The following is a 40,704-nucleotide window of genomic DNA, read 5'->3' as shown; positions in this document are numbered from 1 at the left end:
GGTCTGGAACCACCTGAATCCATCTCGAACTCAGAAGTGAAACAGACATGCGCCAATGATAGTGTGAGGTCTCCTCATGTGAAAGTAGGTCATCGCCAGGGTTTTATTAAAAGAGAAAAGCGGCCTTGTGCCGCTTTTTTTGTTTCTGTCATTCATGAAATTGACAAGGAAAACCTGGTTGTTTGCAACCAGGCTTTAGATTTACTTTTGATCTAAATATTTATCCTTCAAACGCACATAATGTTGTGCTGAGTATTCCAATTGTTCTAATTCGGTTGCTGTTAGTTTGCGAACCGCACGAGCTGGATTGCCTAGGTATAAATAACCGCTTTCCAGTATCTTCCCTGGCGAAACGACACTCCCTGCGGCAACCATGACATGATGCTGAATATGAACAGCATCTAAAATCAGTGCTCCCATGCCTATGAGGCAATAATCATCAATAGTACAGCCATGTAATACTGCCTGATGTCCTACTGTAATACCCTGACCTAAAATCAAAGGCTTCCCCCCGGAAGTATAAGGGCCATCATGGGTAACATGGAGAATAGCGCCGTCTTGAATACTACAGGCATTACCTATTTTTATGAAATTTACATCTCCACGTAAAACTGCCATTGGCCAAATAGAAACATCGTCTCCTAAGGTCACATCACCAATTACCGTTGATTGTGGGTCAATATAAACTTTACTGCCTTGAGCAGGGCTTTTACCCTGGAAATTACGAATAGAATAATTCATCTTATTACACCATAGTTACAAATTCTTCGGCACTTGTTGGATGAATAGCCACTGTATTATCGAAGTCCTTTTTACAGGCACCCATTTTTACTGCCACCCCAAAACCCTGTAACATTTCATCAGCACCTAAGCCGATTACATGTAAACCAACAATTCGTTCTTCCTTGCCTAGGGTCACTAGCTTCATTACGGTTGGAATTTTATCATCACTTGAAGCATAGTACATGGAGTTAAAACGTGTCTGATAGACTTTGATCTGCTCTTTACCGTATTTTTGTAGGGCAGCCTCTTCAGTTAGTCCTACAGTACCGACAGGTGGATGACTAAATACTACAGATGAAATGTAGTCATAATTTAAATGTGCGTCGGGGTGTTTACCAAATAGACGGTCAGAAAGTCTACGTCCGGCAGCAATAGCCACTGGAGTAAGGGCTGGTGCCTCAGTTACATCGCCAATGGCGTAAATTCCTGCTGTGCTGGTATTTTGGAATGCATCTACAGCCACTAAACCATGTTCATCAGTTTTAATCTCTACGGCATTTAAATTTAAGGTATGTGTACGAGGTTTTCTACCTACGGCCGCAATGATGACATCCAGATCGGAAAGTAGAGCACCGCTTTGGCAAGCTATGGCTTTTCTGCCGTCGGTATGTAAGGTAACTTCACAAGCGCGATGATTTTGATGGACATGAATGCCTTGTTGTTGCATTACTTCCAAAAGAGTGTCACCTAAAACGTGATCAAAACGACTTAGAGGTTTTTCTCCGCGCATCAGCAAATGGGTTTCAGAACCTAAGCCATTTAACACACCGGCCAGTTCTACGCCAATATAGCCACTACCAATGATGGCCACTTTTTCTGGTTGTTTGGTTAATGAAAAAAAACCATCTGAATCAATTACATGTTTCATGCCAGTGAACATGGGGATGACTGGTTCCCCACCGGTGGCAATAATGATATGGTTCGCATGGTAAATTTGCTCATCTACTACGACTGAATTTTTATCATGAAATGCACCATAACCATGAATTTGGGTAATGTTAAATTGTTCAAAACGTTTGCTATAACTTGCTCTTAGGCGGTCAATATAGGCATTACGTTTGTTAACTAAATCATTCCAATTCAATTTTACTGCCACGGGATCAAAGCCATAGTCTGGTGCACGATGCATTGCTTCGGCCATCATAGAGGCATTAAACATCATCTTTTTGGGGACACAGCCTACGTTGACGCAGGTACCACCTAAGTGATTGGGTTCAACTACGGCCACTTTAGCACCATGCTTGGCTGCTCGTACGGCACTTGCAATACCACCACTACCACCACCAATAACGATTAGATCAAATTGATTGTTGTTCATGATTAAATTTTCGGAAAATAAAATTATAGTAGCAGAGCAACAACTGAATTGCTAACTAACTGATAATTTATCGGATTTAAGGTTTCATCGCGGTATCCATATTTTGGGAGTTAGATCAAGGAGCTCCATGTTGGCTATGGTTTTTGATGATACAGTGCAATAAGTTCTTTGCTTGAGGAGCAACCTAATATTTGCATAAAAAATTTTTTGCGCCTTGCTCTCCTAATACCTCATTAACAGAAAGCCCAAAAAAATATTCTAAGCCTAAATCCGCATCGATATAGTTCCCACTGAGATTTTCGGCAATAGTTCTGGCTAATAAAGCTTTACCTGCTCCAGGATGACCGACAATAAATATTCGCGTAGATGAGTTCATGTTGTAGCACCAGTATATTTCTGTTTAATAAGTATACAGATCAGTCGTTTTGTTAATCAATACGTAGAAATACTATGAAAAGCTAAGAGCAGATGTATTTTTATGCGCGTAAAAAGATCTTTGTATATAATTAATGTACGGGTTGTTTTTTTGTTGAGGTTGTGATGAGTAAAAGAAAGAGAAATCGACAAAAAAGCCCTTACGAAAATCATAATAGGGAAGAGGTTAATAAGGAAGCAGAGGCTATATGTGACGGTAGCTATTTTCAAAAGGGCTATGATTTTGTTGGTCAAAGTATTAAGGGCTATTTAACTAAAGAGAGTTTAATCATTGCCGGAGGCGAAGCCTTTAATTACCTTATGTTAACTATTGATCCTTATCAAAAAGAGGTGAGTGACCTTGCTGCCGATGCCAGAAAATTAATGCATGATGGTTCCGCACTTGAATCAATTGCTCGAAGTAATGGAATTAAGGTCGACAATATTCCTGGCTATCATGTCTGTACTACCTACATCCTCAATTCCAAAATAGGATATTCGGAGGCAATTGATGAGTATTTAGGCTTGGATGTAATCCAAAATAATAATAAGCTGATGGGGCAAGTAATGACTGCCGCTGCAATCAATGTGGCTTCTCGTATTCCTGCAATGATATCGATTATGGGTCAGGGTATTACATCCGTTTTTCGTTCCTTTAGCTATGGAACGGATGTTCCTGCAAAAGCAGAACCAGGACCTTCGAAGACTTTTGAATACAATGTGGATGGGGCAGAAAAATTTAAGGATTTTAAAGATAAATACAGCGCACAAAAAAATGATGAGGAAGAGCTTTCGAATAATGTGGTTATGAAGCGCTCATCATCTAGTTGATGCGCTGTTGGGATATTTTTTGTGTATGTCATTATTGCGAATACAGCCTCCAGAGTATTACTGCTGAAAATTGAATATACCACACATATTTAGTCCTGAACTGATAATTTTTTCAATTCAGGACGGGTTCTTAGTTAACTACAAAGATTTTTTTGCAGTTGTTATCGGGTACATTAGGATTTTTTACCCCGTAAAATGCTCCTTTATCCAAATTCTCGCAGACTTGGTCTGGGCTTAATTGATCGAGGCATTCTGCCAATGTTCGATTTTGGCAATTAGGTAGAATAGGATCTGGCGCACTCAGAGCATGGTAGTGCTCATTATTCCATTCGTGCAAAGATCTGGTGTAGTAGGTGGTAAAGTCTTTGATTCGCAATTGAGGGTTAAGGCTAAATATTTTAAAGGCAGAGTAGTTATGGTGATTACGACTGATGCTTGGGGTAGCGTAATCATACAAATTAACCCCATTATCTAAGCGAATCCTGCGGAACTCTTCCATATGGGTATGCGAGCTAAGCAGCGTGATTTGCCCATATAGCTGATTGTATTTATTAATAATTTTTATGAATTCTTGTTCGTATTGTTCATGCCATATCGGCTCGCCCAGGTAAGAGCGTCCTGGAGGCTCATGCATCGCAATAAGTAATTGTTTTGCACTGTGATTTTTTAATTGCTCTTCTAACCAGGCCAATTGTATTTGTGCATCGGCTTCTTGGTTTTTGTATTTCGCGAAAAATCCATGTCTTAACCAAGATACTTTGGTCCATTGGGTTGCATTTAAGGCTAATAGGATGACTTCTCTGTTATTAGGAATAACGTAGCTGGAATAGTAGCCATCATGATACATATGGCTGTCGTCAATTATTAAATCTTTACAATGAGCGCAAGCTCCATCCCAATCTGTAGCATAGGTCAATGGGGAAATGTCATTAACTGCAAAAGGCTGATAGTTACCTTGAAGCGAATCATTATTTCCTGGAATATAAAACATAGGTTTTTGGGCTATATCACTGCGGTATAGGCTTTGAAAAACAATTTTTTCATATTCTGCTTTAGTAGAAGCAAAGAACAAGGCATGAGTAGGGATATCACCTAAAAAAAGAATAAAATTCACTCCAGGACTTAATTCTTTTATTTTATTTTCGGTAAGCTTAAGTAGCTCAGGTCCGGCATCTTGGCCATCACCTAGTGTATTATTATCGCCGTAATGGATATCGCTTACTGTTAAAAACTGTATTGGCGCGGCAAATGTGGAGGTTAACAGGAAAAAGGTGAGGAGTAGAATACGGATAGTCAGGCTCAATTTTTTCTCCAAAATAGCGGTATGAGGGTGTTATTTCACCCAACTATGAATTGCTGCAAGGTGAAAAACTCGCTCTTTTTTTCCAAAACGCGGACGTGCCACGTTTTTCCGCGGCCTCAGGGACCTTGCTAAAGTTTCTGGATCTTAGGCAAAGAACGAAGGTACCACAATGCCCTCATTATTATACACCCAAGTGCGATAAAAAGGCTATTCTTGTTCTATGTGGCTATTTATTAGGCTGATTCTTTGATTGTCCATACGCGCTCAGTTTGGTTGGTCGCATCTGTTGCCTGGACCCACAGCAAAGCAGGTTTAGCAGCAGGATTAATTGCCAGGGTTTTGGAGGACAACATCACCGCAAAAGGGTATTTTTGCACGACGGATTGCAAGGATGACCATACTTTATTGGCATCTGATTGATTATCCGTTACCACTAACTCATCGCCACGATAGATAATATTCACTGCTTGGTCACGTAGCGCGGTGCGTATTGCTGATTCTAAACGTCGCCATTTGGCTTGATGCACTTTTTGCCGTTCTATTTGATTCGGTCTTAATTGGAAATTAACTGGTTTATGTGCGGTCACCAGCTGGGGGGCATGATTTATGACGGGACTTAGCTTGAGAAAATAAGTACATAAAGCGTCTAATACCGGCCGGCCGGGACCGGAGGCTTTTCCTGGTTGTCTATTAACATACATGGCAAAGGCCAAGGTATGGCCATTAGCCGTATATAAATAACCTGACAGACTATTTATTCCCGTCATCGTGCCGGTTTTCGCGCGCACAAAACCTTGCTGCGTTGGCACACGGAATCGCTTTTGCAGGGTGCCATCACGACCAGAAACGGGTAGGGCCGCAATGTATTCATAAGCAAGCGGGAAGCGTTGATATAAAAACGTTAATAGCGAAATAGTTTGTTCAGGCGTAACCAAACTATAACGAGATAATCCCGAGCCATCGGTAAATACAGAACGACTAAAATCAATTCCAGTTTGTGTTTGTAAAAAGCTTTTGATAAGAGGCTCTGCTTCTTTCCAGTTGACGGGAGCACCATTGAGTTTTGTTGCTGCGTGTAAATATAAACTGTCCGCATATAAATTATCGGAGGGTTTGAGTGTATCGGCCATCAACTCCGATAAGGCTTTTGAACGTTGGTTGGCAATTAATAATGCCCCTTCAGGGGTTTTCCCTAACTCTACCTGGCCATTAAGTTGAATATTGACTTGGGTCAAATTACTTTGAATCATTCCTTGAGCATAGGCTAGAGGATTTTTTATGGCCATTCGCTGTTGCACAGCTCCTTGACCTACCCCTATACAGCCACGGGCAGTTAGATGATTGTCTTGATCTAATGAAAAGCCAACGCCACAACCTTCCGCACTGGCCCTAGTGGTGGCTTGATTATTAATGCTGATTGCTGCACCCCCATCGTTTGCCTCGACAATTGCTGGATCTCCGACTTTAGCTCCTGGGTTTACGGTAACCGTTAAGCGATTTGCATCAAGCACTACCGGAGCATTGGGAGCACCATAACTATAAGACAAATCCGTGCTTAACCATCCAGGAGGGTAAGTATCTACCTTGGCTAGATTGCTATCAATATAAACATTGCCTTGAATCTCGCGGATGTCCCAATCTTTTAACGTAGAAAGTAATTCTTTTAAATCATCACGAGAGAAGGAGGGATCGCCACTGAGCTTTAGATAAATATCACCATGCAATACACCTTGCTGTACTTTTCCAGAACCGATACTTAATTGGTTGGTAAAATGATAATCTGGGCCAAGGACCATTATGGCGGCGGCTTCAGAAAACAGTTTCATGTTGCTGGCTGGAATGTAAAAACGGTCTGCATTACGGCGGTATAAAGTTTCCCCTGAGGTTAAATCAATAACGACTATGCCAAGATTGACATTGGGGTTTACTCGCTTAATTAATGCGTCTACATCACTTTGTACACTGCCGCTTTGAGAGCCTGACGATAATGCCATCAAACACAAGCTAGTTAGCATCCGTTTTATCAATGTGGTTCCTTTTTTAGGATAATTGTTTTTATTAGGGTTAGAGGCTGCTTTGGGAAGCAGATCCTAATCATATCGTAAGCCCAGGCGCTCCAAAAGCCCTGCAAGCGTGTCATTGTTAAAAAATTTCACTTTAAGCCAGCCGCCATCGCCTTTATCGTCGATTATTTCTACAGGCGCACCTACTTGTTCTGCCAAGATAGTTTGTAACCGCGCAATGTCGCGATCTTTTTTGTTATTCTTCACTGGGGTTGTATTTTGGGTTTTTTGTTCTTTTACAGCCTGTTCTAATTGACGCACAGACCACTGCTCTCGTACCGCTTGGTCAGCTAAATATTCTTGGTCTGTTGGGCTTAAGCTAATCAAGGTGCGGGCGTGCCCTAAAGATAGAACGCGATCGCGAAGATAATCCTTCACATAAGGAGTTAGGCTTAATAAACGTAAGATATTGGCGATATGACTGCGTGATTTACCAACCAAGGTGGCAATTTCATCTTGGAGGTAGTTGAATTCATCCATCAAGCGTCGATATGCACTTGCCTCTTCAATAAGGTTTAAATCTTCACGTTGGATATTTTCTACTAAGGTTAATGCACACGCTTGTTTGTCGCTGTAATTACCGACTAAACAGGGTACTTGTTGCATTCCTGCAATTTTCGCAGCACGCCAACGTCGTTCACCGGCAATAATTTCATAGCGCTCTTTGGCTATAGCACGTACGATAAGGGGTTCGATTAAGCCCTGAGAAGCAATAGATTGGGCGAGTTCTTTTAAGGCATCGAGATTGAAGTCTTGTCGAGGTTGATATTGACCGCCTTGGATATTCTCTATGGGTAAATAATGAAATTCACTGTGCATTTAAGGCAACTGCATGAGTAATTTGCTCAATTGTTTCATATCTTGGCGTATGGAGGCAAGTGTAGGGTAGGAAACCTGGCCTTGAATGTAGGCTGCGCTTATCAGCCCAGCCTACGATATCTATTTAAAGCAAGCCGTAAATAAGCGCAGAAATTGCAATCACGCCTATAATAACGGTGAAAAGATTGCTGATTTTGTGGGTGGCGTATTTTTGCATCGCAGGTACTTTGGCAATCGCATACATCGGCATAATGAATAAGAGTACGGCAATAACTGGCCCACCCAGGGTTTCAATGATTTTGAGGATGTTGGGATTAATGGTGGCAGTGATCCAACAAGTAATTATCATAAACACTTCAATAATCAGTTGCAGCCTATCTTTACTGAGCGTTTTTCCAGACGATTTTAACGAATTAACAATAATGCTGCTTAAGCCTTCTTTTGCTCCTAGATAATGTCCTAAAAACGATTTGGAAATGGCTATAAAGGCAATAATTGGTGCGATGCATGCGATCAATGGGGTTTTAAAATGATTCGCAAGATAAGACAAAATTGAGATATTTTGTTGTTTCGCTTGCATTAAATCTTGAGGAGAAAGACTAAATACGCAGCTAAACACAAAAAACATAACAGAAAAAACCATCATTAAATGGCTGTATTTCATGATTTTAGTACAACGCTTATCTGCCGAAGCCCCCAGGCGCTCTTTTTGATTAACCGCAAAAGATGAAATAATGGGGGAGTGATTAAAAGAAAATACCATGACAGGGATGACTAACCATAGAGTCATTAGTAATCCTTGTCCACCATTTGCATGTAAGGAGTTACTTTGTTGTAAAATGGCATTATTCCAATTAGGAATTAAATATAAAGAGAGAAATAGTAAAATAGTCGCGAACGGGTAAACCAGGAGCGACATGGATTTTACAATAAATTCCTGGCCAAAACGAATGATTGCCATTAAGGCAAGAATAAGAATAATTGCTAAAAGAGCTCGGGGTGGGGCGGAGACACCGACTTGATTTATTAGAAAGCTCTCTACCGTATTAGTAATTGCGACGCTGTACATTAATAAAATGGGGTAAATCGAAAAAAAATATAAGGCGGTTAGGATTCGACCCGAAAACGTACCAAAATGTTCTTCAACTACATCCGTAATGTTGTTGTGTGCGGAAGAGCCCGATAAAACAAATCGGCATAAGGCTCGATGTGAAAAGTAGGTCATTGGGAAGGCTAATATGGCCATGATAATTAAGGGTAAAATGCCATTTAAGCCAGCGTCAATAGGGAGGAAAAGAGTTCCTGCTCCTACTGCAGTACCATAAAGACTCAGCATCCAAACTGTATCTTGCTTTTCCCAAGTAGTTGAGCTTTGATCTGCTCCTGATACGGGTACCGCCACGGATTCATTTATCGCCATACATCCTACCTTTAAACGGGCTTGTATCGGTTAATACTAATACAAAAAGGCCCTAATTGTTCATAATATTACCAATATATGCGTATTTTTTCAACATAGACGGTATTTTTATGCTGTGTATTACTTTAATACTACAGATTGGTTAGCATTGTAAAGCGTTGGATACCTTGCCCTTCTTACACTACGTTAACACGGGCAAGGTCTTCATTAATAGTCTAACTTGGTTCCGTAGAGCCTGTCTCCAGCATCCCCTAAACCGGGTATGATGTATCCTTTCTCATTCAATTTCTCATCAATGGCGGCAGTGAAAATGGTCACGTCGGGATGCTCTTCATGGAACGTAGCTATACCTTCGGGAGAGGCAAGTAGACAAAGGTACTTAATGGATTTAGGTTCTCTTTCTTTAATTTCTTTAACTGCTGCGATAGCAGAGTTTCCTGTGGCAAGCATGGGATCGACAACAATTACATCGCGATCGTGCATGTGTTCGGGTAATTTAATGTAATACTCAATAGCTTCTAAAGTTTTGGGATCACGATATAAGCCAATATGGCCAATGCGCGCAGTCGGAACAAGTTGTAACATGCCATCCACTAACCCATTTCCCGCCCGTAAAATAGAAACAAATACCATTTTTTTGCCTTTGAGGACAGGAGATTGCATTGTTGCCATGGGTGTTTCAATTTCGGCATACTCGACTTCCAGATCGCGAGTAATTTCATAGGCCAATAACATACTTACTTCATGCATCAAGGTGCGAAACTTTACGGAGCTAGTTTCCTTTTGGCGCATAATCGTTAATTTATGTTGAATTAACGGATGATTAACTACCACAACTTCTTGATTTTGCATCATAACTCCTAAAATACAGTACCATCACTAATAATTTGTAGCGGTGGGATACCGTGATTACGTTTTTCCCTGGCAATACGCCGTCCTGCTTCCCAGGTACCTCCTTGCAAGATTTTTGCGAGTGGTAGCTCTTGAGTACTTTTATGTAGATTTTGCCTAATTAAATCGGCCAATTCATCCAGTAGCGCTACGGTTAAGGCTCGCCATTCCACTACCAGTTCAGAACTGGGATCATGAGCTTGGTGCAGGGCATTTTGATCTTTAAGCCGAAGCAAGCCTGTATCAATTAATAATCCCCCGTTGCGATACTCGGGCAAGCCGGTTAAGGTTTCAAGTTGTGTCACCTGAATTCCTGCTTGTTCTAAAGGCTCCATAAGAGAGTAGGTGAGCCATTGTGATAATTTATGGAATGGAACATATTCAGAGCCAGTGTCCTGACTTTTTAAAGCACTATGCAGCCATACATCACCCAGGGCGACCCCTTGATAATTCAATCGTGCTGGCCAGATGCTGTTAAAGGCGCCAAGTACTGCTTGGAACATTTGAGCGGCCTCTAGCTGGCCATGTGTTGCCATGCCACTGACATAGGTATAGAAATCACCTAAACGGCCTGCTTGTCCAAAATATTCTGTATTTTCTTGTATCGCTTTACCTAAGCGGTTTAATAAGGCGACTCGACCTGAAACCCCTTCAAGAGGATTGTTGCTACTGACTTGAAAGCCTTGTTGCAGCTCCTCTTCCCTTAAGGTGATTAAACGTTGCGCGTCTACGCGAAATGGTTCTTGAGGATGGGCGCTAAAGCCACCACTTTGATAAAGGTCCAAGCTTGCTATTGCCAGGCCTTCAGAGCGTGAAAACTCTTTTCCCGTAGTATGCTCTTTATAGCGCCAGGAAGGACCTGCTCCGGCATCCAGAAATACACTGATAATTACTAACTCATAAAGCACCTTGCCTCGCTCTACAGGGCTTAGTGAACTTAGTTGCTCCTGCATTTTTTGCATGCGGTCAATACCGCCTGCTTCAAAATGCCGCCAGCGACTGTGATAGGGAATATCTAAATTAGGGTATTGTTCTTGAATTACTTCCGTAACAAACGAAGCGGTAGCTGCCATTTGTTCTGAGTCCAAGCTAAAGTGTTGGAGTTTGTTTTGTTTGGCAAGCTCTAAAATAGCATGGGCGCGATTTCGTATGGTATGTGGATCGCGCAGCATGGTTAATATGGGATCTTGTTTTTGTTGTTCCTTATTCATGAAGCTCACGTCCTTTGGTTTCTGCCAACTCGTTAATATCCACGATACGTTCCGGCGAATAATAGCCCGCGGCACGTTTTGCATTCATTTCTACCTGGGCATCAGGAGGAACCAGTTCATCTGGAATCGTGACGCGCTCAGTAACTTCAATCCCCGATTTAATGAGGGCATCGTATTTCATATTAGACATTGAAACAAAACGGTGAATTTTGGTAATACCAAGCCAGTGCAGCACATCAGACATAAGTTCTTGGAAGCGCATGTCTTGAACTCCTGCAACACACTCCGTGCGCTCAAAGTATTTTGCCGCGGTATCTCCACCTTTTTGGCGTTTACGCGCGTTATATACTAGAAACTTGGTGACTTCTCCTAAAGCTCTACCTTCCTTACGGTTATAAACAATAAGTCCCGCCCCGCCTTTTTGCGCGGATTCAATACACAGCTCAATGCCATGCGTTAAATAAGGTCTGCAGGTACAAATGTCTGAGCCAAATACGTCAGAACCATTGCATTCATCGTGAATACGACAAGTGAGCTCCACTTTGGGGTCATGAATAGTGGTCACATCGCCAAAGAAATAGGCGGTAAGTCCGCCAATTGGGGGTAAGAAGACATCAAGGTCGGTGCGGGTTACTAATTCAGGGAACATCCCTGCGGTTTGCTCGAACAGAGTACGGCGAAGGACGGATTCTGAAACTTGAAAACGCTCAGCAATCCCGGGTAAATACCAAACTGGCTCGATTGCCGCTTTGGTTACGGTCACATCACCTGATTCTTTTAATATTTTCCCATCCGGTTTGAGCCGTCCTTTCTGCATTGCAGTATGTAACTCAGGAATATTAATATGAGCTCTGGTTACGGCGATCGTGGGTCTAATGTCATAACCGGCCTGAATCTCTTCTGCAAACTCGGTGGCCACCATATGTCCCCACGGATCTAAGGAAATAATTTTTTGTGGATTAGTCCATTGGGCGTGTGGGCCAATGGCTACAGGTGGGGTGGTATCGGTCAGATCGGGGACATGTTCTGGATCTAAAACACCCGCAGCAACCGCAAGGGCTCGATACACTGAATAAGAACCTGAATGTGTGCCTACGGCATTACGATTACGAATATTAGTTAAGGAGGCAATAATGGGTCCACGCTCTTTCGCGCTAGGAGCACCCCATTTTATTTTTAGTGATGGGGCTGAGTGTACTGAGGGATGAGAGGAGAGAATTATATGTCCTTTAGATTTTTTCTTAAGATCGTCGTGCGCCATGGTGTTAATCCTTTAAATATAATCGCCTGTCTATTGGAGTTATCATAGCAGAACCATTGCGGAGGTAAAGGGCTAAGTTGTTGGGCTGGTTTTGACCATAATGTATTATTGTCGGTTGCTTGGGGCTCAATGTCGTTTACCCTATCTGACCACTATTTTTATTTTATAACCTTAAGGATCGTATTTACATGTTTGATAAACAACATAAAGCTGCCAATAGTACTGAAATCAATCCATACGAATTATCCGCAGAAGACGTTGAGGCGATCTTTCAAGGCATGGAGGGTGGTGATTTGCAGTTGCTTACTCCTTATACCCACGATTCAAAATATAAGCTCATCCTCGTTCACTCTGCGGTTATGACTGGGCAGCTTGAGATTTTACAGTGGCTCTTTGCCGAAAAAATAGCCGATAATGCATCGCTTACAGTGACAGTGGAGGGTCCTAGCCCGGGGCTTAAGGAGATGAATGCGATCCTGGTTGCGGGCATGTATGGCCATCTCCATATTTTAAAATGGTTACACGCTCGTTTAGGCTCACAGTTTCTGGCGACTCAGCGCATTAGCCAGCAAAGATATGATCTTGTTTTGCTTGCGGCAATCTATGGACATTTGCCAGTGTTCAAATGGTTAATAGCCCAAGACTATAGTCTCGATGTACGAGATTACTGGGGTAATTCCCCTTTATTATGTGCCGCGATTAATGGCAAGGTTTCCATCGTTAAATGGATGGTGGAGATTCTTAAAATGCCTTTGGACGTTAAAAACAACGAGGGAGATGGCATTATAAACCTCGCTGCAGCAAATGGGCAGCTGGAGGTTCTGTACTACGTGTATGGTAAAAAACCTAATGTTTTAAATGAGTTAAGTGTGAAAGGTCTTACGCCAGCTATGTCTGCAGCGAAATATAACAAATTACTGGTACTGCAATGGTTATGTGAAAAGCAAGGACTACTTCCTCTTGTCGAGCAGCGAGCGAAAGATGGCACCACGGTTTTTACTGCCGCGTTGTCTTATGGAAGTTTGGAGGTATTCCAATGGTTAGTATCTCAATTATATGGTGATAGAGAGTCCCCTTATTTATATGAATTCTTACATCTTGCCGCTAAAAGAGGGCAATTAGAGATAGTGAAATGGTTGATAACTACTAGAAAGCTTGCTCTTGATGAAAAAACGATGATCGAAGCACGTAGAAGTATGAATGGAGCGTTAACTGGCTGGCTGGAGCGCTATTTGCAAAACCGACTATATACCCTTAAATTGGTTCCCTCGATTACAGAAATCCTTTCGATTATTGAGAAAGGGGAGCTTGGTGCATTGAAAACAATGCACGCACAATACTCCTTAAATAAACTCGAAGAACTGCACCATATAAAAATTGTCCAGCTGGTAGCGGCTAAAGGTCAGCTGAGTCTTTTGCAGTGGTTAATTGATGAGAATATTTTTTCTGAGTTTTCTTTAATCGAAGGCCAAAATGCGATTTTGCTGGCGGCAGAGAACGGTCATGTCAGCATCATTGATTGGGCTCATCAACTATTGGGGCGGCAGGTCATTTCTGCTCAAGATAAAAATGGTTATGATGCGGTTTTATTTGCTGCGGCTTATGGGCATCTGTCCTTATTAAAGTGGTTCTATGAATACCAATATTCTTTTGCCATTCGCGCCAGATCAGGACTTTCCCCTTTATCATTAGCCATAAAAGGGAATTGCTATGATGCTGTGGTCTGGTTACTTAATGGTCCTAATTCCCATCAATTAACGGCAGCTTGTGTGGATATTCAAAATCCTGTTTTGTTGGCAGCCAGCTATGGTCATTTAAATATTTTGCAATTATTGGAGCAAAAGGGCTATAGTTTGCACTGTGAAGATGAGAATGGCGATACGGTATTGCACTTTGCTGCAATGAATGGTTTTGTCAGTATTGTTTATTGGTTGGTGTATGAAAAACAATTTTCCTTCACCGAGATAAAGAATAAGGCAGGGTATAGTCCGGCTGCTTATGCGGTAATAATGGGTAGGAGTTTCCTATTAAGCGAGTTATGGAATGCTGGAAAACTGAGTATGCCTGCGCCAGTTTATGCATACGATAAGGGGATGTTTGACCTTCACGATGAGGTTCTCGACTTTATTGCTTTGTTGGAACTTTTTTCCCAAGAGCAAGCTTATGACTTCCACAATAAAAAATTACTTGAGACTAAAGCACGCATACCTTTTGACCCCCTATTTACGCTAATCAGTTTTTTACATCATCATGCTGCGGGGGTATTAAGTTCGGAAAATGTGTGGCAATTATGTCTTTTATCCGAAAATAATGTGAAACGAATTAGCCTGATAGTAACTAATTTGGCAAAACATAACTTGCTTAATCAGAGTGCTTTGGCAAGTGCATTGCGGCGAGTTCAAACCAAAATTTTTTCGCTTTTAGAAGTGGGCATTGCCGAGAGCCTCGTATCTGATGACCAATTGAAAGCACAGATTACGTTAACTGATGCGCATAGTTTTTGGCTGCATAGAGATATTCAGTTTTTTGCGCAAGGAGGGCAAGGTACAATTCGACAAGCTTATTCATCAATTAACGATGTGGAGCCTGCCTATTGTGTTAAGGAGATACAATCAGGGATTGTCGCCGATTTAAAACAGGCCGCCCGACGTGAGGCTAAATACCATGGGTTATTTTCAAGATATTCTCGCTTTTTTACTGAGGGTCACTCCTCCTATGTAGTTTCCTCTTGGCAGCCAGGACGAGCTTTAAGGCATGTTTCCAGAGAGGAACTAAGTCTTTTGCCGTTTGATACGCGGTTAAAATGTATCATTACTGCATTGAGTAACTTAAACCAGCTGCATTCTCGTTACCGCACTTATAATGATATTAAACCGCACAATTTTATTCTCGATGTGTCGGGCCAAGCATTGAGATTAATTGATTTTGGCTCAGTGCTTAAACACGGTTCCACTAAAAGGACGATGTATACGGAACGTTATCGAGATCCAGTGCATAAAACTGGTTTTTTAAATGATACCTATGGCATGGGACTCATTGTGGCGATACTCTTCCCTGATTTATTTGCTGCAAATTTTGTTTCGGATCCATCAGCTCTTTTAGTTAACCCTAAATCAGTTTCTCCCCAGCACCAGGCGATAATTAAGTTGGTATACGGTTTAATCGATAAAGATAGCGAGAAAAGATGTACCATTGCGGATGCTCTAAATTACAGTAAATGCCTAATGGAGAAATTGCCAGAGCTCGATGAGGCAAGTGTAGAGGCCATTGCTATATCTACAATTTATCGTACTAATACTATACTTGAAGATGTATTGCGTGATGCACGCATCAGCAGGAGTTAAGTGTTGTTCCGGCTTTTATGTACGAGTTGTCTTGCTATTTTGCTCTCTTGCATGATGTAATTTGATTTTCAGCCGTAATTTTGGATTGCGGCTTGATGAACTTCAAGGATCATTTAATGTCCAAACCAGATCGCCGAATCGTATCTCCTTTTTTAGTTTTTGTTGTGTTATTGCTCATGGTATTAATGCAAACAACAACTGATCAATACGTGCCTTCGTTACCTGCGATTACCAAGGTTTTTAATAGTAGTGAAGCGGCAATTCAAATGACTTTGTCTTTGTTTATGCTGGGCTTAGGAATTTCGCATGTATTTTATGGGCCCTTATCCGATAAAATTGGTCGTAAGCCGCCACTCATGTTTGGGATTGGTTTAAGTATTTTCGGTAGTTTATGTTGTTTTCTTGCCACCTCCGTTTGGATGTTGATTCTAGGGCGTTTTTTACAGGGTTTTGGCATTGGGTGTTGTAGTTCTGTAGGTCGCTCCTTAGTTCGTGATTTATTTACGGGAAAAACCCTGGCAAAAATTGGTTCTTATGTTGGGATTGTGAGTGTTTTTATTATCGTTGCCTCACCGATTTTAGGCGGATACATTCAGGAGCAATTCGGTTGGCGGGCTAATTTTTTATTTTTGTTATGTTTTGGCTTAGTGATCTGGCTGCTTGCGCTTTGTGCTTTGCCGGAAACCAACAAAAATCTTAATCCTGATGCGACTAAGTTTAAGGTAATGCGCGCAAACTTTATTATTTTGTTACACTCTAAAGTATTTTTAGGCTATACCCTGTGTTCTTGCTTTGCTTGCGCAGGCATTGTTTCCTACTTGGTAATAGCACCTTTTTTCTTTCAGGATGTTTTAGGCTATACGCCGATGGAGTTTGGAAAATTAACGGTTTTTATTGCTGCTGGTATTTGTGTTAGCGGCATTATTAATAGTCAATTAGTGATGCGCAAAGGGATTTCTTATATGGTACTTATTGGAGCGTTGCTGATGACGCTAGGCGGTATTTGTCTAGTGGGTTTAGCCTTACTCGGCATCACTACGATGTGGAGCATTATTTTTCCGGTCGCCATTTTTTGTATGGGCGCGGGGTTCACCTTTATTAACGCATTTGCGGGAGCGTTTCATCCTTTTCCCCAGATGGCAGGCACCGTTGCTGCATTATACTCCAGCCTACAAGATTTAACTGCGGCTTTAACGAGCGGTATTATTGCTGCTCTTAGAGGCTATGGTCAGTGGTCATTGGCCATAATTCTGCTGATTTTAGGAATTAGTTCTATCGCGAGCTGGGCTCTAGCGGCCCGCGAACAGAAATGATTTAGGTTGCCCACTGTATCTATAAATTAGGCGTGGGTGAGATAAATCTGCGTATCGCGGTCAAGCGGCGGTAATTCGACAGCTAAGTACTCTTTGTTGCAAACAGTCTGGCTTATCTTTTTGAGGCAACAAAGCTTAAATTAAACTTAATGTCAGCTTAAGGATTCATGCAGCGATAAACATAAAGCCCATGCTCTTTATGCCTGAACTCATAGCTACGTGTAGGGATTCTTTGGCAGTGGGCAAAATGCTGAGCCAGGCACGCGCTGCGGTCATAGATGTCAATATAGAAGGCTTCTTTTAAGGTTTTCTCGCTAATTTGTTTATTAATCGTGGTGCTCCATTCAGCATATTGATTTTGTTGCGTGTCACAACCTAAGGTGTAAACCGCTGGGTTGTGGTTAAGGAAAAATAACATGCGCGCAGCAAACCAACCTGAGGTAAACACAGGGCTGGATAGTTGAGGATAATCTTCATTAAATTGCTTGATTAGATGGTATGCGACCAGCTTTTTCGCTTTCACGATAGGATACACATAGGTATTATCGATAACAATAAAAAAGCTGATTAGGGCATAGATTCCAATCAATGCGCTGGCCAATTTGCGATAGGGCAATAGTTGAAAACAATATCCTAGTAATAAGGCACTGCTGATTAGGTAAGGTGCTAGCCAATACTCGCGAATCTCTGCTTTACTTGCCGTGTATAGGTAAAAGCACAGAAAGCTAAGGCTTACAATCCGACATAATTTTACGATTAATTCTTTATCCACATCTAATTTTCTGGTTCCCCAAAAAAATGGAGGAAGAAGCATCACATTTAAACAGGGAATAAATTGGGTAAGGAAGCTTTTTCCTGCATTAAGGAAGGGATTTACCGCCGTATGGAGTTGATGGGTGGTCAGTTGATAGATAAACGATTGCCATTGGTTTTGAGAATTCCAAATAAGGACTGGGCTAAAAATAACCATGGAAAGCAATAGGGCTAAATAAAAGTGTTTGCTCTTAAAAATCGAACGATAGGGGCTAGAGATTAAGAAAATGAGTAAGGCGAGAATTAGGACGATGCCGGAATATTTTGAAAGCATCATTAAGCCCGCACTCGCTCCAATAAGATAGAGTTCTTTATGGTTATTGGTTTTTAAGAATTTTACGGTGTAATAAAGGGTTAGGGCCCAAAATAGGGTGAGTGGGGTGTCATAGGTTGTTTGTTTTAATATATCCAGGGTGACTAGTGGAGAAAATAGCCAGGAAAGGGTAGCAATGTAACTTGCTTCTTTGGATAAGAAAAAACGCGCTGTTTTATAGATAATCCAACTGGTAAGCGCGGTGGTCGCAATGCCTACGAGGCTCAATGCAAACAGCGTATGGCCAAATGCCAGCGTGGCCAGTTTGATAAGATAGGCAATCATCGGGGAGCCATCGTAATAAGACAAGGCGAGATGGCGACTCCATTCCCAATAATAGTAAGTATCAAATGCTAATAAATTGATAGGAGCTAGCCCTAATAGCACCACGAAGTAGAGTGCAAGAAGAAAACAAGTAGCACGTGCATAGGTCATTGGTGGTTGTCTTTAATTATTGAGTGCAAGTTTTTCTCCCCAGATATGGCGAGAGTAAGTGAAGTAATTTAAAAGGGACATTAAACCAATACCAATGCCCATAATTATATTTTCCTGGAGCGCTCCATCCCCAAAACAGAGGACACCCACGCGTAGCCAAGAGCTTTGTAAGTAAATAATACTAATCGAATAAATCGAAAAAAGGGCGAGCCGTTGCATTTTTAGCGCACGGGAAACGGAGTAGTGGGTACGAAAAGTAACTTTATTATTCAAAATAAAGTTATTAATGATGGCGGCAAATACAGCAAGTTGCGAGGCACTAAAGGGTGACAGATGCAGATAATTGCGCAGCAGGTTATACACCCCAAATTGAACTATCATACCCAGGGAGCCGACCAGGCACATTTTTAAATAACGTCTAAGTTCGTAATAACGAAGGGTAAAAACAACTCGTAATGAGTCGACAATACTGTTTTTAGGTAGTTTACTGTCTCCTAAATCCCGATCAACAAACTCAATGGGAAATTCACGAATTCGCGCTTTATTTTTGTGCAGCAGCCATAATAACTGTAACTTATACGCATAATGATTGGTTAAAAATCCTTGCGGGAGGATTTTTAATAAGTGCTGACGGCGGGTCGCACGAAAGCCGCTCGTAAAATCTTTGTATTTAGGTGTAAGCACGGCTCGGGCAATGTAGTTGCCTAAAACGGAAAATAATTTACGATGAAACGCCCAGTTTTTGGGGATACTGCCACCGGGGACATAGCGACTGCCGACAACACAATCACAGTGTTCCAATTGTTCCAAAATCGGGGCAATGTATTTAGGTTGGTGCGATAGGTCGGCATCAAATTCAAAGACAATATCGGCATTCATTTCATTGAGCGCATAGTTCATGGCTTGCAGGTAGGCTGAGCCTAAGCCTGATTTGGCTGATTCCGAACCTAAGTGTAATCTGGGATGGCGTGTTTGTAGGGACTGTACAATACTCTGCGTGTTATCCGTTGAGGCGCTATCAAAAATTAATAGATGCAGTTCGTAATTAGACATAGAGCTCGTAGCAGCAAAGACTTGCTCTATGGTGGTTTCAATGACCGAAGCTTCATTGTATGTCGGAATAATGACAACCACTTTTTCCTTGGTTAATAACGCATCCATGTGTGCATCAAGAGCAGCTGATTTATTTGCATCGAGAGTCAATTTTATATCCGACAGAGGACTATTTTTGCAAGAGTGTACCAATTAATTTTTGGAAAAAAAAGGGATGTACTTTTCGGGAGGAAAGAGGGCGTGATTTATTCGGAGTGATTATTTTCAATAAGATGTTGTAGCACAGTTTTATTGAATCGAAGTAGTCTGGTTACCTCATGGTCACATCTCCTACGTCCCGCGGATAAGTCGTGGGACGTAAGAGTGGGGTGGAGAAGCGTGTGTTGCTCGTAATCAAACTATAGTTTTGTTCCTAGCGTTAAGCTTGCCGATTCAATCACATCTTTTACTGATTCTCTAAATTGCTGCAAATAAGGCTGGGTAGCATGAAAATCAAATGCTTCTTTGGATTCAAAGCATTCCGTCATGGTGAAGATACTGGAGTTTTCCACGTTTTGATGCAGATTATAGCTGATGCATCCGGGCTCGGCTCGAGTTGGTGCCAGGAGAGTTAACAGGGATTTATATAGTTCTTCTTCTTTACCCGGTTTAGAGATAAATTGTGCGATGCAGAGAAAGTTTGCCATTATTCATTCCTTAGTTACGGCTCATAATAGAAATTTCATTTTCGGAGATTTTTATTTTACACGCAATAATTGTTAAAAATTACTTTGAATTGAAACCGCTTGCTCACATAGATTGCGTAAGGCGGTAGCTATTTGCCTGGCTTCATTACCCTGCAAATGATAATCCTCTTTTAATTTTATGGGATCAGCAAAGTTTAGCCATACCTCGCCATTTTGATCTTCCGTAACCATTATTCTTAAAGGTAAGTCCAGGGCAACTGCTGGGTTTTCTTGCATTAGGGCAGTACCTTTAGCAGGATTGCCTATAATAAGTACCTCGGTAGGCAATAAGGATTGATTGACTTTATTGGCTTCAGCGCTGTGATCGATATGTGCAAAAATTTTGCCTCCTTTCTTGCTTACTATAGATCTTAATCGTTCAATAGTTTGCTGCACTGTGTAGGGACTTTGTATCGTTTCTGCCTTTAAACCACCATCCATTGCGGCTAATTTAATATCAAAGGCTGCGGCAATTTTACGAGCTAGAATATCTAGGTCAGTTAAGTTTTCTTTATTGGCTAAAAGTGTCACACAGACTAGTTCATTTGCTGCGGTAAAGCGGCTTAAAAAAGCGGAAAAACCAGGAATATTTCCTTTAATATGCATCAGGCCAGGGTGCCCGGGAAACGACCAGCCCGCATTTCCTGAAATTTTTTGTTGATTAGCCAGCATGGGGCTTTGATATAAGAAGGCTCTATTTTCGGCATTTTTAACGAGAATGCCGCCTGCCAGGCCAATATCCCAAATGCTAATGTCTTGGGCTGAGGCGAGAATACCACTATTGGCAAAAGAGGATGTCCAGCTTACGTCGGGGGCAGTTGCATTGTCTGTCGAATTTCCCACAGCATGTTCTGTAGGATCCACAAAAATTGGATTTTTTAAAAATTCGCTGTGTTTAAATGGCTTAGTACCATTGCTTGTTTCATTTTCCAACGACGATAGGGTATTAATAAAAAAGGTACGCTGTAATCCCATACGCTCAATCTGATTTTTGGTGATATAGGCTTCATAGCTCATACCACTGGCTTGTTCTACAATGAGTCCCAGTAGATAAAAATTAGAAGCACTCATTTGGCTCTCAGTTCCTGATGGAAATAATAAAGTCTCGTCTTTAATCAGGTTAATAATCTCTGTAGGCGCATATTGATGTTGGTAAGAAAAGCCTTTGCTGTTGGTATAATCAGGTATTCCGGAGCTGTGCGTTATCAAATGGCGAATACTGGTGTTTTCCCATGATGGTGGTGCAGAGGAAGGTAGATAGCTAATGATGCAATCATCCAAGTCTAATTTTCCCTCTTCGTGCAGTTGCATTATCGCGACAGCTGTATATGCAGTGGTTATTTGCCCTACATGAAACACCGTCCGAGTTGAAACCAGGCGTTTCGATTGAGTATCTGCTAACCCATACCCTACCACACGTGTAATGTAGGGGGCTTGCACAATGGCAAGAGACATCCCAGGAACCGCATTTTGTTCCATGTACTCAATAATGAGATCATCTACAGATTGTCCTTGGTAGATTGTGCGAAAATCTCCACGACTACTGCCTTGGCTATTCATTCTTACCTCCTTGATAATTCATTTTTTTTCTGTGGCAAAGATCCATTGAACATGGGATGGTATATGCCCTATTTTTTTCAGAAGATTTAAGAAAAAGAACACGGTTATAAATAGTCGGGCGATACCCTATTTTTTTGACCATCATTTATTTTCTTTGTGATCCGCTTATTAATAATAGTTGATTTTAAGGTGTTTTTCTGGCCCGATTTAGCACACTTGGCTTTTGTTTTGCTCGATGTTCGGGTAGAATAAAATTTTAAGCGGGTTGGAATCAGAGGGGCTATGCAAAGCAAAGAAGAGCGTGGCAGACAGTGGCTGGGGAATAAAGCCGGCACCGAATCGGGGCGAGCAAAATTACTAACCGCTTTATTAATGAGCGATTATGTCCAATCAGTGAATAACTTGGGGGCGATTAAAGAGGCATTCGCCGATAGTTTTAATTCAGAGTTATTCATTAGTTTGGATATTCATGGTACACGCGAGCGTGGCGCTGTGTTATTTGCGAAGTTAACCGTTGAGGAGGCTTTAGAGCAGCTAGAGCCCACTGGAAATCAAGACTTAAGGAATGCTTTACAGGATTTGAGTGATATTACAGGGCATCTTTTAAATTCCAAAATACCCTCCACTGCCGATGTAAGAAAATTACTGAAAATAGTAAATGATATATTGGACTTAGATGATGCTGTATTCACCGATAAAGTAATGGCGGAAAATTTACTGTTTACCCTTTATCTTATTCTTAATTTGGGCGAGCCAACTCTGAAGTCGTTGAGTTCCTGGGCTTTGAAAATGGTATCCTGGGTTATTCCTATAGATGAAATACAAGAAAGTATTGTTGTATTATTGCGAAAAGCCGAAACAAAGGCTGCGATTCTTTTGTCTAAGCCTGTGGAGGATGGTGAGGAGGCTACGGTTGTTGAGCTTGCCCAGACCTGTTTTAACCAACAGTACCTCTCATTGCTCACTGCAGAATCTTTTAATAAACAAACGAGCAACAGGGATGAACTTGCGATTCACAAAAAATTAGTGCAAGTTGAAGAAACTATGGCCCAGGTTTCTGCCGGTCTTGTGCGTTTAATGACATTACGAAGCAGTAACCATGAACTGGGATTAAAGATTAAATCACTGAAAGCGCTTCTTAATGCAGTAATCGATAATGAGCGTCGTGTTTTTGGTCGGATGTATTTTTTAGAGTTGCTCGCGCATAATTCAGCGGCATATCAGGTTTTGCTAAACACTTTACCGGAGGCGAAAAAAACTGCTTTTGAGGCTATGGTTCAGCAATTAACTCCCGCTAAGGGAGCCAATTTGTCCCAGCAAATGTCCTATGGTCTGAGCTGGCTTGCTGTGCCGCTAACACATAGTTATCGCTCCATCACCCCACAAAAGATACAGAATGCTGCTTTAACATGGATGCCATCTACTTGGGATAGTGAATGTAAGGGGGCGTTAAAGCAGTTGTTAATGGATACTCTTGAGGAGTTGGATGATACATTGGGGGCACAGCAAGAAGAAATTGTCGGTATTAACAATAAGTTATTTCATCAAGACAATGATTTAAAACGGAAAATTTTAAGTGAAGCCGATGATGGGCTTCTATTGTTACAGCAAACCGCGACGCTTGCAGGAGATGCGTTGCATACCTATCATGCTTTATTGCGTTCAGTAAAAGAAAATCAAGATTTTCTCTATAAATACCAAGCAGATGCTGACAAATTGGCTTATTTTATCTACGTCCATAATAACTTTTGGGTTAAGCTGTCCAACTTTTTTGCGCAAATTTGCTGGTTATTTAAAACCGATGCTGCGCAAATGGTCGATACCGTCATTCAATGTAAAACCAAGCTTGATAAGTTAAATACTCAATATCAGCAGGCGATCGATAGTGCTCTTAAGACCATTGATGAAGATGAGAATATTGATGCACGTGTTAAACAGCAATTAAAAAATCAATTTTATACCGAGGTGGAGAAAGGGCCTATTGCGCCTCTTCATCGTCCAAGTGGAGAGCGTTCTACTCGTTTATTAGTGAACAGTTTGAATCGTCTATTTGCTACTAATCCTACGCCGCGCAGACCGCTATTGGATGTAAATGAGGCTCTAGATGACGAGTCGATTGCAGTATTTGATTTCTAAAGGTTTAAAAAAGAACTTGTTTTATTTCTTCTTCTGGATAAAAATTTGCCCAATTTAAATCATGAAGGAAAATTAACATGCCTACTTTTTTTCAACAAAAAAGCACCTACGATACCACCATGCAAGTTGTAAATGGGGTTGCTGCAGTATTAGCAATTGGGCAAATGATTGCTGACCCTAGTACTTCATGGCGCTTTGGTTGGATTTAGTGACTCATGGTTTAAGCATTTATGCATTTGATAGCAAATACAATATCTGGGGGCGTCTTGCTGCTCATGGAGTGAATTGTGTTCGATTATGCGCGATTTATGCTGATGGACAGTTTGGTCTTGTCGAGGCGGCTGATACGGTATTACATGTCGTCAACGCAGCCGGTGTTTTACTTTCTGCTGCTGAGCGTGAAGAGACGGCTCCTCGCCCTAGTCCTCGATAATATGTGAGCACGGCCATAGGTTAGAGCATGGGCTATTCAGCTCAATTTCCCCCATACCTTCATCCCGCGGCCTGCGGGATCCGAAAGCTCTATGCTCAGAGTGAGATTTCTGGATTCTGCGAACAAGTCGTGGAGCGTAGAGGTAGGATAATAAAGGCAAAAAGGTCATCAGTTTAACCTATAATATCAATATAAAATCCATTTCCCCTACACCTTATTCTTCTTCTAATGAAGAGCTATAAAAAAACTCCAATCACACCCTGAAATTTGAGCTATATTAAACAGTACAGGACTTAATAATAATAAAAAAAGGACATGTCATGAGCGCTCTTCTGCTATTGGCTTTAGCCGTGTCATCCTATTTGCCTCCAGTACCAGTGCAGTTTATTGAGCAGCAGCAAAAAAAGGTGAATGATGATATTCGCTTTATTAATGGATTGGTTCCTATTGTTTCAGCGGGGCATTCTAGTGTTCAAGCAATTAATGAGATGAATCTCATGCTGCATAATGAAGCACCTCATTTAAATCAACAAGTTATTAATAAAGTATTAATGACCCTGAAATGTGCGAATGACTATAATGTGGACCATAACAATATTCTCACTATTATTGATTATTCAATGCCATCGAATGAAAAACGCTTTTGGGTTTTTGATTTAAACGCAAAAAAATTATTGTTTCATACTTATGTGTCTCATGGCATTAAGTCAGGCGCTTTAGTCTCCAATTATTTTTCGAATCAATACAATAGCAAAGCCAGCAGTATCGGGGTCTATCAAACGCTCCAGTCCTATTATGGGCGTGATGGACTTTCCTTGCGTCTGGATGGTTTAGACCGCAGTTTTAATGACAATGCGTCCAATCGTTCGGTGGTAATGCATTCAGGATGGTATGTGCAAGAGCGCTTTATTAAAAAATACGGACGCCCTGGTCGTAGCTGGGGATGTCCTGCCTTACCTTTAGAAAATTCTAGCGCCATCATTAATACCATTAAAGATAAGTCTTTAATGGTAATTTATTATCCTAGCGATAACTGGTTTAGCAAATCACGATTTTTAAATTGTGATAAGGATGTAGCATCTCATCTTACTAATCCGATGACCTTGAGCATGCCTGCTACAGCGCCTGACGATCAGCGAGAAGCAATCCTATTTGTTAGCAGTGGCTATAAAGGTAAAGCGACTGAAACTACCCCGGTGGCGGTGATGTCTGCGGATGTTTATCAACGCATATTTCATACTACTGCGCCACTCAAGCGCATGTTAAGACGGCAAATCAATAGCGCGGAGTATATTGCCTTAAGCACATCTGAGCTGAATTATCTAGCGAATAATCATGCGGCTGATTTAAGTTCAATTTATTTTGTCATTCCTACCATGAAAGAGGTACGAGGCGGTTATTTTGAAACGCAAATGCAGATAGTTAATTTAGGTAAGATCAAGGAAGTGAAAGCCAATGGGACTCAGGGGACTAGTTTTACCATTTCTTTTGAAGGAAGACCTGCAATTGGTTTAAATGCTTCGAATCAGTTTATACGCTGGGTGGGATTGTAACTATAAGGTAATTCTAAGGCATAGAGCCTGGCGGGCCAGGCTCTATTTACGATTAGTGTTGCCCTTCTTCCGGGCGCTCATCGCTGTCGCGCAGTTCAACCCACATTGCATTCAATATTGCGAAAGCACAGGCCAAACCAGTGCCTAAAATCCAGGAAAAATACCACATAACATTACCTCCTAATAGGCCGTATCTTGATTATTAGTAATCGTTTCTTCAGTAACTTTCCCTCGCAAAACACGATAAACCCAAGCGGTATACCCTAAAACAATCGGCAGGAAGATAACCACGGCGACTAGCATAATAAATAGAGTTAACTGACTTGAGGAGCTGTCCCAAACGGTGAGACTTTGTCCAGGATTCGTCGAGGAGGGGAGTATAAACGGAAACATGCTTACACCAACGGTGGCAATAATTCCAATCACTGATAGTGCGCTGCATACAAAGGCAAGCTTTGTCCAACGTGCAGTGATGAAAGCAAAAAATGCAGCTAAAATTCCCAGCGCAGGAGCGATTAAGGTGAGTGGCATATTCCGATAATTATTAAACCACGCATCCATTTGCAGAGCAGCGGTTTTATAAAGCGGATTGGATGGACCATCATGTGGCACTACAGAGCTTAGTGCATAGCCAGCGATCTGGTAGTGTAGCCAAAATCCCGCGGCAATGAACACTATGATTGACAGCAAGGCGCAAACTCTTCCCGCCCGAACAGCACGGCCTTGTAAATGGCCTTCAGTTTTGACGTTAAGGAAAAAAGCCCCATGCATGGCCAACATGAACACCGATAACAGACCACAAAGTAAGGCAAAAGGATTAAGGAGAGCCCAAAATGTACCGGTATAAAATGGCCGTAATTGCGGATCAAAATGGAACGGTACTCCTTGTAATACATTACCTATAGCGACGCCAAAAATAAGTGCGGGAACAAAGCCACCAATAAATAAAGCCCAGTCCCAAACTCCTCGCCATAGCGCGCTATTGACTTTAGAGCGGTATTTAAATCCTACTGGGCGCAAAATCAATGCCAGTAAGATCAAAAACATGGCTAAATAAAACCCGGAAAATGACAGAGCATATAAGGCTGGCCAGGCAGCGAAAATAGCACCACCTCCGAGAATAAACCAAACCTGATTGCCTTCCCAGGTCGGTGCAATGCTGTTAATCATAATCCGGCGTTCCATATTGGTTTTGGAAAGCCAGGGCAGCCACATTGCTACTCCTAAATCAAAGCCATCAAATACTGCAAAACCAATCAGTAATACACCCAGCAGTACCCACCATACAACACGTAATGTTTCATAATCTAAAGGCATCATTCTCTCCTAGTGAGCCATATTATCGGGGCCAAGACGAATGTATTTAACCATCAAGTACACTTCAACCACGGCAAGTGTGCTATAAAAGAGCACAAAACCAGAAATTGAGGTAAGTACTTGGGTTGTGCTAACAGAAGAAGTTCCCATCATCGTAGGTAATACTCCTTGCACGACCCAAGGCTGGCGACCATATTCTGCAACGACCCAACCTAATTCCGCGGCAAGCCAAGGTAAGGGAAGGGCGCAGAAGGCAATACGATGGTACCAGCGAGAAGTATGCAATTGATGTTTCGCAGAGAGGTAGAAACCTACAGCAAAGAGTAAAATAAAGAAGAATCCACAGGCCACCATAATGCGGAATGAAAAGAATAGCGGAACGACATTAGGTTTGAGATCATGGGCTGCTTTATCAATTTGTTCTTCAGTTGCATCGACTACATTTTCGGTATACTTTTTCAGCAGTAATCCATAGCCTAAATGAGCATTATGTGCGAGAAAGTCAGCCTTAGCTTGAGGATCATTGTGATCTTTTTGCAGCCTGGTTAAGGCTTCATAAGCAAGCATTCCCTCTTTGATGCGATCTTTACCCTGAGCAATGAGCTCAGTAATACCCTCAAGTGGTTGATTAAAGCTACGGGTGGCAATTATCCCTAGTACATAAGGAATTTCGATTGCGTAGTCCGTAGTCATAGTTTTTTCATTGGGAAGCCCAATCAAGGTGAGTCCGGCAGGTGCTTTTTCGGTATGCCATATTGCTTCAATTGCTGCGAATTTCATTTGTTGGAAATCATAATCAAAGTGCCCACTTTCATCACCAAGGACCACCACTGCGAGGGCAGAAGCTAGTCCAAAGCTCGTTGCAACCGTCATCGAGCGTTTAGCGAAGGCAAGATTACGACCTCTTAACAAGAAATAGGCACTGATGGATAAAACGAAAATAGAACCCGTGACATAGCCGGCACTAATGGTATGTACGAATTTGGCTTGAGCTACTGGATTAAAGATCACCGCAGCAAAGTCGGTAACCTCCATGCGCATGGTTTCGAAATTAAATTCAGCTCCTACCGGGTTTTGCATCCAGCCATTGGCAATTAAAATCCATAAAGCAGAGAGATTCGTGCCTAAGGCTAACATCCAGGTGCAACACATATGTTGTACCCGACTTAATCTGTCCCAGCCAAAGAAAAACAAACCAACAAAGGTTGCTTCCAAAAAGAAAGCCATGATTCCTTCCAGCGCTAATGGGGCACCAAAGACATCACCGACATAATGGGAGTAATAGGCCCAATTCGTCCCAAATTGAAACTCCATTGTCAATCCGGTTGCAACCCCCAGAACAAAGTTAATTCCAAAGAGCATACCCCAGTATTTAACCATTTTTCGCCATATATCACGCCCAGTCATAACATAGACTGTTTCCATAATGGCCAGGATTAATGACAGGCCTAAGGTCAGCGGGACAAATAGAAAATGATAAAGAGCGGTTAAAGCAAATTGTAGACGGGAAAGATCTACAAGGTCACTTCCAGGTATCATGGTTCACCTCACTTGTAAAAAGCGAATCTGGAGCAGAGTCGCATAAATAGAAAATTATTTTAGAGCTTTAGATGGTTCTTGGACATGAGTGTTGCCTAATAGCCATTGCTCCGTATTTTTAGTTGGTTTTTCTACGTTTTTGAAACAGACAGTCCACAGCACGAACAACATGGATAGTTTTACTATTAAAGTCAATAAGATATCACGCGTTAATGGTTTTATCATTGCCTCACTCCTCCTTTTTTAGCATACCAAACTTTAATGATTCGGCGATCAAGTTGGCTCTTTGCGTTATTTCTTCAGCTGCTTCTTTGGGTAAATGATTTTGGGCTGCGTGTTGGAATAAATTTAACCAGCGGATAAAGTGGGTTTCTTGAATCTGGGTGAGTTCTTTGAGTACCACATGCTTTTGGTAGGCATTACCGTGATATTCATTGGTTTTTAGCATGACACTATTCCAAAACTGGCACAGCCGAGGAATATGTTCATCCCAATTAACGTGGGCTACCTCATTAAAAACAGGCCCAAGCATCTCATCAGCTTGGACTTTTTGATAAAAGTGAGTGACGAGTGTCTCAATATGTGTTTTGGTCAGTGTGGACATAATCTACTGCCAATTGGTGTAACTTCAACAATATAGAGGACACATGGTGTGGAGCGTGTATTGGAAAGTTACTAATTTTCTAAATTGAAACTAATGATAATAAAGTTATATTTTAAATGCAATTTATAACACGAGTTTCTTAGAAATTTAGATTATTTTCACTGGTCCCTGGGTTAGGAGCTGATGAAGCCGCTCCTTGTTGTCTCAGAAAGCTAAATTTTCTTAAGGTTTCTAGCGATTTTTGATCATTGCGAGCCTTGGTGCTGATTTGTTCATCATTGACGTTTATTAATTCGTCAAGTTCTTTGATTAAGCTTTCCAGGTGTAGCCTTAACTGTGCTTGTTCTTGCAGAGACTCCTGTAATTGTTTTTGGGTGGCTTCCAGCTCCAGATTTATTTTAGAGGTACTTATGACAAATTGGGAAAGATCCTTTTCTTTACTGGTAATAAAGTCCTGTAATTTTTGTTTCAGCAGCTCTTGATGCTCTTCGTTGACTAGGGCAGGGTTTGATAAAGAAATTACCGTGTTTTTCAATGTTGATACCATACGCGTCATTTGTTCACGTTCTGATTCGAGCTGGATGCGTATTTTTTCTAATTGATTAATTTTGTCATGTAGTTCGGCCTGCGTCTCTTCTGATTGCTCAGTCACTTCGGTTAATTGCTTTTGCGTTGCGTAGAACAGTTTGGATTGCTCTTCCATCTCGTCATTTAGGTTGCTGATTGTTAGCTCATGGGCGTTTATTATGGCTTGTAGTTTTTGGGGGGTGGCAGTTAGTCCGTTTATTTTTTCAGTTAACCCTGATGTTTGCTCATTTAAATGGTCAATAGTGTGCAGGAACTGTTTATTTTTTTCTTGTAGGTTCTCTATTTCATGTTTGAATTGCTCATGAACATTATTAATTAAACCAATCAGGGTGCCAAGCAGATTCGTAAGATTCTGCATGATGGTTTTAAATTTCTGGGTGTTATGATGGAATAGACCTTGATGCTCATTGAGTAAGAAGGTGATAGCAGTATAGCAACTCAAAGCAACGATACTCATTGCCGTGCTAAATATTAAGAGCGAACATGCTAATACGAAGCCGGCACTGATTTGCATCCATAGTGGTAATTGGCCCCAATATGTTGCTGCACGAGAAATGAGACTTCTTGTTTCAGCAAAGGCATCAATTGCCGCTTCGAGGTCGCGTTGTAAGGTGCTTAATTGGCTAAATGCTTGCTCGATTTCATGCCAAGGTAGTTGTTTCGGATTTAGCGCATTATTCTTGGAAACATGAATTCCCTTATCAAAAGCCATGGGGCTGTCCTTAAACGCAAGATTAATATAGAAAAATGGGGTCGCATTATTACACACCTACGCTGTAGAACCAACAGTAAAAGGCTATTTTATCCAGTACATAATGCTATTTTTAAATGCAATTTGAGCTATACTAAGATCAAAGAATAAAGAAAAAATGGGGATGTATCATGAGTGGAAATACGATGAGTAAAATTATACGTACTGCGGTTTTTGCTCTAGGTCTATTTGCTAGTGCAGCATGTAGCGCCCACGGTGGTGGCGGCGGCTGGCACGGCGGTGGTGGCGGCTGGCACGGCGGTGGCGGTGGCTGGCACGGTGGTGGCGGTGGCTGGCACGGTGGTGGCGGCGGTTGGCATGGTGGTGGATATTACCATGGCGGTGGTGGCTGGTGGGGCCCTGGTGTAGTTATTGGTGTTCCCGGTGGTTATTACTATGACTCCGGATGTCAAACTGTTCGCGTATGTAACCGTTATGGCCATTGTTGGTTGCAAGAATCCTGTTACTAATCCCTCAAGTAAATGTAAAAACCGTGAATTTTTCACGGTTTTTTGTTTATGGATATCCCACGTATATCATGCCCCAGGTCGTAATTTGTCGTGCCTCTTTCATTTTGTTTCTCGGTTTTGTGGTATTATTGTGCACTTTATTGATGACATCGAGATATTATGGAAAATACATTGGATTACCTGAAGCATTTAAAGTGGGAGCACATTGCTTTTTCTTTTATGCTCCTCTTTTTTGGCTATTTTTTTGCAAAAAAAATCAGTGCTTTAGTCGGAAAATTCATTGAAAATAAATTTTCAAAGCATCATGCAATGCTTTCTAGTCGTATTGTTTATTATGGTTTATTTTTATTATTTTTAGTTTCTGCTTTGCACGAAATGGGATTTAAACTTACTATTTTATTAGGTACAGCGGGGTTATTTACTGTTGCCCTAAGTTTTGCCTCCCAAACTGCTGCCTCAAACCTTATTAGTGGCGTTTTTCTTTTATTTGAGCGTCCCTTTAAAGTAGGGGATGTTATTTCGATTAAAGACATTAGAGGTACGGTTGAAACTATTGATTGGTTATCAACTAAGATAAAAACCAGTGACAATCGTTTGATTCGTATACCTAATGAAGCCTTAATTAAATCGGAAATTACTAATCTGAGTATCTACCCGCAAAAACGAGACGAAATAGTGTTACGTATTGATTCAGTTCATGATATTAGCAATATTAAAATACTACTAAGAGATATTTGTGATGAGTGTGCTCATATTTTACCTAAGCAGGGCACGAAAATTTTATTATCGCAAATGTTGGATAAGGGCGTCGAATTGAAAGTGCTCTATTGGTCAAAAACTGATTTAGCCTTGGTGCGTGATGAGTTATTAACGGCCATTAAGACCTCTTTTGAACGCGAAGCGATTACCTTTGTACCAGAACGATCGCTTGCTTAAGGCAAACAACAGGTCTTCAATTGTAAGCAAAATGCAGTTATTGTGAGCCTTGGCCAAGCAATTCAGAACGCTCGTTTAGGGTTCGCAATGACGGTATTTTTAAATCCAAAGATTACATTTTGGGAACATAAGAGATTGATTCCTCTGCCGCAGAAAGATCGCTCATGCTCACGGAATCAAAAGTACTCTCTTTTTCAATAGTCAATGTATCTTCCAGTAATACTGGTTTGGCATTTAGCTCGTCATTCCTGTGGATGAATTCTAATGCTTCTTCCATGGAGGGGGGGTCTTTAGACAGTAAGTCTTTAATTAATTGTTGCAGCTCTTTGCCTTGCTCGTTACGAAAAACAGTTTGATTAAAGTTATAAATATTACGCCAACCTCCGTTGGAGGTAGGAAATTGTGTCGGTGGTTCTCCGCAAGCCAGCTCATAGAGTGTTGTCGCTAAGGTTTGGCATTGAAGCATGTGTAAGTTAATTTGATTTTTATTGAAGACATTAGATTGAAAATAAGCTTGGCTGGTGCTGGTGCGATTGCTTGGGACTTCAAGTTCTGAAGATGCAATTAAGCCTTTGATGTCACTAATCACAATATCCTGTTCATTATTTAGTAGTATATTTCCAGGTTTTAAATCGGTATACCAAATTTGTTTTTCATTAACGGCAATAAAAAATTCCACTAGTTTTTTTGCATAGCCAAACAGCTCCTTGTCAACATCTGCAGTCGTAATATATTTTAAGTCTTTTCTATGTCTTAACGTATCAAAATGTTGTTGTAAGTTACCGGATGCATAATATTCACTGTATTCCAGATAAGTGATTTCCTGCTGATCTTCCGCGACAAATTCTAATAAATAAGGTTGAGGGATTTGCGGTAGATCTTGGATTTGTTCACGAATGAGGCGAGGAGAAACCCCTGTATCTTCTTCATTTTTATCCATCCTTAAGAACCGCACCACAAAACTATTCTCTTCATGATTGACTTGCACAATAGGATTATTATTGCTGTGTATCGAGACAACCTTATAACCGTCAGCGACTTTGGCAAGTTCTTCTTCCACCAGGGTTCTGAAGCTGTCTTTTCCTGTATAACTATCATAAATAGTCGGCAATTGTACTTGCGCTGTCAGGTCCAAAATTTTGTCGCGCAATTGGTTATTGCCTAATTGAACTTGGAGTTTACTTTGTATGCCTTCAATAGGGTTTTCGATAAACCATATAGCAATGCTGGGGGTTAAATCATCCTTCTGAAGTCTTTTCTGATAAAAGTCACTCAAATCTTGTAGGTAATCCAATGCCTTTTGCGGATCCGATTCATGGTGTTTATTAATTTTTCGAATGAACTCATTAACTTTATCTATTTGTAATCGCTTGGAGCTGAAGAGTGAGCCACTCGATTTTATTGGAGTTAACATTTATTCCCTAAACCTTAATCCTTTTATTTATGATTTAAATATAGACTATACGTATGTTTTTTACCCTAAATTTAAAAGAAAGAAGAAGCGGTCACAGGCTAATTGCCATCCTCTAAAAACTGAAGGCAACTCCACGGCGGTGATGTTACTCGCCAAGGAAAAGGAAATCGAAGCCGTTGAATTTTTGTTAACGCGGTTCAACCTAAGTGTAAATGACGCTGTGGAGGGATATGCGATAGGAGGCCATGTTAACCCGGTGAATCAGCTCCTCGCTCAAGGAGCAGATCCATAGTGTGCTATTTCGGGTTATGTGAGAAAAGGATACATAAAGGAAGTCAATCAGCTCATTGTGCGAACCGCGCTCAAAGAGAGTGCTGTTTATCGTTATGCAAAGTGGGCTGCATCTAGCTATGCATTAGGAGGGTATATCAATGAGGCGAATCTATTGCAGTTAATGAGTTGTACTGATGCTCAGGAACTAAGAAAGTGTATTGTAGAAGAGTATGTTATTGATTTATTGAAGTTAAGGGAATTTACTTACGATGAAAACTTAAGCGAACCCATTATAGAAGAGTATATCCTTCATCATTTAGAGCCACTAATAAAGAGGGCAGCAAAAATAAATCAACTGATGAGAGAGAAGAGTCTCAATTTTGACCAAGCAATAGGGTATTTATCCACAGCCGCAAATGTCTGGGCATTTAAAGGGCAGCAACTAGTGATAGAGGGAAAAATTCCAGCAGAAATATACTTTCACATTTTTTCTTTTATCAGCGGATGCTCTGTTAATGACAGTGTCAAAATTATTGATGCAGCTAATCAGAAATTGAGAGATGACGTGGTTAGTGCTCCGAAAACAGGATGGTTTTCCTGGTTTAAAGCTCAAGATTCTTTGGCAAAATTAGAAATAGAAGCAGAAGAAAGATACCAGAGTAGAATGAAACCATTTGCTGAGTAGATGGTTAACTGCTTTCGCTGAGACAGAGCAAGTTTACCGGATTATACTACCAGGGTCTCAAAGAGGCCTTCCTTCGACCAAAAAGCAAGGCCTGGCTCCCGAAGTTCTATCTGCTACCAATACTCCTTCAATAGGCTGCTCATTTTGAAATCAATAATGGTTTTTATAAACATAAGGTATTATAAAGTAGTTACCTCTTTTCTTTCACTAAGACCATTTTTCCCATTTCTTTTAATATCGCAGCTCAAAGATAACAATCTTTCGGCGATTTGCTTTAGAGTTGATTTAAATGAAAGATTTAAGACCCACAATCAGGTGAAGCGCTTGCAGGCTTATCTTACTAGGTGTATGTTGGATCTTGAGGATTCTAAGAGTGAGGGTATTGAAATGGACTCAATGATCGAACTGATAGGATATGTTGCTTCTTTCTTAGTTTTTGCAACGTTTTATGTTAAGAATATTTTAACATTACGTTTAATTGCAATTAGCTCCAATGTTGCATTTATTCTCTATGCTCTTGGGAGTGACTTGCATCCCATTTTTCTTTTGCATTCATTGTTATTGCCGTTAAATTTATACCGTATTTTTGAATTGAGAAGGAATACGGGGAGTTTAAATAGTGCTAATGTAGAAGCAGCAAGTTAATTATCTCGAACGTAGTGAGGGATCTTCCTGAGAGCCCTCACCAGGTTCAGGATGTGAAAACATGCTGTATATGTAGCCGTCTTATCATCGTGTAATAGGGACTACGTTAGTTTACCGGACTCGTTGGATCAAGCTTACGGCTTTTGCAATATTTAACGGTTTCGCCGGTTTCCGGGGCCATGAACTCTTGGGTAGTGAGCCCATGGGCAATTAAGCGGCGGTTTAGATTAATTACAGGGTCATTGATTTTTTCCATGGATAAGCGGAACGTCTGATGATGGGTTGCGATGCTTAAGCTACTTTTTAAATCAATACTAGCCAATATAGCTTCTTCAGGGTTCATATGATGGTCTTGCATAAACCAGCGTGGCTCATAAGAGCCAATAGGCAATATGCTAATGTCCGGAGCTCCTAAACGTTCTTGAATCAATTTGAAGTGAGAGCCATAGCCTGAATCGCCACAGAAATAAACCTTTAAGGCATCACATTGAATCCAAAACCCACCCCACAGTGCGGTATTGGTATCTTTAAATGTGCGCATGGACCAATGTTGTGCTGGAACTAAAGTAATCGCATGCATCTTCGATAATGTGTGGGTTTCCCACCAATCCAGCTCAATGACTTTAGGAAAGTATTTTGCTTTTAGGTATTTGCGATTACCCAAGGGAACGATAAATAAGGGTTGAAACTTTTGCTGTAATTTTTTGAGTGCGGCTAAATCCATATGGTCGTAATGATTATGGCTAATAAGCACTACATGAATGGTAGGTAACTCCTCTAGCTCAATACCAGGCTTACGCACTCGTTTAGGGCCTAATAATGACATTGGACCTGCTCTTTTGGCAAAGACCGGATCCGTCAAAATATTCATATTATGTAATTGAATCAGATGACTGGCATGATTGACGTAAGTAATTGCTACCTCATCGTTTTTCAATTGTTCTGCAAGTTCTGGGATTGCTTTATTTTCCACAAAGCTGGGCCAGGGATTTTTGCCTCTACGCTCGCGAAACATTCTCCATACTTGGCCCAAACTTTTGGTCGTCTTGAGTCCAGGATTGAAGAAAAGGCTGCCATTGCAATGATCCGACTTAGGATAAGGCGAAGAAGAGATGTTCAGCTCTGGTTTAGTTAGCGAGTCATCAGTGCTTGGAGGCATATCATTAGATCCTAAATATTGTTTTGAAAATTATAGTCCAGGGTTTATTTACATTTCTACTTTCATGGGCAAAATTGCTTTTATTTTGTATGGATACCACTAAAGCAGCTTGGCGGTTTCATACTGCCTTGAGCCGGCAAGATAAACTGGGTCATGCCACATTCATCGGTTCGGTATAAAGGAATGTTTAAATTATTCATACTGATTAAGGTTTTGCTGTGAGGAAAGTGAAAACGATTGTCAAAGCCTAGGGATGCGATGGCATAATGGGGAGCAACTTCCAATAAAAAGCGGTAGGACGATGAGGTTTTACTGCCATGATGAGGGACGATTAATACTTCGGATGCCAGTTGAGCACCATAGGTTGTTACCAAATAGTCTTCTGCTTCTTTTTCGACATCTCCTGCTAATAATACACGGCTATTGGTGCTGGCGACCTGCAGGATACAGGAATTATTATTTTTGTTTTTAAAGCGGGTATTAATGGGTAAAAAACGAAAATGTACTTGATCCCATTGCCATTCAGGAAAGTTATGACACTTTACCCCATGCCGGTAGTAGCGCGGTTCATTAACCAGGAGTTGTTTTACTGGAATTGCTGTTTCAATTGATTGCAGTCCGCCGCGATGATCTTTATCTGGATGACTGATAACAATAGTGTCGAGGCTTTTGATGCTTAAGTGGTCAAGATAGGGTAAAACGACCATTTTTCCTAGGTCGCTGCCTTGAAAAAAACGATCTCCGGTATCATAGAGCAATGTATGATTTTGAGTACGAATACTCACGGCGAGCCCTTGGCCTACGTCTAAAACATCAATCCATGCCTCACCAGCCTGAATGTTTGCACGAGGAGGAAATAGAGGAATCAGTAACCATAAGCACGCAAACCAGCGAAAAGGAGGAATGGGTAATAAAACCCACATGAGCAAGGCTCCCATTAAGGCTAGGGTGAGTTCAATAGAATGCAATGAGTAACTAATATTAATTGCTGCTAATTGCTCAGTCCAATGTAATCCCTTTAATAAAAAGCTAATGGACCAAGATAAAGGATACATGAGTAATTCTGCCCAAGAAGATGCACTAAACAGCATGGTTATTAAGGCGAGGGGGACAATAACAAAACCTACTAAAGGGATGGCAAATAAGTTCGCTAAAAAACCATTGATTGAGCCATAAGCATACCAATGCAAAGTGAGTGGCATTAAACCAATTAAACAACTTAATTGGATGGCAAGAATACTTTTATAATTTTTGAGTCGCCAACGTTGTTGGGTTAAAAATAAGCACGATACAGCGAGGAAAGAAAAATAAAATCCTTGCATAAATACTGCATGTGGCTCGATACAAAGTACCAGGAAGAGGGCATAGCGCCATATTTGCCAAGGAGTGAAACGTTGTTTGCCCATACTGCAAAGAGTGTAAAAAAAGCAACCGATTAACGCACGTTGTACGGGCGGCTCAAATCCTGCTAAAAAAGCATAAAATAAAGCAATGAGCAAACTACAACAACTGGCAATATAGGGGGCGGGAATGTAAAGGCAGGCTTTAGAACTGCGCGACCATAACCAGCGGCTAAGCCAATAAATGAGCCCGGATATGAGGGCTATATGTTCGCCGGATATTCCAAATAAATGGATGGTACCTGTACGTCGGAAGAGTTCCCAGGATTCCTGGCTAATGTGTCGTGTTAAATTTAAGGTTAGGGCCTCGATAATTCCTGCTGTAGTTTGACCGGGAGCTAACTGGGTCAATTTATCTCCGAGTGAAGCACGGAGTTCTACCCAGTCAAAGCCTGTAGTTTTTTCTTTAATTAATTGCGCACCTCGAGCACGGATATAACCAGTCCATATAATGTGGCGTTTGTTAAGCGAGGTCACATAGTCGGCACTACCAGGATTAAGAAAATTGCGTGGTTTTTTTAGTTTTACTGAAAATTGCCAATGTTGTCCGACCTTTAATAGCGGAGCTTTCGTGTACCAGGCTAATTGTACTAAGCCTTGAGCTGGATGGTGATTGAATTGTTCTAATTCAAAGAGAAATTGTGTTTTATGTGGATTTTGCTGCGGGATTGATGCGATCCTCCCTTGAATACTGCCCTGTTGAATTACCGCGCTCTTGGGAAGTCCAGTGGGAATAATGAACCATTGATGAATCCAGGCGAAGCACAAACCTAAAAGGAAAAAAAGAATGAGTGAGTATCTTGGGCTAAGGTAAAACAGCAGTAAGGTAATTACAGGTAAATATAAATTAAAGGTATAGGTATACAGAATGCCGAGGAAAAAGCAAAAAATTTCCATTTAAATTGTTCAGTGTTGGACTATCCAGCATGCATAGTAGGAAATTCACAAGGACCTGTAAAGGAAATTTTATTTACGGTTGCCAACAATCATTTTGCACTAGCCCCTCAGCATTAGTAGCTATTTTCTTATTGTGTTGATTAATTAAAAATTCCGTACAATGCTGGTCTTTTATTTGGTTGCCGTGGGCTATTGCTCTAAGGGTGTATGCTGCATTGCTTGGTTTTCTTAAGTGAAGCAGATAATAGCCTTGAGATGAGCTATGCGGATAGCGGGCTAAGTGCTCGCAGTCTTTGGTGTAGGAATGGTTTTGTGCATAACAGGCCTCAAGTGCTATTTGTTCTTGGGTTAAGCTGGTCCATGCATCTACACGATGAGTTTTTAGGAGAAAAGCGAGATAGGAGGGATAAGCCATGATGGCAAAGCTTGCCAAGAGGCATAAGACGATTAATAGCTCGATTAAAGTAAAGCCTGAGGCTTTGTGTGAATGCAAATTACCTCCTTAAGCCTAGTGGAAACTACGTCATCCCGAGGTGTTTGCGACGAAGGATCTTCTGAATAGAGCATTATACTACTTCATAAAACTTATGCCATATCCAGGAGATCCTTCTCTGCGTTCAGGATGACGTATCCAGTGGCTTAACGCTTAAGAAAAATACTCTTTAAAGGAGATGTATGGGGTAGAAGAGGGGCTCGGCTCTTCGGCATCTAATTCACTGGACTCAAAAATTATAGGGCTAGTGACTCTAACACGGGAAAGTTTAGTTTTTTTCCGTGGCGGTGAGGTTGGGTCTGGCTCTATAGGCACTCGAGGAGCGAGCAGCTCTTGTTGGTGGAGTGCGGGTCTTCTCGGTGCAAATAGAGGGTATGGCGAATTTTTTAATGTTCCATAGCGGGCTTTTTGTGGTAACTCAAATGACGTACTGGATTCAGGGACTTCATCAGCAAATCCTAGATTTCTTGCTACCCCATCAGATGGGGCCGCATCCCCAAATCCTAGATTTCTTGCTACCCCATCAGATGGAGTCGCATCCCCAAATCCTAGCTTTCTTGTTACCCCATCAGATGGAGCCGCATCCCCAAATCCTAGCTTTCTTGCTACCCCATCAGATGGAGCCGCATCCCCAAATCCTAGCTTTCTTGCTACCCCATCAGATGGAGCCGCATCCCCAAATCCTAGCTTTTTTGCTACCCCATCAGATGGAGCCGCATCCCCAAATCCTAGATTTCTTGCTACCCCGTCAGATGGAGCTGCATCTTCAAATCCTAGATTTCTTGCTACCCCGTCAGATGGAGCTGCATCTTCAAATAGTAGCTTTCTTGATCTCTTTCCATTAGGTGGAACCCGGTTTTCTTTACCCGCATCAGCGAAGAGACTACCTCCTTCTCTTGAGTAGGATGCTTGTTTTGTCCCAGAGTTTTGCTTTTGCAAACTTTGGGTTAGCTCAGTATCTTCCTTAAAAGTTTCTAACCATTGTTTAATATCGGCAATCGGGCAGTAGTGAGTTCGTAGTACTTTGCCATTATGGCCTTGCTCTTCGATCTCCAGGACTTCAGGTAGAGAAAAGGGAAGGCGACTCTCATTGAAAACAAGAATTGCTAAAATCCATTTAATGGAATTTATTGAGGGGCGGAAATCACCACTTTTATTATTAAGTTTGATTAAGGTGGAATAGTCATCACTAAAAAATAGATTACCAGCGGTTTTACAATAGGCGGCATTTCGAGGGGAACCGGTCATTTTATAATGAGCAGGAGCGATTGGCGCATTAGAGTGCGATTCTCTAGCAAACCATGCTTCTCCCTCTATATCAACCAAGTAGCGTAAATCAGGCGTTTCGTCCGCTTTTTTCTTTGCTACTAATAATTCTCCTAAAGTAGCTAGCGAATGAATAGAATATTCGTAGTCGAAGGTTATTTTTTTTGAGTTATTGGAGCGAAAACAATCATTTTTACTTGGTGGTGTGGATAAATGTTTTTCAAACTTCGAGTGCATAAAAAGCGCCTTTTATCAATGAGATATGTTAAAAAAGG

General features: G+C 41.2%; 36 protein-coding genes and 1 rRNA gene. 12 read left to right on the top strand and 25 right to left on the bottom strand.

The genetic code is table 11. The features are described 5' to 3' along the window. A 5S ribosomal RNA gene (rrf, locus tag ACD661_RS07470) occupies nt 1-101 on the top strand; the annotation flags it as partial. Nucleotides 102-201: 100 nt separating this feature from the next. Here rrf and ACD661_RS07465 read toward each other — a convergent pair. The 3 genes from ACD661_RS07465 to ACD661_RS07455 all read right to left on the bottom strand — a co-directional run bounded on the left by ACD661_RS07465 (nt 202) and on the right by ACD661_RS07455 (nt 2,477). Next, nucleotides 202-741 (bottom strand): gamma carbonic anhydrase family protein, encoded by a 540-nt coding sequence (locus ACD661_RS07465; protein WP_400187193.1) that lies wholly within the window; start codon nt 739-741, stop codon nt 202-204. A 4-nt stretch (nt 742-745) separates the two neighbouring features. Continuing rightward, nucleotides 746-2,101 (bottom strand): glutathione-disulfide reductase, encoded by a 1,356-nt coding sequence (gene gorA / locus ACD661_RS07460; protein ID WP_400187192.1) that lies wholly within the window; start codon nt 2,099-2,101, stop codon nt 746-748. Between the two features lie 184 nt (nt 2,102-2,285). After that, nucleotides 2,286-2,477: a shikimate kinase gene (locus tag ACD661_RS07455; protein ID WP_400187191.1), complete on the bottom strand. Its 192-nt coding sequence runs from the start codon at nt 2,475-2,477 to the stop codon at nt 2,286-2,288. Between the two features lie 164 nt (nt 2,478-2,641). Here ACD661_RS07455 and ACD661_RS07450 point away from each other — a divergent pair, with 164 nt between their 5' ends. After that, the gene (locus ACD661_RS07450; protein WP_400187190.1) at nt 2,642-3,346 is read left to right on the top strand and encodes a hypothetical protein; all 705 of its coding nucleotides are present in this window, start codon (nt 2,642-2,644) and stop codon (nt 3,344-3,346) included. 130 nt (nt 3,347-3,476) lie between these two features. On the opposite strand, the gene ACD661_RS07445 is transcribed toward ACD661_RS07450, so the two are convergent. The 7 genes from ACD661_RS07445 to ACD661_RS07415 form a co-directional block, all read right to left on the bottom strand. After that, nucleotides 3,477-4,649: a metallophosphoesterase gene (locus tag ACD661_RS07445; protein WP_400187189.1), complete on the bottom strand. Its 1,173-nt coding sequence runs from the start codon at nt 4,647-4,649 to the stop codon at nt 3,477-3,479. 233 nt (nt 4,650-4,882) lie between these two features. Then, a complete protein-coding gene (gene dacB / locus ACD661_RS07440; RefSeq protein ID WP_400187248.1) occupies nt 4,883-6,673 on the bottom strand; it encodes a D-alanyl-D-alanine carboxypeptidase/D-alanyl-D-alanine endopeptidase in 1,791 nt (596 codons plus the stop codon). A 66-nt stretch (nt 6,674-6,739) separates the two neighbouring features. Further along, nucleotides 6,740-7,531: a ParB/RepB/Spo0J family partition protein gene (locus ACD661_RS07435; RefSeq protein ID WP_400187188.1), complete on the bottom strand. Its 792-nt coding sequence runs from the start codon at nt 7,529-7,531 to the stop codon at nt 6,740-6,742. 124 nt (nt 7,532-7,655) lie between these two features. Next, nucleotides 7,656-8,951: a serine/threonine transporter gene (locus ACD661_RS07430; RefSeq protein ID WP_400187187.1), complete on the bottom strand. Its 1,296-nt coding sequence runs from the start codon at nt 8,949-8,951 to the stop codon at nt 7,656-7,658. Nucleotides 8,952-9,158: 207 nt separating this feature from the next. Next, nucleotides 9,159-9,803, bottom strand: coding sequence for a uracil phosphoribosyltransferase (gene upp / locus ACD661_RS07425; protein WP_400187247.1), 645 nt, complete (start codon nt 9,801-9,803; stop codon nt 9,159-9,161). Between the two features lie 8 nt (nt 9,804-9,811). Continuing rightward, nucleotides 9,812-11,053 carry a URC4/urg3 family protein gene (locus tag ACD661_RS07420; protein ID WP_400187186.1) on the bottom strand — a complete coding sequence of 414 codons (1,242 nt, stop codon included), beginning with the start codon at nt 11,051-11,053 and terminating at the stop codon, nt 9,812-9,814. Continuing rightward, nucleotides 11,046-12,314: a GTP cyclohydrolase II gene (locus ACD661_RS07415; protein WP_400187185.1), complete on the bottom strand. Its 1,269-nt coding sequence runs from the start codon at nt 12,312-12,314 to the stop codon at nt 11,046-11,048. Before ACD661_RS07415 ends, ACD661_RS07420 begins: the two co-directional genes overlap by 8 nt. Nucleotides 12,315-12,502: 188 nt before the next feature. On the opposite strand from ACD661_RS07415, the gene ACD661_RS07410 reads away from it, so the two are divergent. Together ACD661_RS07410 and ACD661_RS07405 are read left to right on the top strand one after the other, a co-directional pair. Further along, nucleotides 12,503-15,658: an ankyrin repeat and protein kinase domain-containing protein gene (locus tag ACD661_RS07410; RefSeq protein WP_400187184.1), complete on the top strand. Its 3,156-nt coding sequence runs from the start codon at nt 12,503-12,505 to the stop codon at nt 15,656-15,658. Between the two features lie 116 nt (nt 15,659-15,774). Beyond that, on the top strand, nt 15,775-16,971 hold the full coding sequence (locus ACD661_RS07405) for a multidrug effflux MFS transporter (RefSeq protein ID WP_400187183.1): 1,197 nt from the start codon (nt 15,775-15,777) through the stop codon (nt 16,969-16,971). A gap of 157 nt (nt 16,972-17,128) precedes the next feature. On the opposite strand, the gene ACD661_RS07400 is transcribed toward ACD661_RS07405, so the two are convergent. The 4 genes from ACD661_RS07400 to ACD661_RS07385 all read right to left on the bottom strand — a co-directional run bounded on the left by ACD661_RS07400 (nt 17,129) and on the right by ACD661_RS07385 (nt 21,870). Next, the gene (locus ACD661_RS07400) at nt 17,129-18,532 is read right to left on the bottom strand and encodes a glycosyltransferase family 39 protein (protein ID WP_400187182.1); all 1,404 of its coding nucleotides are present in this window, start codon (nt 18,530-18,532) and stop codon (nt 17,129-17,131) included. A 12-nt stretch (nt 18,533-18,544) separates the two neighbouring features. Further along, on the bottom strand, nt 18,545-19,693 hold the full coding sequence (locus ACD661_RS07395) for a glycosyltransferase family 2 protein (protein WP_400187246.1): 1,149 nt from the start codon (nt 19,691-19,693) through the stop codon (nt 18,545-18,547). A gap of 290 nt (nt 19,694-19,983) precedes the next feature. After that, nucleotides 19,984-20,271 (bottom strand): putative quinol monooxygenase, encoded by a 288-nt coding sequence (locus ACD661_RS07390; protein ID WP_400187181.1) that lies wholly within the window; start codon nt 20,269-20,271, stop codon nt 19,984-19,986. Between the two features lie 72 nt (nt 20,272-20,343). Further along, a complete protein-coding gene (locus ACD661_RS07385; RefSeq protein ID WP_400187180.1) occupies nt 20,344-21,870 on the bottom strand; it encodes a serine hydrolase in 1,527 nt (508 codons plus the stop codon). A gap of 282 nt (nt 21,871-22,152) precedes the next feature. Between ACD661_RS07385 and ACD661_RS07380 the strand changes: the two genes are divergently transcribed. The 4 genes from ACD661_RS07380 to ACD661_RS07365 all read left to right on the top strand — a co-directional run bounded on the left by ACD661_RS07380 (nt 22,153) and on the right by ACD661_RS07365 (nt 25,992). Beyond that, complete coding sequence (locus ACD661_RS07380) at nt 22,153-24,006, top strand: hypothetical protein (RefSeq protein ID WP_400187179.1); 1,854 nt, start codon at nt 22,153-22,155, stop codon at nt 24,004-24,006. A 77-nt stretch (nt 24,007-24,083) separates the two neighbouring features. Continuing rightward, entirely contained in the window at nt 24,084-24,215 is a 132-nt protein-coding gene (locus tag ACD661_RS07375) for a hypothetical protein (RefSeq protein ID WP_400187178.1), read from the top strand. After that, nucleotides 24,194-24,439, top strand: a complete 246-nt coding sequence (locus ACD661_RS07370; RefSeq protein WP_400187177.1) for a hypothetical protein — start codon at nt 24,194-24,196, stop codon at nt 24,437-24,439. The genes ACD661_RS07375 and ACD661_RS07370 overlap by 22 nt, the downstream gene beginning before the upstream one ends. Nucleotides 24,440-24,759: 320 nt before the next feature. After that, nucleotides 24,760-25,992, top strand: coding sequence for a murein L,D-transpeptidase catalytic domain family protein (locus ACD661_RS07365; RefSeq protein WP_400187176.1), 1,233 nt, complete (start codon nt 24,760-24,762; stop codon nt 25,990-25,992). A gap of 52 nt (nt 25,993-26,044) precedes the next feature. On the opposite strand, the gene cydX is transcribed toward ACD661_RS07365, so the two are convergent. The 6 genes from cydX to ACD661_RS07335 form a co-directional block, all read right to left on the bottom strand. Beyond that, nucleotides 26,045-26,161 (bottom strand): cytochrome bd-I oxidase subunit CydX, encoded by a 117-nt coding sequence (gene cydX / locus ACD661_RS07360; protein WP_400187175.1) that lies wholly within the window; start codon nt 26,159-26,161, stop codon nt 26,045-26,047. Between the two features lie 11 nt (nt 26,162-26,172). Then, nucleotides 26,173-27,309, bottom strand: a complete 1,137-nt coding sequence (gene cydB / locus ACD661_RS07355; protein ID WP_400187245.1) for a cytochrome d ubiquinol oxidase subunit II — start codon at nt 27,307-27,309, stop codon at nt 26,173-26,175. Nucleotides 27,310-27,318: 9 nt separating this feature from the next. Then, nucleotides 27,319-28,848 (bottom strand): cytochrome ubiquinol oxidase subunit I, encoded by a 1,530-nt coding sequence (locus ACD661_RS07350; protein ID WP_400187174.1) that lies wholly within the window; start codon nt 28,846-28,848, stop codon nt 27,319-27,321. A 54-nt stretch (nt 28,849-28,902) separates the two neighbouring features. Beyond that, complete coding sequence (gene cydP, locus ACD661_RS07345; protein ID WP_400187173.1) at nt 28,903-29,073, bottom strand: cytochrome oxidase putative small subunit CydP; 171 nt, start codon at nt 29,071-29,073, stop codon at nt 28,903-28,905. A 4-nt stretch (nt 29,074-29,077) separates the two neighbouring features. After that, nucleotides 29,078-29,452 (bottom strand): group III truncated hemoglobin, encoded by a 375-nt coding sequence (locus tag ACD661_RS07340; protein WP_400187172.1) that lies wholly within the window; start codon nt 29,450-29,452, stop codon nt 29,078-29,080. Nucleotides 29,453-29,591: 139 nt separating this feature from the next. After that, nucleotides 29,592-30,752: a hypothetical protein gene (locus tag ACD661_RS07335; protein ID WP_400187171.1), complete on the bottom strand. Its 1,161-nt coding sequence runs from the start codon at nt 30,750-30,752 to the stop codon at nt 29,592-29,594. A 185-nt stretch (nt 30,753-30,937) separates the two neighbouring features. On the opposite strand from ACD661_RS07335, the gene ACD661_RS07330 reads away from it, so the two are divergent. Continuing rightward, a complete protein-coding gene (locus ACD661_RS07330) occupies nt 30,938-31,261 on the top strand; it encodes a hypothetical protein (protein ID WP_400187170.1) in 324 nt (107 codons plus the stop codon). 159 nt (nt 31,262-31,420) lie between these two features. Continuing rightward, entirely contained in the window at nt 31,421-32,197 is a 777-nt protein-coding gene (locus tag ACD661_RS07325; RefSeq protein ID WP_400187169.1) for a mechanosensitive ion channel family protein, read from the top strand. Between the two features lie 112 nt (nt 32,198-32,309). Here ACD661_RS07325 and ACD661_RS07320 read toward each other — a convergent pair whose 3' ends face one another. Further along, nucleotides 32,310-33,611 (bottom strand): protein kinase domain-containing protein, encoded by a 1,302-nt coding sequence (locus ACD661_RS07320; RefSeq protein ID WP_400187168.1) that lies wholly within the window; start codon nt 33,609-33,611, stop codon nt 32,310-32,312. A 445-nt stretch (nt 33,612-34,056) separates the two neighbouring features. Here ACD661_RS07320 and ACD661_RS07315 point away from each other — a divergent pair, with 445 nt between their 5' ends. Together ACD661_RS07315 and ACD661_RS07310 are read left to right on the top strand one after the other, a co-directional pair. Further along, nucleotides 34,057-34,569: a hypothetical protein gene (locus ACD661_RS07315; RefSeq protein ID WP_400187167.1), complete on the top strand. Its 513-nt coding sequence runs from the start codon at nt 34,057-34,059 to the stop codon at nt 34,567-34,569. A 387-nt stretch (nt 34,570-34,956) separates the two neighbouring features. After that, nucleotides 34,957-35,214 carry a hypothetical protein gene (locus ACD661_RS07310; RefSeq protein ID WP_400187244.1) on the top strand — a complete coding sequence of 86 codons (258 nt, stop codon included), beginning with the start codon at nt 34,957-34,959 and terminating at the stop codon, nt 35,212-35,214. Nucleotides 35,215-35,320: 106 nt separating this feature from the next. Here ACD661_RS07310 and ACD661_RS07305 read toward each other — a convergent pair whose 3' ends face one another. The 4 genes from ACD661_RS07305 to ACD661_RS07290 all read right to left on the bottom strand — a co-directional run bounded on the left by ACD661_RS07305 (nt 35,321) and on the right by ACD661_RS07290 (nt 40,666). Further along, nucleotides 35,321-36,373, bottom strand: coding sequence for an MBL fold metallo-hydrolase (locus ACD661_RS07305; protein WP_400187166.1), 1,053 nt, complete (start codon nt 36,371-36,373; stop codon nt 35,321-35,323). A gap of 80 nt (nt 36,374-36,453) precedes the next feature. Continuing rightward, a complete protein-coding gene (locus ACD661_RS07300; RefSeq protein ID WP_400187165.1) occupies nt 36,454-38,670 on the bottom strand; it encodes a DNA internalization-related competence protein ComEC/Rec2 in 2,217 nt (738 codons plus the stop codon). A gap of 73 nt (nt 38,671-38,743) precedes the next feature. Beyond that, the gene (locus tag ACD661_RS07295) at nt 38,744-39,163 is read right to left on the bottom strand and encodes a type IV pilin protein (RefSeq protein WP_400187164.1); all 420 of its coding nucleotides are present in this window, start codon (nt 39,161-39,163) and stop codon (nt 38,744-38,746) included. A 153-nt stretch (nt 39,164-39,316) separates the two neighbouring features. Further along, nucleotides 39,317-40,666: a hypothetical protein gene (locus ACD661_RS07290; protein ID WP_400187163.1), complete on the bottom strand. Its 1,350-nt coding sequence runs from the start codon at nt 40,664-40,666 to the stop codon at nt 39,317-39,319. Between the last annotated feature and the right edge of the window lie 38 nt (nt 40,667-40,704).

Origin of the sequence: Legionella lytica, from assembly GCF_044626755.1 — a bacterium.
Classification (GTDB): Bacteria; Pseudomonadota; Gammaproteobacteria; order Legionellales; family Legionellaceae; genus Legionella; species Legionella lytica_A.
This window is presented reverse-complemented; position numbering and strand designations above follow the sequence as displayed.

What these genes read in the sequence shown, in the direction of transcription:
- ACD661_RS07380 (WP_400187179.1), top strand. Translation starts at nt 22,153, where the DNA reads ATGCAAAGCAAAGAAGAGCGTGGCAGACAGTGGCTGGGGAATAAAGCC.
- cydX (WP_400187175.1), bottom strand. Translation starts at nt 26,161, where the DNA reads ATGTGGTATTTTTCCTGGATTTTAGGCACTGGTTTGGCCTGTGCTTTC.
- ACD661_RS07395 (WP_400187246.1), bottom strand. Translation starts at nt 19,693, where the DNA reads ATGGATGCGTTATTAACCAAGGAAAAAGTGGTTGTCATTATTCCGACA.
- ACD661_RS07320 (WP_400187168.1), bottom strand. Translation starts at nt 33,611, where the DNA reads ATGTTAACTCCAATAAAATCGAGTGGCTCACTCTTCAGCTCCAAGCGA.
- gorA (WP_400187192.1), bottom strand. Translation starts at nt 2,101, where the DNA reads ATGAACAACAATCAATTTGATCTAATCGTTATTGGTGGTGGTAGTGGT.
- ACD661_RS07350 (WP_400187174.1), bottom strand. Translation starts at nt 28,848, where the DNA reads ATGATACCTGGAAGTGACCTTGTAGATCTTTCCCGTCTACAATTTGCT.
- ACD661_RS07415 (WP_400187185.1), bottom strand. Translation starts at nt 12,314, where the DNA reads ATGGCGCACGACGATCTTAAGAAAAAATCTAAAGGACATATAATTCTC.
- ACD661_RS07405 (WP_400187183.1), top strand. Translation starts at nt 15,775, where the DNA reads ATGTCCAAACCAGATCGCCGAATCGTATCTCCTTTTTTAGTTTTTGTT.
- ACD661_RS07400 (WP_400187182.1), bottom strand. Translation starts at nt 18,532, where the DNA reads ATGACCTATGCACGTGCTACTTGTTTTCTTCTTGCACTCTACTTCGTG.
- upp (WP_400187247.1), bottom strand. Translation starts at nt 9,803, where the DNA reads ATGCAAAATCAAGAAGTTGTGGTAGTTAATCATCCGTTAATTCAACAT.
- ACD661_RS07300 (WP_400187165.1), bottom strand. Translation starts at nt 38,670, where the DNA reads ATGGAAATTTTTTGCTTTTTCCTCGGCATTCTGTATACCTATACCTTT.
- ACD661_RS07410 (WP_400187184.1), top strand. Translation starts at nt 12,503, where the DNA reads ATGTTTGATAAACAACATAAAGCTGCCAATAGTACTGAAATCAATCCA.
- ACD661_RS07370 (WP_400187177.1), top strand. Translation starts at nt 24,194, where the DNA reads ATGGCGCTTTGGTTGGATTTAGTGACTCATGGTTTAAGCATTTATGCA.
- ACD661_RS07340 (WP_400187172.1), bottom strand. Translation starts at nt 29,452, where the DNA reads ATGTCCACACTGACCAAAACACATATTGAGACACTCGTCACTCACTTT.
- ACD661_RS07455 (WP_400187191.1), bottom strand. Translation starts at nt 2,477, where the DNA reads ATGAACTCATCTACGCGAATATTTATTGTCGGTCATCCTGGAGCAGGT.
- ACD661_RS07435 (WP_400187188.1), bottom strand. Translation starts at nt 7,531, where the DNA reads ATGCACAGTGAATTTCATTATTTACCCATAGAGAATATCCAAGGCGGT.
- ACD661_RS07325 (WP_400187169.1), top strand. Translation starts at nt 31,421, where the DNA reads ATGGAAAATACATTGGATTACCTGAAGCATTTAAAGTGGGAGCACATT.
- ACD661_RS07385 (WP_400187180.1), bottom strand. Translation starts at nt 21,870, where the DNA reads ATGAATAGCCAAGGCAGTAGTCGTGGAGATTTTCGCACAATCTACCAA.
- ACD661_RS07430 (WP_400187187.1), bottom strand. Translation starts at nt 8,951, where the DNA reads ATGGCGATAAATGAATCCGTGGCGGTACCCGTATCAGGAGCAGATCAA.
- ACD661_RS07290 (WP_400187163.1), bottom strand. Translation starts at nt 40,666, where the DNA reads ATGCACTCGAAGTTTGAAAAACATTTATCCACACCACCAAGTAAAAAT.
- ACD661_RS07335 (WP_400187171.1), bottom strand. Translation starts at nt 30,752, where the DNA reads ATGGCTTTTGATAAGGGAATTCATGTTTCCAAGAATAATGCGCTAAAT.
- cydP (WP_400187173.1), bottom strand. Translation starts at nt 29,073, where the DNA reads ATGATAAAACCATTAACGCGTGATATCTTATTGACTTTAATAGTAAAA.
- ACD661_RS07375 (WP_400187178.1), top strand. Translation starts at nt 24,084, where the DNA reads ATGCCTACTTTTTTTCAACAAAAAAGCACCTACGATACCACCATGCAA.
- ACD661_RS07465 (WP_400187193.1), bottom strand. Translation starts at nt 741, where the DNA reads ATGAATTATTCTATTCGTAATTTCCAGGGTAAAAGCCCTGCTCAAGGC.
- ACD661_RS07305 (WP_400187166.1), bottom strand. Translation starts at nt 36,373, where the DNA reads ATGCCTCCAAGCACTGATGACTCGCTAACTAAACCAGAGCTGAACATC.
- ACD661_RS07310 (WP_400187244.1), top strand. Translation starts at nt 34,957, where the DNA reads ATGGACTCAATGATCGAACTGATAGGATATGTTGCTTCTTTCTTAGTT.
- ACD661_RS07450 (WP_400187190.1), top strand. Translation starts at nt 2,642, where the DNA reads ATGAGTAAAAGAAAGAGAAATCGACAAAAAAGCCCTTACGAAAATCAT.
- cydB (WP_400187245.1), bottom strand. Translation starts at nt 27,309, where the DNA reads ATGCCTTTAGATTATGAAACATTACGTGTTGTATGGTGGGTACTGCTG.
- ACD661_RS07390 (WP_400187181.1), bottom strand. Translation starts at nt 20,271, where the DNA reads ATGGCAAACTTTCTCTGCATCGCACAATTTATCTCTAAACCGGGTAAA.
- ACD661_RS07365 (WP_400187176.1), top strand. Translation starts at nt 24,760, where the DNA reads ATGAGCGCTCTTCTGCTATTGGCTTTAGCCGTGTCATCCTATTTGCCT.
- ACD661_RS07330 (WP_400187170.1), top strand. Translation starts at nt 30,938, where the DNA reads ATGAGTAAAATTATACGTACTGCGGTTTTTGCTCTAGGTCTATTTGCT.
- ACD661_RS07420 (WP_400187186.1), bottom strand. Translation starts at nt 11,053, where the DNA reads ATGAATAAGGAACAACAAAAACAAGATCCCATATTAACCATGCTGCGC.